Source organism: Micromonospora sp. NPDC049274, assembly GCF_040678875.1.
In the GTDB taxonomy this organism is placed as follows: domain Bacteria; phylum Actinomycetota; class Actinomycetes; order Mycobacteriales; family Micromonosporaceae; genus Micromonospora.
Window position 1 is genome coordinate 1 of sequence record NZ_JBFAQS010000029.1, and the last position, 57,228, is coordinate 57,228.

The 57,228-nt window shown below is 69.7% G+C and carries 36 protein-coding genes; 24 read left to right on the forward strand and 12 right to left on the reverse strand.

Annotated features, from left to right (window positions below):
• The first annotated feature begins 67 nt into the window (after positions 1-67).
• The 3 genes from AB0K10_RS32115 to AB0K10_RS32125 all read left to right on the forward strand — a co-directional run bounded on the left by AB0K10_RS32115 (position 68) and on the right by AB0K10_RS32125 (position 12,848).
• Entirely contained in the window at positions 68-10,252 is a 10,185-nt protein-coding gene (locus AB0K10_RS32115) for a hypothetical protein (protein WP_363689803.1), read from the forward strand.
• 65 nt (positions 10,253-10,317) lie between these two features.
• A complete protein-coding gene (locus AB0K10_RS32120) occupies positions 10,318-11,448 on the forward strand; it encodes a hypothetical protein (protein WP_363689805.1) in 1,131 nt (376 codons plus the stop codon).
• 110 nt (positions 11,449-11,558) lie between these two features.
• Positions 11,559-12,848, forward strand: a complete 1,290-nt coding sequence (locus AB0K10_RS32125) for a S8 family serine peptidase (protein WP_363689807.1) — start codon at positions 11,559-11,561, stop codon at positions 12,846-12,848.
• A gap of 43 nt (positions 12,849-12,891) precedes the next feature.
• Here AB0K10_RS32125 and eccCa read toward each other — a convergent pair whose 3' ends face one another.
• A complete protein-coding gene (gene eccCa / locus AB0K10_RS32130; protein ID WP_363689809.1) occupies positions 12,892-16,854 on the reverse strand; it encodes a type VII secretion protein EccCa in 3,963 nt (1,320 codons plus the stop codon).
• A 181-nt stretch (positions 16,855-17,035) separates the two neighbouring features.
• On the opposite strand from eccCa, the gene eccD reads away from it, so the two are divergent.
• From eccD to AB0K10_RS32180, 10 genes are all read left to right on the forward strand, one after another.
• Complete coding sequence (gene eccD, locus AB0K10_RS32135; RefSeq protein WP_363689811.1) at positions 17,036-18,409, forward strand: type VII secretion integral membrane protein EccD; 1,374 nt, start codon at positions 17,036-17,038, stop codon at positions 18,407-18,409.
• A gap of 5 nt (positions 18,410-18,414) precedes the next feature.
• On the forward strand, positions 18,415-19,815 hold the full coding sequence (gene eccB, locus AB0K10_RS32140; RefSeq protein ID WP_363689813.1) for a type VII secretion protein EccB: 1,401 nt from the start codon (positions 18,415-18,417) through the stop codon (positions 19,813-19,815).
• A gap of 50 nt (positions 19,816-19,865) precedes the next feature.
• Positions 19,866-20,195: a WXG100 family type VII secretion target gene (locus tag AB0K10_RS32145; protein WP_363689815.1), complete on the forward strand. Its 330-nt coding sequence runs from the start codon at positions 19,866-19,868 to the stop codon at positions 20,193-20,195.
• Positions 20,196-20,227: 32 nt separating this feature from the next.
• The gene (locus AB0K10_RS32150; RefSeq protein ID WP_363689817.1) at positions 20,228-20,518 is read left to right on the forward strand and encodes a WXG100 family type VII secretion target; all 291 of its coding nucleotides are present in this window, start codon (positions 20,228-20,230) and stop codon (positions 20,516-20,518) included.
• A 74-nt stretch (positions 20,519-20,592) separates the two neighbouring features.
• Positions 20,593-20,967, forward strand: a complete 375-nt coding sequence (locus AB0K10_RS32155) for a hypothetical protein (protein WP_363689819.1) — start codon at positions 20,593-20,595, stop codon at positions 20,965-20,967.
• A gap of 43 nt (positions 20,968-21,010) precedes the next feature.
• Positions 21,011-23,632: a hypothetical protein gene (locus AB0K10_RS32160; RefSeq protein ID WP_363689821.1), complete on the forward strand. Its 2,622-nt coding sequence runs from the start codon at positions 21,011-21,013 to the stop codon at positions 23,630-23,632.
• Between the two features lie 31 nt (positions 23,633-23,663).
• Entirely contained in the window at positions 23,664-24,098 is a 435-nt protein-coding gene (locus AB0K10_RS32165; protein WP_363689823.1) for a YbaB/EbfC family nucleoid-associated protein, read from the forward strand.
• Positions 24,099-24,168: 70 nt separating this feature from the next.
• A complete protein-coding gene (locus tag AB0K10_RS32170; protein WP_363689825.1) occupies positions 24,169-24,348 on the forward strand; it encodes a hypothetical protein in 180 nt (59 codons plus the stop codon).
• Positions 24,345-26,798: a hypothetical protein gene (locus AB0K10_RS32175; protein ID WP_363689827.1), complete on the forward strand. Its 2,454-nt coding sequence runs from the start codon at positions 24,345-24,347 to the stop codon at positions 26,796-26,798. The genes AB0K10_RS32170 and AB0K10_RS32175 overlap by 4 nt, the downstream gene beginning before the upstream one ends.
• Positions 26,799-26,823: 25 nt before the next feature.
• Entirely contained in the window at positions 26,824-30,066 is a 3,243-nt protein-coding gene (locus AB0K10_RS32180; protein WP_363689829.1) for an AAA family ATPase, read from the forward strand.
• A gap of 104 nt (positions 30,067-30,170) precedes the next feature.
• Here AB0K10_RS32180 and AB0K10_RS32185 read toward each other — a convergent pair whose 3' ends face one another.
• Entirely contained in the window at positions 30,171-30,659 is a 489-nt protein-coding gene (locus tag AB0K10_RS32185; RefSeq protein ID WP_363689831.1) for a sigma-70 family RNA polymerase sigma factor, read from the reverse strand.
• Positions 30,660-31,137: 478 nt separating this feature from the next.
• Between AB0K10_RS32185 and AB0K10_RS32190 the strand changes: the two genes are divergently transcribed.
• Both AB0K10_RS32190 and AB0K10_RS32195 read left to right on the forward strand, forming a co-directional pair.
• Positions 31,138-33,702 (forward strand): LuxR C-terminal-related transcriptional regulator, encoded by a 2,565-nt coding sequence (locus AB0K10_RS32190; RefSeq protein WP_363689833.1) that lies wholly within the window; start codon positions 31,138-31,140, stop codon positions 33,700-33,702.
• A 95-nt stretch (positions 33,703-33,797) separates the two neighbouring features.
• Complete coding sequence (locus tag AB0K10_RS32195) at positions 33,798-36,362, forward strand: LuxR C-terminal-related transcriptional regulator (RefSeq protein WP_363689835.1); 2,565 nt, start codon at positions 33,798-33,800, stop codon at positions 36,360-36,362.
• 64 nt (positions 36,363-36,426) lie between these two features.
• Here the strand turns inward: AB0K10_RS32195 and AB0K10_RS32200 are convergent, their stop codons facing one another.
• Complete coding sequence (locus tag AB0K10_RS32200) at positions 36,427-37,974, reverse strand: hypothetical protein (RefSeq protein ID WP_363689837.1); 1,548 nt, start codon at positions 37,972-37,974, stop codon at positions 36,427-36,429.
• Positions 37,975-39,702, reverse strand: a complete 1,728-nt coding sequence (locus tag AB0K10_RS32205; RefSeq protein ID WP_363689839.1) for a ricin-type beta-trefoil lectin domain protein — start codon at positions 39,700-39,702, stop codon at positions 37,975-37,977.
• Positions 39,703-39,937: 235 nt separating this feature from the next.
• Between AB0K10_RS32205 and AB0K10_RS32210 the strand changes: the two genes are divergently transcribed.
• A complete protein-coding gene (locus AB0K10_RS32210) occupies positions 39,938-41,611 on the forward strand; it encodes a S8 family serine peptidase (RefSeq protein WP_363689841.1) in 1,674 nt (557 codons plus the stop codon).
• Between the two features lie 273 nt (positions 41,612-41,884).
• Positions 41,885-42,880 (forward strand): hypothetical protein, encoded by a 996-nt coding sequence (locus AB0K10_RS32215; protein WP_363689843.1) that lies wholly within the window; start codon positions 41,885-41,887, stop codon positions 42,878-42,880.
• Positions 42,881-42,946: 66 nt separating this feature from the next.
• Here the strand turns inward: AB0K10_RS32215 and AB0K10_RS32220 are convergent, their stop codons facing one another.
• From AB0K10_RS32220 to AB0K10_RS32230, 3 genes are all read right to left on the reverse strand, one after another.
• Entirely contained in the window at positions 42,947-43,360 is a 414-nt protein-coding gene (locus AB0K10_RS32220) for a zf-HC2 domain-containing protein (RefSeq protein ID WP_363689845.1), read from the reverse strand.
• 307 nt (positions 43,361-43,667) lie between these two features.
• On the reverse strand, positions 43,668-44,351 hold the full coding sequence (locus AB0K10_RS32225; RefSeq protein ID WP_363689847.1) for a cell division protein DivIVA: 684 nt from the start codon (positions 44,349-44,351) through the stop codon (positions 43,668-43,670).
• Positions 44,341-45,525 (reverse strand): globin domain-containing protein, encoded by a 1,185-nt coding sequence (locus AB0K10_RS32230; RefSeq protein WP_363689849.1) that lies wholly within the window; start codon positions 45,523-45,525, stop codon positions 44,341-44,343. Before AB0K10_RS32230 ends, AB0K10_RS32225 begins: the two co-directional genes overlap by 11 nt.
• Before the next feature lie 223 nt (positions 45,526-45,748).
• Between AB0K10_RS32230 and AB0K10_RS32235 the strand changes: the two genes are divergently transcribed.
• The 3 genes from AB0K10_RS32235 to AB0K10_RS32245 all read left to right on the forward strand — a co-directional run bounded on the left by AB0K10_RS32235 (position 45,749) and on the right by AB0K10_RS32245 (position 48,569).
• Positions 45,749-46,183, forward strand: a complete 435-nt coding sequence (locus tag AB0K10_RS32235) for an Rrf2 family transcriptional regulator (protein WP_363689851.1) — start codon at positions 45,749-45,751, stop codon at positions 46,181-46,183.
• A 45-nt stretch (positions 46,184-46,228) separates the two neighbouring features.
• Entirely contained in the window at positions 46,229-47,461 is a 1,233-nt protein-coding gene (locus tag AB0K10_RS32240; protein WP_363689853.1) for an FAD-binding oxidoreductase, read from the forward strand.
• Between the two features lie 175 nt (positions 47,462-47,636).
• A complete protein-coding gene (locus AB0K10_RS32245) occupies positions 47,637-48,569 on the forward strand; it encodes an NADP-dependent oxidoreductase (protein ID WP_363689870.1) in 933 nt (310 codons plus the stop codon).
• Between the two features lie 10 nt (positions 48,570-48,579).
• On the opposite strand, the gene AB0K10_RS32250 is transcribed toward AB0K10_RS32245, so the two are convergent.
• The 5 genes from AB0K10_RS32250 to AB0K10_RS32270 all read right to left on the reverse strand — a co-directional run bounded on the left by AB0K10_RS32250 (position 48,580) and on the right by AB0K10_RS32270 (position 52,980).
• Positions 48,580-48,933: a cupin domain-containing protein gene (locus AB0K10_RS32250; protein ID WP_363689855.1), complete on the reverse strand. Its 354-nt coding sequence runs from the start codon at positions 48,931-48,933 to the stop codon at positions 48,580-48,582.
• 255 nt (positions 48,934-49,188) lie between these two features.
• Positions 49,189-50,103 carry a carbohydrate ABC transporter permease gene (locus tag AB0K10_RS32255; RefSeq protein ID WP_363689857.1) on the reverse strand — a complete coding sequence of 305 codons (915 nt, stop codon included), beginning with the start codon at positions 50,101-50,103 and terminating at the stop codon, positions 49,189-49,191.
• Positions 50,100-51,041, reverse strand: a complete 942-nt coding sequence (locus AB0K10_RS32260) for a sugar ABC transporter permease (RefSeq protein WP_363689872.1) — start codon at positions 51,039-51,041, stop codon at positions 50,100-50,102. Before AB0K10_RS32260 ends, AB0K10_RS32255 begins: the two co-directional genes overlap by 4 nt.
• 97 nt (positions 51,042-51,138) lie before the next feature.
• Positions 51,139-52,494: an ABC transporter substrate-binding protein gene (locus tag AB0K10_RS32265; protein WP_363689859.1), complete on the reverse strand. Its 1,356-nt coding sequence runs from the start codon at positions 52,492-52,494 to the stop codon at positions 51,139-51,141.
• A gap of 318 nt (positions 52,495-52,812) precedes the next feature.
• A complete protein-coding gene (locus tag AB0K10_RS32270) occupies positions 52,813-52,980 on the reverse strand; it encodes a hypothetical protein (protein WP_363689861.1) in 168 nt (55 codons plus the stop codon).
• Positions 52,981-53,129: 149 nt separating this feature from the next.
• Here AB0K10_RS32270 and AB0K10_RS32275 point away from each other — a divergent pair, with 149 nt between their 5' ends.
• The 4 genes from AB0K10_RS32275 to AB0K10_RS32290 are packed head-to-tail and all read left to right on the forward strand — an operon-like array spanning position 53,130 to position 57,134.
• Complete coding sequence (locus AB0K10_RS32275; protein ID WP_363689862.1) at positions 53,130-54,671, forward strand: phenylacetate--CoA ligase family protein; 1,542 nt, start codon at positions 53,130-53,132, stop codon at positions 54,669-54,671.
• Positions 54,668-55,114 (forward strand): DUF4188 domain-containing protein, encoded by a 447-nt coding sequence (locus AB0K10_RS32280; protein ID WP_363689864.1) that lies wholly within the window; start codon positions 54,668-54,670, stop codon positions 55,112-55,114. The genes AB0K10_RS32275 and AB0K10_RS32280 overlap by 4 nt, the downstream gene beginning before the upstream one ends.
• A complete protein-coding gene (locus tag AB0K10_RS32285) occupies positions 55,111-56,208 on the forward strand; it encodes a hypothetical protein (protein WP_363689866.1) in 1,098 nt (365 codons plus the stop codon). Before AB0K10_RS32280 ends, AB0K10_RS32285 begins: the two co-directional genes overlap by 4 nt.
• Positions 56,205-57,134: a hypothetical protein gene (locus tag AB0K10_RS32290; RefSeq protein WP_363689868.1), complete on the forward strand. Its 930-nt coding sequence runs from the start codon at positions 56,205-56,207 to the stop codon at positions 57,132-57,134. Before AB0K10_RS32285 ends, AB0K10_RS32290 begins: the two co-directional genes overlap by 4 nt.
• The last annotated feature ends 94 nt before the right edge of the window (positions 57,135-57,228 follow it).

Sequence of the window (57,228 nt, forward strand, 5' to 3'; positions counted from 1 at the left end):
GCTGGTTGAGCTGCGATCGGGCGCGATTACGGCCGTGGTGACAAGCCCTCCGAACGAGCCGTCTCATGTGGTGCTGGTGTGGCGCCGGCCGGGAGACGGTGGTTTTTTGCTGATCGAGGTGCAGGCGACGCCAGGTCGGTGGTTTACCGAGTTTACGCTTGACCCGTCGGGAGATCTGCTGAATCTTCCCGCGGCGCTGCGGGTGCCGGTGCGGTTGGTGCAGACGGCTGACGGCAAGGTTGCTCAACACGACCTCGGGCCGGTCACGGTAGCGGACCCGGCATTCGCCGATGTGCACATCACCGACGGCGGTCGACCAGCCGACCCGAATGCCTCACCCAGCCTCACACCCACCCCGGACGAAACCTCCCCTCAGGTCCCGCAGGAAGCCCTCGACAACGAGCAAAACGATAGCGCGCCAATGTTTCCGGCTGATTTTCCAGCCACCGCCGTTCAAGGATTGGGAATCCCGGCTGCCGCGGTGGTGGTGGAGAGTCCGGCCGATGGCCGTTCGCTGCTCTACGCGGTCATGGTCGCCGAGCCCGGCCGGGTCCAACAACTCGGCGGCTTCACTGATGAGCAGCGGCGGTGGCTGGAGAGCCTGACCGAGGCGCAGACGGCTCCCCAAACGATTCCACCGCTGCTTCGCGAAGCGGTCGCGAGCGACACAGCGAACGCCCTGGCGGCCCACCTCGCCAAGCTCCTACGTGGGGATCCCTACCGGGACGTGCTGGACCGGCTCATCATCACGGCACGAGGATCGGAAGCAACAGCCGCTGGTTCGCCCCGCGCGATGCCCGCCGAACGAGAGCGTCAGCGCGTCCGTGCCGACATACGTAACTGGCGCTGGGACGGCAGGTATGGCGCCGGCTTCGCCGCCATGCTGGCGGAGGTGCTCGGCCGTCCACTGGCCATTGCTCGGCCGCTGCCGGATTCCGGGTACGAGCTCCACCGGGTGGGGCCCCACCGCTACGTCGGCGAGCCGATCGTGCTGAGGGAGACCAGAGCGGGACACTACGACGCCATCCTGACTGGCGACAGACCGACGCAAGCCGGACCGACGCGCCCGCACGCCGAGTCCGCACACGCCGACAGTGACGCGGCAGCCGGCGTCGTCGATCCCTCGACCGATGGCCGGAGCGCGCCGGGAACCAACGCCGGATCGGTTCACTCACGCCCGCCGTTGAGCCGGCTGGACCGGTTCAACCGGCTGCGGCGGCGCTGGCTGCGCTGGCTTCACCGGCGGTTCTGGCGCGGGCGGCGCCAGGCCGAACCTCGCCGGGTCTTCGAGGTGCGGAACGTCGACGGTCAGCCGGTCCGTCCGCGTCCAGTGGCGACCACGGTCCACGCGCATCGCCGACGCCCATCGGCGCCCAGGTGGCGGTGGGAGACCGTTCGGCGGATCGTCCTTCCGCATCCCGCCGTGCGTGTCGGACCCACGGCGGCGACCGGGCGTCGCGAAGGCGTGCCCAGCGCGGCGATCAGGGACGCCGGTGAGATCGTGCAGCAGCATCTTCGACGGCCATGGACGGCGGAGCAGGTGCCCCGCGCCCTGGACGCCATCCGCCGCGTCGCCGAGGTCCTGCACTCCGACGGCGATGAAGATGCCGCCCACGCGCTCGCCCGTGACCTGCTGGGTCGGAACGGGCCCGTGCCCGGCCCGTCCCCGGATGGCGCGGGTCGCTGGCGGGTCCGAGTCCGGCCCGCCCCTGGACCCGCGGCCAGTGCCGTGGACGCTTCCGACGACGTGCCCCTGCCCACAGCCAGCGCCGTGGACGCTCCCCACGACGTCCTCCTGCCCACAGACGGTTGGCGGCTGCTGCCGGAGGGCTATGCGCACGCCGGCCAGCAGGTGCTGATCACGACGGCGGGTCACCTCGTGCCCCTGCCCGACATCCGAACCGCCGCCGCGTCGTCGTCCGGTCCGGCCCGGGTCACGCTGGCGCTTGTCGACCCGACCGGCCTGTACTTCGAATCGGCCGATCGGGCGGGTCTCCGGTACGTGCCGCCGCTCGTCGCCGAGCCCTCGGTGTCGACGGCCCCGTTGACCCCGGCGCCGGTCGCCACGATCGCGGCGGCGCTCCCCGACGGGATGCGGTTGGTCGCCGTAGCGGCAGGGCTGCTGCTGGCCGCCACGCCGGAGCTTGCCGACGTGGTGGCGGCTGTGGCGCAACCGGCCATCGAAGGTCACCGCCTGCTGTTCGTCGATCCGGCACGGATGCCGGTCGACGTGATCAGGTCGGTGGCGCGACGCCTGCCGGGCAGTTACGTCCTCCGCGTCACCGCTGCCGGACGGATCACTCCCGATCAGCTCGCGGACCTCCGGCGACCGTTTCCCGACGCGACAACCACTCCGGGTCTGAGGGTGCTGGCGTCGGTCCGCGCGTTGCAGGAACTGCCCACCGTGGCGGGTGGATTCGTCACCGTACCGTCGGGCGGGCCGCAGGCAGTCGCGGCCGCGCTCGCGCAGACTATGGCCGCCTCGGACGGCCCCCTGTCCCAGTCGTGGAGTGGTGCTGCGACCCTGCCTGAGCTGGCGGCGGACATCGTCTTCACGCCCACCGTACCGGCGCTGCCGAGCGAGGCGGCCAGCTCCCTTTCCGACACGGAACCTGCCCAGACCATTCCGACCGCTGCGCCCATCAGGCGGCCGCTGGCTGCCGGCTGGGTCACCGAGCAGACCCGTGACGGCCTGTGGATCAGGCCGGACGCCGATGCGGCCGGCGGGCCCCAACCGGATCCCGCAGCGCGCGGAGATGCCGTCCGGATCACGGTTGGTCTGCCTGGCACGTCGTACACCGTCGTGCCGCCCGACGCGCATGCGGCGATCATGGCCATCGTGGACGGCGTACCCGACGGGCAACCGCTCGATCTGGTCCTGCACGGCATCCCCCGTTGGCAGTTCTGGACCACGGGGGTGGAGCCGGCGCTCCTGCAGGTCGACCCGGGACGCTCACGCATCGTCCGCCAGCTGACCCCGGTGCCCGGTGGCCTAGCCGTGCACCTGACGACGGCGGTGCCCGATTCGGCCCGCGGGCCGGTGGCCGACCAGCCGATCCGGATCACGCCGGACCGTCACTCGGTCGACCCCAGGTGGCTGGCCGCCGCGCTGGAACACCTGCACCCCCGAGCACGCGCCGAGGTGGTGTTGGACCTCCGGCAGTCCCCGCGGGGCGTCACCGAGGCGGTCTTGGCCGACCTCGCCAGCCTGGTCGACGGGCGAGTCCTGTTACCGCCCGTCCCGGGTCGGCCGACGGACGTCCAGCAGGCCGACCCCACCGACGTTCGACCGGACGACACCGGACACGCACCCCGAGTCGACGCCGAGCTGAGGGCCGACCCCGAGCCAAGGGCCGACGCCGAGCTGAGGGCCGACCCCGAGCCAAGGGCCGACGCCGAGCTGATGGCCGACGCCAGGACCGACGTCGATTCCGAAGCGAGGACCGCTGACACCGACCTGGACGCCCAGCCGGACGTTCAGGTCGGCGCCGGGCCCGAGCCCACGCTCGCCGTGCCGGGACCAGCCCGTGCGCCGACCGACTTCAACGAGTGGCAGAGCGCGGTACGGAGGGCGATTGCCGAGGGCGACAGCGAGGACCTGCACGGTCTGCGAACGGTCGACAGCACACGTCTTGAGGCCGCGAAGCAGGCCCTCGAAGCCCTGCAGGCCGTGCAGGCGAACAAGGAGCACGTGCAGCGGCTCTTCACCGAGATGCTGCGCCGCAATGGGCTGGCTCCGTTCCCGCTGACGGACACGCAGCGAGCCGCGGGGATCAAACTGATCCAGGACGACATCAGGGCGTTGGAGCGGCTCCGTACACGTGGCGGCTCGCTCGACGAGGCGGGCCGACGGGCTCTGGAGCACAGCCGCATGCCCCTGGTTCTCGACCCCGTCCAACCTCTCTTTCCGTCGCAGCACGCAAGTGCGCTTCGCGTGGCTGCCGAGACGGTCGACCCGTACCCGCTGCTGGCCGCGCACCAGCGGGCGGTGGACGCGGCGGTGCGGCAGACTGCGGGCGGGTCGGGCCAGGAGGCCACGTCTGCTCAGGCGGTACGCCGGGCGCTGGGGCGGCTTCGCAATCGGCTAGAGCAGCAGTGGACACTCGACGGGCTCCAGCGCTCCTTTGACGCGGTGCTGGCCAATCACGGCCTGACGAGCTTCCCGCTCACGCCGGAGCAGCACCAGGCGTCGCGCGAGACGCTGCGCACCGCGATCGCCGAACTCGGCTTCGTCGAGCGCGGTGTCGCTGGCCTGCCGGATGGACCGGCCGGTCCGGTGCTCGACGCCCGGCAGAGGGCTTTCGTCGACCTCAGTCACCACCTGGTGGTGCTGGATCCCGGGTTCACCATCACTCCCGAACAACATGCCCACGTTCTGAACGCCCGTGACGCTCACCGAGCCGAGAGCGGCGCGGTCGACGTACCCCGGCAGCAAGGGCCCGAGCGGAGCCGTACGCCGGATCTGCCTGTCGTGGTCGAGCCCGACGCCAGCGACGGCCCCCGGGATGCCGGACCGGATCGGTCCGGTGTGGACCGGCCGGACGACGCGGAGCCGGCGCGGTTGGAGACGGACCAGCGGGGACCGGAGTCCACCGGTCAGGTTCTCGCTCCCGACCTCGCGGCCGAACACCGCCGGATGGGCGCGGCGAGCCTGCGGGTCCGCGGCCTCGGTATCCCGCAGACCGGCCTGCCCGGCGTCGACCAGCTCATCGTCGTGCTGCGACAGGCCCTCGACGAACGAGGGGTCACGGTGTCGCCGGTCGAGTGGCAGATGTTGCCGCAACAGCTGCTGTCGACCTACCGCTACCTGGTCAGCGACAGTCGTGTGATCCGGCTGGGTGACGCCGAGGTGTTGGTTGCGCTGGAGATCAGCGATCCGAGGATCGAGTTCGACCCGAACGCGGAGGCGGGGAATGACGCCGCCGCGGGGTTCGCCGGTATCGAGTCGGTCAACGCCATCTTCCAGACCGGCGCCCACGCTCGCGGGCAGACCGGCCAGGGCAGCGCCTTCCGGGCGGGTGTTTCGGGCTCGATCGGGCTCGGGCTGGTGCCCGGCATTGTTCAGGCGCTGAAGGTGGGCGCGGGTCTGAACCTACGTGCCAACGTGATCACCAGGGGCACCGGTCATATCGAGGACGCCGAGGGCGGCCACGTTCTCGACGTCCGGGACAAGCTGACGTACGTCAGCTATGCGGGTCGGCTGACCGCGCTGGTGCGCACGAAAGCCCAGTTCCGACTGCCCTGGGCTGCCGCGGTGCTGCGCGATTCGCAGGTTACCGTCACTCCGGGCGAGCGGATCAGCGTTGCCCTTCCCAGCCAGTACCTGCAACAACCCCCGGGTCAACTGGTGCGCGCCGTGGGACCGGTCGACAGCTCCGTCTCCACGGGCCTGCGATCCGAGGACATCCCCGCGACGTTCTACGCCGCTCAGCTGCAGCGTCTGCACACACTCGTCGACGCGATCCTCAGCAGTCTGCGTCAGCGTCGTCTGGACCTGGACACGGGTCACTCGGCCCGGGCGGAACTGGTGCAGAAGGTGTACCACCTGGACGCGCACCTCGACGTCGCATTCCAGGGGTACGAGTTCTTCCTGCACGACCAGGGTCGCAAGATCGCCCGGGTGGTGATCAAGGCCAGCCGCCACCCCGACGGTGACCAGCGACTGGGTCGGACGACCTCAACGGCCCACATCGAGCGGGTCCGCACCGCGATCGTCGGCGAGAGCAACAGCGAGAGCGCCGAGAACGGGCTCACCGCGACGGTCTTCGGCGAGGCGAGTCTGTTGCCGACACCCGGCCTCGCGCTCGGTCCGCGGGTCGAGGCGAGCTACACCTGGACTGACTCCGACAGCCTCGCCAGCGGACGTGGCAACCTCTGGGTACAGGTGAGCCGGGAGACCGGGATGACGTCCGCGCACGAACTGCCGTTGACGCTGTCGGCGACGGTGGATGTCCTCCCGCGCGAACTGGCACCACGCATCCTCTTCGATCTCCCGTACCCGCCGCCGTCGGCGACGGACACGGTCGACAGCAGCGTGGTGCTCGTCGTGCCCGAGGCGGACGCCTTCGACCATGGGCTACAGGTGGATCTGGAGGGGCTGCGCCCCGAGGTACGCGCCCTCGTCGAGGAGTCCGCGGTGCCACACCGACCGGACGCGGTCCGCTTCGCCGGTCCGGAGCAGCAGCCAGCCCGGCAGCGCCTGCCCCGGCACCTCCAGGAAGGGCGTGGCCTCGGCCAGAGCCTGGTGCGGGTGGACCAGGGCACCGACCGCGTGCTGCGCGAGGAGTTGGCGACGGAACTGCGCCGTACCGGGTTCCTTCCGTCGGACGAGACTCAACTGTTCAAAAACCAACGCACCCAGCGCAACAGCCGCCTCGACCGTCAACTCGACAACCGGGACATGCTGCACAAGATGGTGTCGGTCGAGGCCCTCGAATCCTTCTTCTCGGTGATCGTCGGCGTCGGCCTGACGTTCACCATGACGAACATCGACGCGCGCGGACGCACCAGCCACGCCCGCATCACCATTCGCGGGGAGCAGATCCTCTCCGACTCGCCGGAGTACTGGCAACGGCGTACCGACGGACAGACCATCGTGACGCTGAGCATGGGCATGGGCAACCACTCGCAAGGGGTGGGGGGCCGGCAGACGCTGCAGGTCGGCGCGGCTCTCGTGGCAAGACTCAAGGCGCTCCCGTGGGTGACCGGTCTCCAGGCCGGGGCGAAGCACAGTTGGTCCTTCGGCGCCACGGACAGTCTCGGCCTGCTCACCAACAAGCCGAACCTGATGGAGTACCCGGGCAGCGTCGACGAGTACCGGCTCCCGGTGCGGCTCTGGACGACTGTCGAGTACAGCAAGTCCGCGCTGCCCAGGTACGAGTCTCCGAAGAGCGACCACCAGATCACGGCGCACGTCCTGCCGTACTTCGAACCACCCGCACCGACGGATCCGGCGGCGGTCCGCCAGGAGACCCCGACGCAGGTGTTCAGCCAGGCTGTCGTGTCCTACCTCGACGTCAGCGGCCTCCTGGAGGCCGCTCGGGAGATGTTGCCGGAGCTGACCGGCCCCGGTGCGGCAACGGACCAGGAAGTGACCAACTTCCTCTCACCGATCGCGATCATGTCGAACATCCCGGCCATTCTCAGCGGCCGGTACACGCGGCAACTCTTCCGGGCGGGGCTGATCCGGCAGAAGATCGCCATGATCTCGGTGCACGCCGTGGTGCACGAATCCACCCATGGCGGCGCCACACCCGACAAGTTTGTCCACGGCAAGATCGACCTCGCCATCCTGACCGGCGGCCAGTCCGCGGAGACAGGCAAGGGGCGGGCGGTCGAGGTGGGCAAGGTCGGGGTGGGAGGGACGACGACGCTGACGGGTCTGAACAAGGTCAGCTTCTCGGGGTCCGCGACCGCGAAGAGCGGCACCAGCACGAACGTGTCGCGATCGCACACCAGCGGCAGGGAATATCTGAACCTGGACTTCAACCAGGCGGATGGATACTTCGCCACCGTCACCCTCGTCGTCTCGGTCTCCTACGAGCAGGCGGCGAAGCTCGCGCCCGACACCGTCCGGCGCCCGACGCCGAGACTGCTCGCCGGCAAACAGATGATGTATCTCCTGCCCACCCCGACGGCGCTGGCCAGGTACGCAGCTGGGGAGTTGCCCATGCCGCAGGCCAGACTGGGGCAGGTTCTCGCCGACTGGTCAAGCCGGGACCTGGAACTGCCGGGGAGCGTTGTCGCCGGTGTGCTGGCCCGCTGGGAACGCGAGGATCTGGCCGGCCCCGCAGTGGGGTACTCGCCGGAGCGGCAGCGGTGGGCAGGCGAGCTTGCCGACCGCCTGGGTGTGGACGAGCGTCTTTCCATCGAACCGACGACGCGACGACGTTTCGAGGAGTCCTTCGGGCTGCGTCTGCCCGATCTGCCCGACCCCTACGCGCACCTGCGGGTGCCGCAGTACCTGCTCCGTAGCGGGCCGAAGGCACTGGGCCACGCCGGTCTCCAGCACATCGCGTACTCCGGCGGTCGTAGTCTCATCGACGTCGTCCACGAGGCGATCGAGGTCGCTCATCCTGGCGCCCTGGCCCAACAGGTGTCCCTGTGGTCGGAGCACACCGGGTCGGTGTCCGGGCGACTTCAGGGCGGTCTCGAAATGCTCGAGGCGACGTTCGGCGGTGATCGGGAGTGGGCGCTTCTCGAAGAGCTGCTGCACCGCGACGGCCTGTCCTTCTTCGTGCACGTGCCCAAGTTGGGGCTGCTCTCCGACGTCCTGGAAATCCGGGTCCGGATGGTCCTGACATCGCAGCCGAGGGTGCGCGAGTTCCTCGCCAACACGGGTAACGAAAACTACGGCCACGCGTACTCCCAGTCGTCGGTCGGGGTCAGCAAGAGCGCCGGCTGGTCCGTCGGTGCCGCTGGGCTGGGCCTCGAGGGAACGCAGGGGATCACCGGCGGTCCCTCGTTGACCCTCGCCGAGGGGCAGAGCAGGTCCACCACCCGCTCCGAGGTGAACACCCGCGAGCAGACCGTGTACGACTTCAACGGCAACTATGTGTTGACCACCGACGGCGAGTTCGAGGTGACAGTCACTCATCGCCTGTCGGCGGGTCGGCCGATGGCGAACACCGCGGTGCGGGCTGCGGCGTGGCTCGCCGGTCAGGACGAGACGGTCCGCCGCACGGTGACCGCCCGGCTGGAGCTTCGGCTTCCCAAGGGCCTGATGGAGGCCGCTGCGCCCACGGAGCGGCCGCTCGAGATCGACCTCCGCCCGCTGCCGCCGCTTCCCGGCGACGCCACAGTCCTCGCGGTCACCATGGACGACGCGTTGCCGGTGGCTCGAAACCTGGTGATGCGGCTCTCCGACGAGGAAGGTGCCGCGGGTTTGCGGCCGGCCCTCTCCCTGGTTGCCACCCTGGGTCGAGGAGGTCTGGTCAACCACCTTCCCGCGGCGCTCGGCCCGGAGGGACTCCTGATCGGTGACGGGGTTCACCAGCCGGGTCACAGCACGACCCGGTCGGCGCTCAGGCTGCACGGACAGCTCTTCGACGCACATGTGGTCGGGCTGGTCGAGGGGGCGGGCACCGGTCGGTACGCCAAGCAGCAGAGCGGCGTCACATCGACGGTGACCACCGATCCGTGGGCGGCGGTCATTGCCGGGTCGATCGACAACTCCCAGGTGCTCGGGGTCAAGGACCCTGACCATCTCAGCGAACCCTTCGGCAAGGACCTGTGGACCGCCGCCACGGCGGCCGATCGGCTTGCCGCACGCCACGAGCAGAGCAGTGGCACCTCGAACGCCCGAGCGGAGGGGCATCTGAAGCAGCTCGGCCCTTCCGTCCTGGTTCGGCTGCAGGGCCGGTTCCACTTCGCGGCCGAGCGCAGCGAGCACCACATGTTCACTGCCCCCACACCGGCCGGTGAGTTCCGCAGCCAGGCGTTCGCCGGCGAGATCTTCGTGCAGATGTCCGCCGACCGGTTCTCGGCCATGATGGAGTCGCACAACCGGTCGCCGGAGGCCCGGCCCGATCTGCCGCAGCCGACCGCGGCCCCTGCCGGCGCCATCGATCAGGCGCAGGCGGTAGACCTGGACGCGATTGTCAGCGAGATTGCCTGGGCCGATCCAGACCCGTCGTTCGCCCTGATCGAGGTGGCCCGGGTGGTCGGGGCGCAGACCAGCGCGGGCCGATCCATCCGCCTGAGCACCGACCCGGCCAGCCGCGCACGACAGGGCGACCACGCCGTGGTGGAGTGGGCCAGAACCGCTCTGCGGCACGGTGCGACCAGCCGTCCTGATGCCCGACCCGCCGTCGACCAGGCGCGCGTGCAGATCGAGCAGTGGTACGCCGACCCGACGGCCGACTCCGAAGGTGACCTGTCGGCTCGTGCGCGGATAGAGCGGGTCAGGGAGCTGGTGCTGGCGACGCTGGACGGCGGCGACGGCCCGTTGGCGGGTACGCCGGCCTTCCCGCAGTTGGCGTTGGCGTCCAACCAGACCTGGCTCGATCTCGCCCGGTTGATCGCGTTCCGCTGCGACACGCGCGTGTGGCTACGGGAACGGACGCCCGACGGGGGTGAGACGGTGACGGAAATCGACAACCACGGGCGTGTCGTCGGTCCGTACGCGTTCGATCGAGTGGTGTCGACCTGGCCGGCGCTCCGGAGGTGGCTGCGCGCCACGGCCGTGGCCGCGGCACGCGGGCGATACGGCAGGCTTCCCGTTCTCACTGAGGCTGAGCCGGCCGACGGCTGAGCTGCTGGCGGTGGAGGTTGCCGGGCCCGATTGAACCAGGCCCGGCCCGGCCCCGTTCTCAGGTCGTGACCGAGAACGCGGAATCGAGCGTAGAGCTGGTCGGTGCCTGCCACATGCTGCTGGGGCGGATGGCGGGCCGGCTTCCGGACGAACTCGTCACCGAAGCGCGGTGGTGGCTTGCCGAGGGGGAGTTGGTGGCGATCGCGCAGGCTGTCGTCTTCGCCGCGCTCACCAACGGCACCAGCGTCACGACGGCCGACGCGGCGGTGCTGGAGGAAATTCTGTCGGCCGCCGGCGCGGACGTCAGCCCCCTCGCCGACCTGGTTCGCTCGGACCTCGAACCCGTCCCGGCGTACGGTGTGGCGCCTGTCGGCCCCGATGTTCTCGCGCAGGAGGGGCCCGACCTCCCGTACACCCTCGATCTGAGCGAGGGTGATGGGCTCGGCGCCGGCGATCCGCTCGACGCGGCGGCGGTGCGGGCGGTGCGGCGGCTTGCCGACGAGGCGCCGCTGGTCGGACTGTGGCGCGCCTGGCGCTACCCGGCGATGGACACCAGCTGGCCCCCTCCGCGCCGGGTCTACCTGGTGCAGGCCGACGGGCCCGTCTCGGCCCTGCCAGTGGCGGTGGCGCGGATACAGGACGCGTTGGTCGAGGCGGGGGAGCGTGAGCCGCAGGTCGAGGGGTTCGTCGACCCCGACGAGGCATCGGCGTACCAGCGGGCGGCACTCGGATTCTCGGCGCTGCTGTGGGCCCCGGGGCCGGCCGGTGAGATCATCTTCGCGCGGGTGTTCGACTCGCTGGACGCCCAGCAGGGCCCCCGCTTCGACGACGCGCATCCACGCCTCGACGACGACGCCGAGCGGGCCCGGGTGTTGACGTATCTCCGTGACGGCGTCCCCTTGCTGATCAGCGCCACGCTGTCGGTAGACGTGTGCGAGCCGGCGATGGGTGAGGTGGTCCCGACGGCCTTCTACACCGACGGCACCTGGATCTGGCCCGAGGCTGTCGCCTACTACCTGGAGCGGCACGGACTCGCCCCGGAGCCGGAGCTGCTGGCCGCCATCCGTGCGGCCGATCACGTGGTCCCCCGGGTCGACGCCGTCGCGCTGCACCGGGCGCTCGCGGCGCTCTACGCGGTCGACGAGGACGAGCCGCTTCCCGCCGACACCACTGACGAGGTTCAGCAGAGGGTCTAGTCCCGCGCACGGTGGTGAGCCGTTGAACCCGAGCCGCAGCGCTGTCGTCGTGGAACGTGCGCCGCACGGCGGCGTCCTCCCGGTGGGAGACTCGATCAAGGGAGATGTGCATGCCGGCCGAGCGAGTTTCAGGCCTGCGGCAGCCCCGAGGGCCGGTGCTGGCGCGCGCGGTGTTCAGTCTTGCCGCGTCGGTGGCACTGACCGCAGGAGCGACCGGCCTGGTGCCGTCGCGAACGACAGCACAGGGGGCGGAGGCCGCCGGACGCGCGGAGCCGCCGCCGGAGCTGCCGGTACCGGCGGACGGCGAGTGCGTCGGCGCCTCACCCACGCTGGTACCGATGGCGTCCTGGGCGCTCAGTCGGATCGCGCCACAGCTGAGTTGGCCCCTGAGCAAGGGGCGGGGTATCTCGGTGGCCGTGGTCGACTCGGGTGTCGACGCGCGGTCACCGGCCCTGGCCGGGGCGCTGCGGCCCGGCGCCGACCCCGGGTCGGCCGGTGGCGCCAACCGCGACTGTCTCGGCCGGGGGACTGCGCTCGCGGGGATCGTCGCCGCCCGGCCGATGAGCGGCAGCGGGTTTGTGGGAGTTGCTCCGGAGAGTTCGATCGTCCCGGTGCGGGTCGTCAACCGTGCGGGTGTCATGCCCCCAGGCAACCTGGCCAAGGGGATACGCGCGGCCACCGCCTCTGGTGCGCGGGTGATCCTTGTCGGCACGGGGTTGCCCCGTGCGGACACCGCCCTGCGTGCGGCGGTCGCCGAGGCGGTGGCGCACGACGTGGTCGTGGTGGCCCCGGTCGCCGGTGACGACCACGTCTGGTATCCCGCCGCCGACGATCGGGTCCTCGCGGTGGGCGGTGTGGACGCCGCCGGCACCCCTACCGAGCCGGTCGTGGGCGCATCCGGGCTCGACCTGCTGGCTCCCGCCGCGGGGGCGTACAGCATCGGTCCCGTCGGCAGAGGTCACTACGCTGTCGGCGGGGCGGCAGTCGCCGCCGCGGAGGTGGCCGGAGCCGCGGCTCTGCTGCGGGCGTACCGGCCCGAACTCGACCAGCAGCAGGTGCGGCGCCTGCTCGTACAGGCCGGTGAGCCGGCCGGCGCGGCCGAGGAGAGCGTGGTGGCCGGGGTCGGACGAGGTCGCCCGGCGCCTGCCATTCTGGACCTTCACACGGCGATCAGCGGGTTGGACATTGGCGCGGATCCCCCGCCGCCACTCCGGCCACACCTGCCGACGTTGCCGGTTGCCCCGTCCCCCTCGCCCGCCAGGGCGCGCGCCCTGGTCCTCACAGCGGCTCTGGTGCTGACCGCACTTCTCGCATACGCGACGGTCGTCACGGTCCGAGCCGGGCGCCGCCGCCGCTGGCGCGTCGGGGACGCGCCAGCGGCGGCTGACGAGGTGGTCTAGGGGGCGGGTCCGCCGCGCTCCCGGCACCCTGTCGCACGCCCGATCAGCTCGTCTGCCCACCCGACCACGGAGTCTGAATCAGCCGGGCACCCCGTCGGGTGCACAGCAACGCGCGCCCGGGTGGAAGCTGACGGGGCTTGACGTTGCCCAGCAGCGGCCCCTCGCTCGGTGGGCAGGACAGGGCGACGTCGGGCGCGTTGGTCTCCTGCACCCGGCGTACCAGCGGGTCCATCGACATCCGCATGACGTTGGCCGCCGCCCGGGTCAGCACCAGGTGGAAACCGATGTCGGCGCCCTGGGCCAGGTACGGCAGCAGGGGGAGCAACGGGCCGTCGTGCCCGCCGAGCAGGTCGTAGTCGTCGACCAGCAGGAACAGCCGGGGCCCGGTCCACCAGTCTCGCCGACGCAGCTGCTCGGGGGTGATGTCGGCGCCGGGCATCCGCGGTTGCAGGCCCGCGATGGCCTCGACGACTGTCGCCCGCGTGGAGTCGGCAGACACCGAGTAGCCCAGGCGGTACTCCTGCGGGACGTCGTCGAAGAGCTTGCGTCGGAAGTCCACAAGCATCAGGCGGACCTCCTTCGGTGTGTACCGGGCCATCACCGAGCGGGCGACGTGGCGGAGCATGTTGGTCTTGCCGCTGCTGTCGTCACCCAGGATGGTCAGGTGCGGCGCCTCCCCGAAGTCGTGCCACACCGGTGCCATACCGCGCTCCTCGATGCCGAGCACCAGGCGCAGGTCACCCTCGGGCGCGGGGAGCGTGTCGGCGGGCAGCAGGCCGGGCAGCGTGCGAACGGCGGGCGCCGCCGGGCCGGTCCAGAACTCGCCGACCGACGCGCAGAGCGAGCGGGCGCCCTCGCTGACGGTGGTCGGATCGGGTTCGCCGTCGATGCGGGGCAGCGCCGCGAGGAAGTGCAGCTTCTGCGGTGTGAGGCCGCGCCCGGGCAACTGCGGCACCGTGGCGGCGAGTCGCAGGTCGATGGCCGAGTCGACCGGATCGCCAAGGCGCAGTTCCAGGCGGGTGCCGATCTGATCGCGCATCGCGTGGTGCACCTCGGACCACCGTGCGGCAGTCAGGACGAGATGGATGCCGAAGTTGAGGCCCTGCGCGGCGATCTGGCGGATCTCGTTCTCCAGCGTCTCGAACTCCTGTCGCAGGGTGAACCAGCCGTCCACCACCAGGAAGACGTCACCGTACGGGTCGTCGGTCACCGCCCCGTCGGCGCGCAGCTGCCGGTAGCGGGACATGTTTTCCACACCGAGGTCACGGAAACGCTGCTCCCGGCTGGTGATCATTTCGGTGACCTCCCGGACGGTCCGCGTCACCCGCTCGGTGTCGAGCCGTCCCGCCACTCCACCCACGTGGGGCAGTTCACCGATCGAGCCGAGGGTGCCACCGCCGAAGTCGAGGCAGTAGAACTGGACCTCCGCGGGGCTGTGGGTGAGAGCCAGGCTGCAGATCAACGTACGCAGCAGAGTGCTCTTCCCGCTGCGGGGGCCGCCGGCGATGCCCACGTGCCCACCGGTACCGGACAGGTCGGCGAGCAACAGGTCCCGAACCTGATCGAAAGGCTTGTCGATGAAGCCGATGGGGGTGACCAGGGCCCCGCTGCCGGCCCAGTCCTGAGCACAGAGACCCAGGTCGGGATCGGGCGTCAGGGTCGGTAGGAGTTGGTCGAGCGTGGGTGCCGAACCCAGCGGCGGCAGCCACACCTGGTGCGCCGGCGGTCCCTGGTCGGTGAGCTGTTCGGCCAGCAGGCTCAACACGCTGCCGGAGACGGCGGCCCCCTCGGGCTGCTCCGCAGGCGCGTCCTCGTCCGCCGGCGGGGCCGTCGCGGGCCGTGAGGGCTGGATCAGAGCATACGGCACCACCTGCTGCTGAACGGCCGCCTGCCTGGCCTCGACGTTCCTGCGTTGATACGGGCCGGACACGTACGCGGCCTTGAACCGGATCAGGGTGCTGACATCGGTACGGAGGTAGCCGTTGCCCGGCGTCGGGGGCAGCTCGTAGGCGTCCGGAACGCCGATCACGGACCGGGACTCCAGGGCGGAGAAGGTTCGGAGTCCGATGCGGTAGGACAGGTGCGACTCGAGCTGCGAGATCCGGCCGTCCTCCACTCGCTGGCTGGCCAGCAGCAGGTGAACGGCGAGGGACCGTCCGAGTCTGCCGATCATCACGAACAGCTCCATGAAGTCGCGGTGGGTGGCGAGCAGCTCGCTGAACTCGTCGACCACCACGAAGAGAGTCGGCAGTGGGTCCAGCGGCGCACCCTGTGCGCGGGCCCGCTCGTATTCCAACGCCGAGCTGTAGCCGCCGGCCTGGCGCAGCAGCTCCTGGCGGCGGACCAGCTCGCCGTGCAGCGCCTGTTGCATCCGGCTGACCAGAGTGGCCTCTTCGGCAAGGTTGGTGATGACCGCGGAGGTGTGCGGCAGTCGATCCAGGCCGAGGAAGGTCGCTCCACCCTTGAAGTCGACGAGGACGAAATTCAGCGTCTCCGAGGAGTGGGTGACTGCCAGCGACAGCACCAGCGTGCGCAGCAGCTCACTCTTGCCCGAGCCGGTAGCGCCGATGAGCATGCCGTGCGGGCCCATACCGCCGAGCGCGGATTCCTTGATGTCGAGTTCGATGGCGTTGCCCGCGGCATCGATGCCGATCGGGATCCGCAGCCGCTCCGGGTCGGCCCGGGGCGCCCAGAGTACGCCCAGGTCCAGAGCGGTGAGGTCGCTGATGCCGAGCAGCCCGCCGATGTCGAAATTCGTCCTGAGGTTGTCGTCCGGCGTCTCGGAGACGATACCGAGACGGTACGGCGACAGGAGGCGGCCCACCGTTCGCGCCATCGGCGTACTGAGCACGTCCGGGGTGGCCAGGCGCTTGCGTACCTCGCCGCCGACGCGGTCGAGGCGGAGCATCATGACGTCAGCGTCGGTGATCGCCAGGGTGAGGCTTTCCTTGGTGGACGAGGGGGTCGGGTCGCTCAGGTCGAGAAGGACGCAGTTGCGGTACCCGACCGTGGCGAGGCGGCTGCCGTTGCCCATCCGGCCGCCGTCGCGAACGACGATCACGAAAGGCTCGTCGCGACTGGCGGTGGCCCCGGGCTCGTAGCGGGGGCGGGCGGTGAATCCCTCGCCCAGCAGCACCTCCAGATCCTCGATGGTCTCGGCCGCCAACCGTCGGCCACCTGCGGCGTCGTGCGCCTGGGGGTGCTGGACGTGCGGCAGCCACTTGAGCCACTCCCACGCAGCCGTACCGTCGGCGTCGACGCAGGCGGTGATGCGGACGTCGTCCGGGGCGTGCAGCGTGGCCACCTGGACCAGGATCGCGCGGACGCAACTCCGTACGTGTTCCCGGTCGCCGCTGAACCTGATCTTGGCGAAGGCGGGCAGGAACATGGCCACCGGTTGGTTCTCGACGGTGGTGTAGGCGCGGATGAACCGCCGCAGCGACTTGGCTGACAGCGCCTCGAGATTTTCGATGGGCCTGGTCTGCAGCGGATTGATTTTCACCGCCACCCGTCGCTCCCCAGTGCCGATCCGCACTTCCAGGAAGTCGGGGTGGCTCGGTCGGCGCTCCCACCGACGCGAGGTCATCGCCAGGGACAGCAGCGAACGGGGGTCCGGGTGCTGCCAGTCCGCCGCGTCCCGCTGCCGGGCGATGACGGATCGAATGCGCCGCCGATTCTGTCCCAGATAGCGCAGGTAGTCGCGACGGTCGCCGCCGAGTTGCAGTTTGCGGTCGTTGTTGGCCGATGCCGTCTGGCCGACCAGCATCGCCAGGATGGCTCCGCCCATGATGCCGATGACGATCCAGCTCAGCGGACCACCCCGCGGGTTGATGAAGACCAACGCCATGGCGCCGGTCATCAACATCATCGGCAGCGCCGTCAGGGCATGGCGCATGACGTTGCGCTGTGCCTCCGGGAGAGTGGGCGGCTCCTGCAGATCCAGTTCACCGCTGGGCATCTCCGGCCCGCGCCGCCGTGCGGGGCGACGAAACAATACTGTGCTCACAACCGCATCCCTCTTCCGCGGGTCCAGCCTGCCGCCAGCGGCCCCAACGGGCCGCCTCGGCCCCACAACGGCCGAGCCGCCGGTCCGGGTCGAGAAATCATTGAGTCAAAATCGACCGGACGTTGAACCGGGCGGCGGACAGCGCCGTTGCGGGGGCATGACCGTCGCCGCCCCTGCGGAGATGTGCCGCCTCGTAGTCTTCGGCCCGAAGAGCCAGATCGAGGTGGCCGTTCCTGTCGGGGTCCTCATCGCAGACCTGCTGCCCGCCCTGCTGTCCCATCTGGATCCCGGCCTCGCAGACGCGGGCCTGGCACACGGTGGCTGGGTCCTTCAGCGGATGGGTGACCCCCCGCTCGACGAGGAGGGCACCGTCGCCAGCCAGGGGTTGCGCGACGGCGATGCTGTCCACCTGCGGCCGAGGTCCGATCAGATCCCACCGGTCGCCTTCGACGACGTGGCAGACGGCGTCGCGACGGGGATGCGGGGCCGATCGGCGGTGTGGCGGCCGGCCATGCTCCGTTGGGCGGCACTGGGAGCCGCCGGCGTCACGCTTGTGGTCGCCCTGTGGTGCCTGGCCATGCCGGGGCCGCCACTCGCCCGAGCCATGTCCGCTTCGATCCTGGCGGTGCTGCTGCTCGGGGCGGCCTTCGCGCTGACCAGAGCGGCGGGAGAGTGGACGTTCGGGCTGCTCACCGCCGCTGGTGGCACCGCCGCCGCCGCGCTCGCCGGGCTCATCGCGCCGGACACGGGGCGTCCGGCTCAGGGCCTGGTGCTCGCCAGCCCGGAACTGCTCACCGCATCGGTCGCCGCCACGGTGGCCGCTCTGCTCGGCGCGATGCTGGTGGGACGTTCCGGCCCGTTGTTCGCCGCGCTTGTCGCCGCCGCTTCGGCATCGGCCGTCGGTGCGGGGCTCTGTATGTTCGCGGGCCTCACCGCGACGCAGGGGGCAGCCACGGTCGCCGTCGTGGTGACCGTGCTGACCGTCACGCTGCCGTCGATGGCACTCCGGCTGGCCGGCATGCAGGCGGATCCCCTGCCGACCCAACCGGAGCACCTGCAGGAGGACATCGATCCCGCCCCGAGCGAGGCGCTGCTGGCACGGACGACAACCGCTGACGGCTACCTCACCGCGCTGCACACAGGCCTCGGCGTGACGGTCGCTGTGTCGCTGACAATTCTGGCGACGGAGAGTGGATGGGTGGCCAGGTCGCTGGTCCTCCTCGTTGCGCTGGTCCGGCTGCTGATCATGCGCCCGATGATCAACGCATGGCATCGACTGGCCCTCGCGGCCCCCGCCGTGCTCGGCCTCGCCGTGGCGACGCTGTCGGCTGCCACCCACACCGAGGCGATGCGGCGGCTGATCATCGCTACGCTGCTCGCCCCGCTGGTGGTCACCGCGCTCGTCCTTGGCACGCGACGGCTGTCCGACCGACGCCCGATGCCCGTCTGGGGGCGGATCGGCGACATCACCCAGACCATCGCCACCATCGCCATGCTGCCGGTCCTGCTCGCGCTCCTGGGTGTCTACGCCGTCTTCCGGGCCATCGGGGGTTGAGCGGCATGCAGACACGACGCGACCAGGTGCAGGCCCAGTCCTACATGGCCGGCCGGCTGGTCGCTGCCCTGGTCACTGCGGAACCCGACGGAATCGAACACCCGCATCGTCGTGTGCTTGTCGGCACATTCTGTGGCGTGCTCGTCGCCATCCTCGTGATGGCGGGCTTCCTCATCTTCGGCCTCTTCAGCCCCGGCGGCGCGAAGAGTTGGCGGGCGGCCGGAACCCTGATCGTCGACCGGGATACGGGCAGCCGTTATCTTCTCGTCGACAACCGGCTCCGACCGGTGCTCAACTACGCGTCGGCCCGACTGCTGTTGGGCGAGCCGCCGACGGTCAAGACGGTCTCGGGGAAGTCGCTGCGCGGGGTGGCGCACGGCAGCCCGCTCGGCATCGTCGGAGCCCCGGACACCCTGCCGCCGTCCGGCTCGATCGCCGGGCGGGCGTGGACGGTCTGCGCAGAGGCCAACCGGGATCAGGCGGGCGTCCTGTCCATCGCTACCACCCTGTCCATCACGCCGCCCGACCATCGGCAGGGTACGTCCCTGTCGCCGGACCACGCCCTCGTCGCGCAGACCCCCGGCGGGGATCGGTACCTCGTCTGGCGGGGGCACCGACTGCGGCTCACCCGCAACTGGCTCGACCGCGTGCTCGGCGTCGAGGCGAGTCTGATCACCGTCGGCAGCGGCTGGTTGGAGACATTGCCGGTGGGGCCGGACGTCGCACCCGTTGCCGTGCCCGGAAGAGGCGCGCTGGGTGCTGTCGTGGACGGGCGCCGGGCGCGGGTCGGTGAGTTGTTCGAAGCAGGGGGTGAAGGCACTGCCGCCCGAGGTTTCGTGCTCCAGCGCGACGGCCTGCGGGAACTTACGCCGACGGCCTATGCCATCGCCCTCGCCGACCCGGACACGGCCCATGCCTACCCCGCGAAGCGGGTGGCGCCGACCCGCCTCAGTCTGGCCGCCCTGGCCAGCGTGCCGATCGCGCGGCAGCCGGACACATCTGCCGAGGTGCCGGACCAACTGCCGATGCCGGTGGCGAACGCGGCCGGCAGCGTGTGGTGCCTGCGCCTGCTGCCGGGCGCTGATGTGCCCGAGGTGACCACAGGTCAGATGGCGCCGCCCTCTTCAAAGGTGCGTGACGCCCTGGCGGTGAACCGGACGGCTCGCACGGCAGACGCTGTCGTTGTCGCGCCAGGAACGGGCGGTCTGGTGGCCGCCGGACGCGCGGGGCAGGCGCCGGGGCCGGTGCTCTACCTGATCACCGACGCCGGAGTGAAGTTTCCGCTTACCGAGACGGCGAGCCGGCTGCTCGGATATGCCCCCGGCTCGGAGTCGACGGTGCCTCGTCGGCTGCTCGACATGCTGCCCACCGGGCCGCTGCTGGACCCCGCTGCGGCGGGTGGTTGACCGGGATCGACCGATCCCGGTCAGGACAGTGACAGTAGGGAGAACGAGAGATGCCGAACGGGCAACTGAGGATCGACGACGCCTCGACGCGGTCGTTGGTCTCGGCGTTCCAGAACGCCGACCAGGAGCAGCAGAGCGCGTCGAGTTCGCTGGCGAGCATCGACAGCAGCCTCCGGGCAGCGTGGCAGGGTCGCGCCTCCCAGACGTATTCGCAGGGCATGCAGGAGGCGCGCAACGGTCTTCAGAAGATCCAACAGGCGCTGTCCGAGATCAATCAGTCGATGAACCAGTTCCACGTGCTGACCACGAGCACGGAAGACGACAACACGTCGCTCGCCGGTCAGCACCTTTTCCAGGGCGCCGGGTCCTGGGCGCGCTGAGCCGAATCCCGCACGGAACCTGAGGAGCAGTCATGGCTGACTACATGATCAATACGGTTGAGGCGGAAGCCCAGATGCAACAGCTGATGGCGGTCCGCCAGCGGCTCGAGGAGATGCTGAACCAGCTCTCCTCAAGCGTGCAGACCTACAACACGAACAACGCCGGCCGGGCCATCGAGAGCTACGACCACGCGCAGCGGCTCTGGAACCAGGGGTTGCAGGAGTTCGGCCAAGGTGTCCAGAAGGCTGCCTCCAACCTGGGGCAGATCACCAACGGCTACACCGAAGCGGACAACCGCGGCCAGAGCTTCTTCGCCCAGTAGAAACGCTCGGGCGGGCCGGCTGCCCGGCCCGCCCGAGTTCCCCCTGTTTCATCCGGATCGAAAGGAGGGCCGCGATGCCGGCCAAGGAAATCAAGATCGATGAAGCGTTCATTCGGAACATCACCTCGATCCTCAACGTGGTCCGCAACGAGACGTCGTCGGTGCGGAACGGATCGAACCCGCATGATGGCGGACACCCGCACGGCCTTCCGCTGAACGCCATCCAGGTCGCCGCAGGCGCTCCCGGGTTCGCGGCAGGAGCGGCGCTCAAGGCCAGGGTCGGCGCGCTGGGACAACAGCTCGACTCGAAGATCAACGCTGTCGACCAGAAGTTGGCGAGCCTCGCGCAGGCCCTCCAGCACGTCCTGGATGACGCAAACGACACCGAGCGCGACAATCTCTCCCTCGCTGACCTCGACAAGTATCTGACCGTTCCCAGCACTCGCTGACCAGAGTCCAGGCGTTGTACTCCACGGATTGGTGCGGACCGACATGACGCAACCGACCAGCCAAGATGGTTGGAACTGGGAGCAGGCGATGGTGAACCTTCTCGGGACAGAGGGCATCATCGACCGCAACCAGTTCATGGGGGCCGGCGCGCCCTGGCTCGTCGCCGACTGGGTCGGCTGGGAGGACAGCAACAGCTCACCGTGGAACTACGACGCCCAGCCCACCGAGGGGGGCAAGTGGACCTTCTCGGTCTATCGCAAGGTGAGCTACGGGTGGGGCAATGGCCAGACCAAAGACTACTTCTGGTTCCTGCGGGGCAGGGTGGCCTGGTACACCGGGCCGGATGCCAATTACCAGAAGGGCTTCGTCGGTGCTACCAGCAGCCGGCTCGCCGCGCCGGCCAACACCCTCCCGCTCAACCCGGAGTCACTGGACAACGCGGCCGAGAGCTATTACAACGCGGCAATGTGGCTGGAGCACACGGTCGATGTGGTCCAGCAGCAGATCAACAAGGTCGATGATGACGGCTCGGGTTTCAAGGGCTCGGCCTCGCACGCTTTCAGTCGCACCCTGAATGACCTGCGCGACGAGCTGAAACTGCTGCGCCTGGACCTGGACACGAACCAGCAGTGGTTCGCCATGCTGCACGACAATGCCAGGGCCGCCACCACCTTCCTCGAGGAGATCCGATCCGCCTGGGCGGAGTTCCTGTCCAAGCCCAACCCGCCCACCCTGATCAGCCGAGCCCTCGCGCAGCTCGAATCCGCAGCCGACAGTCTTGACGCCACGCTGGACTGGCAAGAGAAGAGCCCTTTGCCGCAGACGTGGCCGGTCAACATTGATTTCGGCGCCGGCGGCGGGACCTACGACATCATGTCGCCGAACTTCATTCCGCTGCTGAATCTCAACATGCAAACCCATTACCTCGCCACTCTGCAGCAGCTCGATCAACGGCTGCGTTCGGCGCTCACCGCGTTGCAGACCAATTTCAGCGACGTGACCAACAACCTGCATGACGTGCGTACCTACCAGCCCCGCCCGAACTCCAACGGGGACCCGAACTCCAAAATCCCAGAATTCGGCAACATGCCGCCGGTTGGTGGCGGCAATGGCGTTCCCAACATCTCCGACGGCGGTGGCGGTGGTGGTGGCGGTATCCCGAACGTGTCCGGCGGCGGTGGTGGCGGGGGTATCCCGAGTGTGTCCGACGCTGGTGGTGGCGGGGGTATCCCGAGTGTGTCCGGCGGCGGTGGTGGCGGGGGTATCCCGAGTGTGTCCGACGCTGGTGGTGGTGGCGGTATCCCGAGTGTGTCCGGCGGCGGTGGTGGTGGCGGTATCCCGAGTGTGTCCGACGCTGGTGGTGGTGGCGGTATCCCGAGTGTGTCCGGCGGCGGTGGTGGTGGCGGTATCCCGAGCGTGTCCGACGCTGGTGGTGGTGGCGGTATCCCGAGCCTGTCCGACGGCGGCGGTGGTGGCGGGGGTATCCCCAGCGTGTCCGACGGTGGCGGTATCCCCAGCGTGTCCGACGGCGGTGGTGGTGGCGGTATCCCCAGCCTGTCCGACGGTGGCGGTGGCGGGGGAATCCCGAGCCTGACTCCTGGCGGCGGCGCCCTTCCAGAACTGGGCGGTGGCGGCCCGTCGCTGGTGAGTGGCGGCGGCGGTGGCAGTCTCCCGTCGTTGGACGGCGGCGGAGCCGGTGGCCTGCCGGGCGTCGGGGGCGGCGTTGGACCCGGCACCGGTCTGATCGCCGGCGGCGGCGGGGCGGACCTGGGCCCCGGCTTGTCAGCCGGCGGCGGGGCGGGCCTGGGCCCCGGTCTGTCGGCCGGCGGCGGGAGTGGCGTTGGCGCTGGGGGGCGGCCCCCTGGCCAGGGCGGCCTCGACGACGGCGGATATTTCCCGGGCGAACTGGGCGGGCTTGACGGCGGCCCGGTGAGCAACATCGGCGGAGTCGAGCCAGGCGGTGCGGGGCTGGGTGGTGTGCAGACCGGAGGCGCGGCCGGTATCGACCCCGCCGACCTCGGTGGCGCGCTCGGCGGTTCGACCGGCGGTTCGACCAGTGGCTCGACCGGCGGCGCGCTCGGTGGCTCGAACGGTGCTGGCGGGCCCGGGTCCGTCGACCTGGGTGGAGGCATGACGCCCATTCCGGGCCAGGCCGGGGGAGTGGACCTCGGCCCGCTCGGGTCCGCACCGGGCCTGAACGGCTCCGCAGGTTCCGGGCTGACTGCCTCCGGCGGCAGCGGTTCGAGCTTCCCGGGCGGCGGTGCATCGGCCGGAGGTGGCCTGTCCTCGGGCGGTGCCCTGGGTTCGGCTGCGGGCGGGGCAGCCGCTGCCGCTCGCTTCGACCCACTTCAGGGGCAGGTAGGGACGGGGAGCGTTGCCCCTGCGGGTTACGGCTCGACGGGCTCCGCACCGGCCGGCGCGGGGGGGATGCCTCCCTTCATGCCGCCGATGGGCGGCGGCCAGGCGGGTGGCAAAGACCGCGAGCGAACGACCTGGCTGGCCGAGGAGGAAGAGGTCTGGGGTACGGACCCGGACCTGGTGCCGGCCGTCATCGGACGGCTCGACGCAGGCGACTGGGACGCCGATGAGAGCTCCTGGCAGCCGATCCCGCAGGCGCCGGCAACTCCCGGCCAGTCGCGGGACAGGGCGGTTCGACGTGGCTGAGAAGGCGTTGCCGAGAAAAGGATGGTGACCGATGACCGGTCCAATGCATGACAGGGTGCAGAAGGCGTACGAGGATCTGGAGCGCGCCCGGAACGCGGTTGGCGACGTCGAACGGACGATGAACAGTTCCGAGACCACTGTGACCTCCAAGAACCGAGCGATCACCGTGCGGCTCGACGGGCGCGGTGAGCTGACGGAGATCAAGTTCATGAACAACGCGTACCGGACGATGGCACCGGCAGAACTGGCCGCGTTGCTCGTGGAGACGATCGCGACGGCACGGCGGCAGGCGCGCGAAACCATGGCCGGCCTGCTGCAGTCCGTGCTGCCTGCGGGCATGCCCGTGCTGGACATGCTGACCAAGCCGCTCAATCTGGATGACGTGATGCGGCAGGCCGACGACATCGTCGGCGGCTTGATGCCCAAGGCGGCGAGAGGCCCGAACGAGAGCGGCGGACAGGCATAGCGAGATGTGCCGCGGCCTCTCCTGATCCTCATCCGACGGCCCGGCGCTCCTCACGTTGAACCGTAACCCCATGGGAGCCGTCGTGCGGGACATGACGGAGGCGATCACCGCGCCGGTGAACGAGGCCGAGGCCTGTCACCTGCTCAAGGCGCGGCTGCTTCGCCTCTGGCGGTCGGGCCTCGTATCGCGCGAGGCAACGTCCTTCGCGGCTGCTGCCGAGTCGACCCGGGCCGGCTGGCGCGTGCGATGAACGTCGACGTCAAGCTCGGGACCGTGGCGGCGGAGGCCGGCGGCGACAGGGTGTTCGCCGTGGTGAATGACGATCGCCTGCTGCTGTGGATGGATGAGGAGACGGCCGTCACGGTGAAGACCGTCCAGGTGCCGGACGAGCCGGGCCGGGTAGCCGTTGTCAGCGCAGCCGAAGTCACCCGACGAGAGGACTTCTTCGAGTTGGTGGCAGAGCGCCTCGTGGAGCATTTCGGTGGCCTGGCCGGGGGTGTGCGACTGGTCGCGCTGGGCGGCTATCCGCCTGGCCTCGATCCGGTACGCCGGGCGCGGTGGTTGGCGGACCACATTGGTCTGGAAGTGGTGCTGCCGGTCGCCGGGCCGCTCCCCGCTCTGGATGCGCCAGGTGGTCCGCAGGGTGCTCCGGCGGATTGGACCTCGTTTCCTGGGTGGATCGCTGTGGCGACGGGGCGTCCCGTCCGGCAGGACTGGTTCTGGCCCGTGACGACGCCTGTCGACGGCGCTCGGCAGAGACCCCGTTCGTCGGCGCGTCCCCTGCTGTCCGTACCGGACCTGTCGGGCGTACGGCCACGGCCGCGTCTGCTGCGTCACGGCGGCGTTGCCCTCGCACCGCTCCGGCCGCCACCCCGTGGACGGCTCTCCGTCCCCGTCCCGCGGCGCGTCCCGCCGGCCCGCCCGGTCGTACACCGGGACAACGGGGGACTGCCGGGACGACGTACGGCTGCGGGCTGGTCGTTTCTCGACGGGGGCACGCCTTCCGTGGGCGTGGTCAAATCGCTCGCCGGGGCGTTGATCGAGGTGTCGGTCGGGTCCACCGGCTACCGTCTCGATGGCAGGGCGCTCACCGCGCGGGCGCTGGCGACGATGATCGACGTGACTGTTCCGAGGTCGGTCATCCCCGCCACGCTCGCTCTTCGAGGGGCGTCGCTCCCCGCGTCGGCGATGCAGCTGATCGTGGGCGCGCTTGTCGACGCCCTGGCCACGCCGTTGGTCACCGTCACTGGTCCGCTGCGGCTCACCGCGACAGGCGTGCTGACCGCCGCCGAGGGATTCCAGCGGTGGCATCCCCGCTCGGACAAGGCCGTCGCGACCCGTCGCGTCGAGGCGCTGGGCCAGGTACTGCCACTCCGGCCTCGGCAACCGACGATCGCCGCGCCGCTTCGTCGACCTCGTCCGGCAGAGCGACCCGCCGGCACGGCGTCGATCCGCGCCGCGGGTCCAGTTGCCCATGCGACTCTCGGGGCGTCCGCGCAGATGGCGACCGGACCCTTCTCGCCCACTCCCATCCCGGACGAACTGATCGCGCGGTTGAGTCCGCCCCGGGTGACGGTTTCGGCCGGGGCGGTGGGCGAGGCCCTCGCCGAGTCGGGTCGGAGCCCCGCCGGGGCTGACGAGTCCAGCGAGTCGACGGACGTCGGATCCGGCCCGACGGACGTCACGGGTGCGGGCGTAGGCGTACTGGACCCGACGACTCCGCACGAGCCCGGATCTGTCGACCGCGCCTCGCCCAGCGGCTCAACGACGGCCGATCCCGAGTCGCCTGCTGGCGAGAGGCAGCCCTTCGGGGGCACGTCCCCGGAGGACGCGGCGCGCAGCGGTCCCGAGCCAGTCTGGGTCGTACCCGCGACCGGTGTCGTCCCGCACCGCGCGGCCCTGCGGACGGCACTGGCCAAGCGGTTCGACGCGCACGCCCGTGTCGTCAGCCGGGCGCTCGCCGAATCGCCCGGTCTGCGTGCGGCAGGGGACGACCCCGCCGACCTCGTCACCGGCTTCGTCGTCGTGCGGGCGTACGCGAGCGAGGAACGGGATGCGGTCAACCCGGTGTTGCGCGGGGAGGGCGACGCGGACGACGCCCGCGCTCTCCTGCTGAGCCGCTGCGCGGCTCGCGGTCTACGGCGTCTGCCAGCTGTCCTCGGTCCGGTGCATGCCGTGGCGGTACATGATCCGACCCTGATCCTCGGCTACCAACCGGGGACCGAGGTGCGGGAACCCGCCTTCGTCGACGTGGCGCTCACCGAGCCCGGCGGGTCGCTGGACGCCGTGCGATACACGATCTGGTCGATGAGTGCCCGCCGGCTGGGCCCACTGGGCATCCGAGGCGCCGAGACCGCCGTCTTCGCCCCGGGCACCCGATTCACGGTACTCGCCGTCGAACTCACGGCAACGGCCGAGGAGCCACCCCGGGTGTACCTGCGGGAGCTGCCCGTTGATTCGACGTCTGGTGTCACCCGACGGCGCGGGGCGACGCAGACGGACGCCCAGGTGCTCATCCGGCTTCGGGCCGCCGTGGCGGGTGGAACGCCCTCGGCGGGGGCAGCCCACGACGAGGCGGCCGGGGCCGCCCGGCTGGCGTTCGCGCCGGGACTGTCCGCCGACGGCCGTCCCTACCGACTGCCGCGTGATCCGGCAGGCCGTGAAGCCGAATCCCGATCCAATCCGGAGGGGCATCAATGATCATGATCGGGATGGGCGGCGGAGCATGAACGAGCGGCTGATAAGCGTCTCCCAGACGGACATGAGCTGTCCGTCGTCGATCAACGCCGCGCTGTTGAGCGCGATGCCGGGAAGCACGGTGCTCATTCAGCCGGGTACGTATCGGGAACAGCTACGACTGGCCGGCGACGTGACGCTGGTCCCCGAGGAGGGGGCGGGCACGGTGATCGTCGATGCCGGCGACGAGGTGGCACTGTTCGTGGCGCACGGCCGGCCCCGGGTCAGGGACATCTCGCTGCGGGGCGGCGGCGAGCACCTGCCGACCGTGCAGGTGGCGCCGGGGGCGGTGCTGGACATCGCGGGGTGCGACGTCGGCGGCACCGGTGTGGTCGGGGTGCACGTGGCTGGCGGCTGCCTGGCGATGCGCGACTGCACGGTGGGCGAGGGTTCCGGGGTGGGCTTCCTCTTCGACGCCGGTGGGGGTGGCGAGGTTGCCACGACGACGGTGAGCGCCACCAGCGGGGCGGCCATCGTCGTGATGGACGGCGCCGACCCGACCATTCGCGACTGCACCGTCCGCGATATCAGAGGCGCCGGCTTCTTCAGCACCCGAGGCGGCCTCGGGACGCTGGAATCCTGCGTCCTCAGCGACGTTGACGGCGTGGGCGTGCTGGTGGAGAACGACGGGAGACCCACCCTGACGAAGGTCGTCCTGCGTGGCATCGGCCGGTCGGCTGTGCTGCTCGCCGGAGGGACCGCGACACTGCGCGACTGCCGTCTGGAGGGCGCTGCGGAGCACGGTCTGGTGCTGACCGGTACGGCCGCGCCCGTGGTGGACGGTTGGCATGTCACCAAGGTGGCAGGGCACGGCGTGGTGGCGCTGGGCGAAGCGTCCGGCCAGCTCGACCGGCTTCGAATCGCGGGTAGTGGCGCGGCCCCGCTGCTCATCGGTGGGTCGGCCACGCCGGCGCTGCGAGACGTGGAGATCGGCTCCGGATCCGGCGAGGGGATGATCCTGGAGGAGACGGCACGGGTGGCGATGTCCGGCGTGTCGATTCGGGGACGGGAGACCGGCCTCCTGCTCCGCGGCGCCGCGGACGCCACGGTGGCGAATCTCGTCGTCGAGGGCTGTCGCGCATACGGGGTGCAGGTCGACGGCGAGAGTCGGCTGCGCACCGACGATGGACGAATCGACGCCGAGAACGCGGTGGGCGTCCGGGTTGGTCCGGGAGGCTTTCTGGCCGCCACGGGGACCTCGATCCGCGGTGGCGAGGTCGGTGTGGTGGTGGCTGCCACCGCGGAGGCCCAGCTGACCAGCTGCGACATCAGCGGTGCCCGGCGGATGGCGGTGCTTGCCGAAGCGCAGGCCGAGCTGTCGCTGTCGCAGTGCCGAGTACACGGCGGGGGCGCCGACGGCGTCCGTTACGCGGCGGGCTCGACCGGCACGGTCGTGGGCTGCGAGATCCTCGACCATCCAGGAGTCGGCCTGCTTGCGGAGTCTCCCGAGTCGGTCACGATGTCCGGAAACATGGTGACCGACAGTGGCCTTCCGTCGTCGCGCAGCAGGGAGGGCGTCGTCGCGCCCTCGGAGGGTCCACGCGGGGAGTCGCGCGGCGAGGGCACCTCCGATGCCGCGACGCCGCTGCTGGCCGAACTCGACGCCCTGGTCGGGTTGGCGGACGTGAAGCGGGAGGTGGCCACGCTCGTCGGCCTGCACCGCATCGCCCAGCGACGAGCGGCGGCCGGCCTGTCCGCACCACCGATGTCGCGTCACCTGATCTTCGCCGGACCTCCCGGGACCGGCAAGACGACAGTCGCCCGCCTCTACGGACGGATCCTCGGCGCGCTCGGGGTCATCAGCAGCGGCCAGATGATCGAGGTGGCCCGGGCCGACCTGGTCGGTGAGTACCTCGGATCGACGGCGCCCAAGACGACCGCGCGCTTCAACGAGGCGCGCGGTGGGGTGCTGTTCATCGACGAGGCGTACACGCTGACCTCGGGGGGCGGATCGTCGGGCGACGACTTCGGTCGGGAGGCCGTCGACACCCTGGTCAAGCTCATGGAGGATCACCGGGACGAGGTGGTGGTGATCGCTGCCGGCTACTCGGCGCAGATGACCGCCTTCCTGGACGCCAACCCGGGGCTCGCCTCACGGTTCTCCCGCACCGTGGAGTTCTCCAGCTACGAGACCGACGAACTGGTCACGCTGGTCGAGCAGTTGTGCAGCACGCACCACTACGTGCTCGAGTACGACACCAGGCACGCCCTCACCGCGCACTTCGATCGGATACCGCGAGACGCCTCGTTCGGCAACGCCCGGGTGGCCCGCAAGGTCTTCGAGGAGATGGCGGGACGTCAGGCGTACCGCCTCTCCGACCCCGGACGCACGACGTCAGGTGCGGAACTGACGCAGCTCCTGCCGCAGGATCTGGGCGCCCCGGAGAGCGAAGCGAACACGGCCAACCGAGGTAAACCGAGCGGACAACTCGACGAACTGCTCGGTTCGCTGAACGAGATGATCGGTCTGTCCGCGGTCAAGCGCGAGGTGTCCGAGCTCATCGATCTGCTGATGACCATCCGTGCTCGGGTCGAGGCCGGCCTGAAGGCGCCGACGGTCTCGCGGCACCTCGTCTTCTCCGGCCCACCCGGGACGGGCAAGACCACTGTGGCACGGCTCTACGGTCAACTGCTCAACGCGCTCGGCGTGTTGCGTGGCGGGCAGCTCGTCGAGGTGGCCCGAGCGGATCTGGTCGGGGAGTACATCGGGCACACCGCGCAACGCACACGGGAGGCGTTCGGCCGAGCCCGTGGGGGTGTGCTGTTCATCGACGAGGCGTACACGCTCTCGCCGGCGGACGGCCGCGCCGACTTCGGCCGCGAGGCGATCGACACCCTCGTGAAGCTCATGGAGGACCATCGCGACGACGTGGTGGTCATCGCGGCCGGTTACGACGAGGACATGGAGCGGTTTCTGGCGGCCAACGTGGGACTGGCCTCCCGCTTCTCCCGCCGCATCCACTTCGAGAACTACCGCGCTGCCGAGCTGGTGGCCATCTTCCGGCAGTTCGCACAGTCGAACGGTTACGAATGTGGGCCGGAGGCGCTCACCGCCCTGGAGGACTTCTTCGAGGCCGCGCCGAAGGGCAAGGCGTTCGGCAACGGCCGCTACGCCCGTCAGGTCTTCGACGAGGCGGTCACTCGCCAGGCCGGTCGACTGCGGCGAATCCAGTCACCCAACATCACCCAGCTTCGTACGCTGACCGCCGCCGACGTGGTGGCTGGCACATGACGAGCCGAGCCTTCGAGGTCCTGTCGATGCCGCCGGGCCGGCCGATGCGGCCGCACCCCGGTGGTTCGCCGGCCGGCCCGTCGAACGGAACGCACAGGGCGGTCTCACTCGTCGATCGGGCCGATGACGTCCCGAAGAGACCGCAACGCGTAGTGGGCGCGGGACTTGACAGTGCCCTCCGGAATGCCGAGCTGCGCGGCGGCCTCCTCGACCGAACGTCCCAGCAGGTAGAGCTCGATCAATACGGCACGGTGCGCCGGGGTCAGTTTCGGCATTGCCTGCCGGACGGTCTGGACCGCACTGACGACATCGTCCATGGCCGAACTGGTGGCAGACAGAAGGCTGACGTCGGCGGTGCCGATTTCGGTCGGGCGGGCCTGCTTGGCGCGGAGCGCATCGATCGCGATCCGTTTCGCGACGGTGAACAACCATCGGCGAAGCCCTTCGTGGTCGGTCGGCAGATGCGCGCGGTGCCGCCACGCGCGGAGCATCGTTTCCTGAAGAAGATCCTCCGCGAGGTGCGGCTCGCCCAGGGTGAGCCGGATCAGGTAACGACGGAGCGGATCCGCGTGCGTGCCGTGCAGGTCACGCATCCAGGAATCGTGGCTTTCGTCGCTGACCGGGGACGGGACGGCGTTGTTGTTCACTCACTGGCCTCAGAGATCGATGCTGCGGTGGCAGCGGAACCGAATACTCCAACGGACGCTGCGGCTGGCGGTCCGGGTCAAGATCGCCTCACCGGTCCTTCTTTCTCAGTGTTTCTTCCAAGCGGACAGCGCGCCGATGCGATCGATGGAGGTTCTGCCTCTCTCCGCCTGGGCCCGAACGCCGAAGGCGCTACCGCTGCCACTGCGGCGTCTGTGGGACGCCACTGGCCCCCGGAGCAGGCAACCGGTCCGGCTCTTCGTCATGTCGCCAGCCAAGCGTGGGCCGAGCAACATTGTCGTCCCCCAGATGGGGTACGCGGCCCGACTGTCGCGAAACCGTTTTCGTCAACGCGGGTGGTGGTGACTCACCGTGCCTGACACCTCTCTCCGAGAGGTCTCGGAGCCGGGCGTTAGGGTCACCCCCATGCTGTTCCCGGTCACCAAGTTCGCGCCGCCTCGAACTCCGGCCGAACTCGTCAATCGCGACAGACTGGTGGCAGCTCTGGCCAGCGACGTGTTGACCGTTCCGCTGACCCTGATCAGTGCTCCGGCGGGCTATGGCAAGACGACGCTGGTCACCCAGCTGCTTGCCGCGCTGACGACATTGCAGCCCATCTGGCTGTCCGTCGACGATGACGACAATGACCCCCGCCGCTTCCTCGCCGCCCTCGCCGCCGGTTTCGGACGGCACGATCCGGCAATTGACCGCGCGGTTACCACAGTCTTGACCGAAACTTCTCCGGAAGATTCGGTGCGACGGGCGACAACAACCCTTCTCAACGGGGTCTCCCGATTGTCGGCAGACATCGTCCTCGTCCTCGACGAGTGGGAGTTGATCGTCAATCCCTCGGTGCAGGACCAATTCTCCGCCCTCGTCGAACGTGTTCCCAGCAACGTGCACTTCGTGGTGACCACGCGATACCGACCCCCCCTTCCGTTGGCTCGGCTACGCCTGAAGCGGCTGGTGTCCGAGCGGGGAGCGGAGGACCTGCGATTCACCCGTGACGAGGTAGCGGCCCTGCTCAACACCCACCTGAAACTCGGACTCTCGGAGGATGCGATCGAGCAGACGTACCTCCGAACGGAGGGGTGGCCCGCCGCCGTTCGGCTGTTGTCGTCGGCCGGCCCGGACGTGGCACGTCGCACCTCCGCCGCCAATGCCGAACTCACGGCCTTCGTCGGGGAGGAGGTGTTCGATCGACAGCACCCGGCCATGCAGCGTTTCCTCATCGAAACTTCCGTGCTGGCGCACATGTCCGCCCGGTCCTGTGCGATCGTCACCGGCCGCGACGACTGCTCCGACCTGCTGAGGCAGGTGGTCAGTCGGGGAATGTTCCTGATCCAGCAGGAGGAGGATGCCGCCTACCGGTATCACGGCCTGTTCCGGGACTTCCTCGGCGCGCGGCTGGCGCGGTGGCCGGCGGCGGAGCGGGCGGCCCTGCACCGACGTGCCGCTGCCGCCGAGCGCGATCCGATTGCCGTCGCGCGCCACCTGCTTGCCGCCGGCGATCGGTCGGCGGCAGCCGACGTGATCGAGACCAACGGCATGGAACTCCTCCAACTCGGGCGAGCCGCTTCGTTGCGGGAAATTTTCGGCGGGCTCGACGAGCAGGCCCTTGACCGGCCAGAGCTGATGCGCCTCGCCGGTGAGCTGGCATACGCGGCCGGTGATCTGGCACCGGCACGGCGGGCCTTCGAGAAGGCGGGGACGGACGGACCGGTACTGGCCCGGCTCGCGGAGTGCCGCTACCTCCAGGGCGAGTTGGTCGACAGTGACCGGCTGCTCGACCGGGCGCTGGTCAAGACGCCGGGGCCTGACGAACAGGTACGCCTGCTACTGATCCGCGCTCAGGTGGCCCAGCTGCGGCGCACCTTCGACCGCGCGGAGGATTCCCTGACCGCGGCGCTCCGCATCGTGTCCCAGGGACAGGCGATCGCCACGGCGGTGACGTATCTGCCGCCGTCGCTTGCCTACACCCGTGGGGCCGTCGATCACATGGAGCAGCTGGTCCAGGTGGCGCGGGCGGTGCTGACCGAGGGGTTACCACGCCTGCAGGTCGATTCCCTGGCAGTTGTCGTGGACGCCGTCCGTGGCGCGACGGCGTCCGTGCCGGCCGAGGTCGACCGGGTGCTGGCCGACTACGAACAGTTCGGCGGCCCGCCACCCATGACCGCCTTCGCCCTGGCGGTGGCCCGACTGCAACACGGGTCCTACACCACCCCCGAACTCGACCGGGTCGTGGACGACCTGCACCGCCGAACCTCGGTGATGAGTCGAATGACAGCCACCCTGCGCGGCTGCGCCTGGTTCCTCTCCGGCCGGGCGCGCTGGCTCAACGGGCAGTTCGATGCCGCCCAGGCCGCGCTCGCGCAGATACCCGTGCACGCCGACGAGCCGATGACACTCCTCACCACCCACCGGCTCTCGTTGGAGGGACTGCTCGCGTACACCGAGGGCAACCATCGCCTGGCCGAGTCGCTGCTCCGAGCGGCGGTACGGGAGGAGGATCAGACCCGCCACCTCACCATGCAGGTGTACGGGAGTGCGCGGACGCGGCTTGCGTGGCTCTACGAGCAGCAGGGGCGCAGCGTGGAGGCGCTGAGCGCCGTGAATCCGCTGCTTCGCGAGTGTGCGGCGCGCAACGCCGGCGGAGTGGTGCTGTCCGATGGCGCGATGGCCCTGCCTGTCCTCACGCTCGCCGCTGCCAGCAGCCCGCACGCCGCCTACGCCGCGGCGCTGTTGCAACGCGCGACCACGAAGGCCCGAGCCTCCGTACCGATTCCGGGCAGTGCGGGGTCGATCACGGCGCGTGAAGCCGAGGTGCTGCGCCTGCTGGTGGCCGGCGCGACGAACCGCGAGATCGCCGAACGCCTCGGTGTCGGCGCGGAGACGGTGAAGACCCACGTGCGACGGCTTCTTCGTAAGCTGGACGCCCGCTCGCGAGCCGGTCTGGCAGCCCGCGCGGAGGGGCTCGGATTGCTGCCCTGAACGACACGGCAGACCGGGCTTTCCCGCTGCTCGGCGCGGTCCGCGGCCAACGTCCCCACTCCATCGGTTTCCGCGCGGGTTCCTAGAATGTAACCATGGCGTTTCCGGCGGGAAAGTTCGCGCTACCCCATGTGCAGACGACCGCTCTCGACCGGGTCGCCCTGCGGGAATCCCTCGGGGACGACGCGTTCGCCGCCGCTCTGACACTGCTCGTCGCGCCCGCGGGCTACGGCAAGAGCACCCTGGCCGCCCAGTTGGCGCGACAGCTTCCGGGGCAGGCGCTCTGGTTGACCCTCGACGAGGATGACAACGAACCTCGGCGATTGATCGCCGCTGTCGCCACGGCCCTCGGCCGACGGGTGCCGTTCATCGGCCGGGCGGTGCCGGCCGTGCTCGACTCGCACCCCAACTCCGACGGCGTGCTGCTCGCCCTCAGCGCGATGCTCAACGCGGTGTCGCAGCATCCCGAGCATTTGCTGATCATCCTCGACGACGGTGAGAAACTGCGGTCCTCCCCGGCGATCGAGCTGTTCCGTAACCTGGTGCTCAGGGTGCCGGACAACCTTCATCTGCTCCTCGCGTCCCGCGCGGTGCCGGACATTCCGCTGGCTCGGTGGCGCCTGCGAGGTCTGCTGGCCGAGCGTGGGCCGGAAGACCTCCGCTTCTCGCCCGACGAGGTGGAGGAACTGGTCAACCGGCGCCTGGGGCTCACCCTGTCGTCGGGGGCCGTCGACCGGCTGATGCAGCGGACCGAGGGCTGGCCCGCAGGGATCAGGATGCTGGCCGGCGAGCGGACGGTGGCGGGATCGCCCCGCTCCGAAGCCGAGCTCTACGCCTTCTTCACACGGCAGGTCTTCGATGCCCAGCCGCCGGAGGTGCGGCGGTTCCTCGCCGCGATCGCGGTCCTGTCGGAGATCTCCGTCCCGGCCTGCGTGGCGGTGACCGGCCGAACCGACGCCGCTGACCTCCTCGAGCACCTTGCCGACCGAGGTCTCTTCCTCCTCCAGCGCACCGAAGGGGAGGTCTACCGGTTCCACGCCCTGGTCGCCGAGTTCCTACGCCGCAAGGTGGAACGCTGGCCGGTCGATGCGCGCCAAAGGCTGCACCGCCGGGCCGCGGCGGCGGAGCGCGACACGGTGGCCGTCATCGGCCACCTGCTGCGTGGCGCCGACCAGGCGGCTGCCGTCGACCTGTTGGAAACCGAAGGTCTGAGCCTGCTCAGCGAGGGTCGGGCGGTCTCGCTCGGGGAACTGTTGGGCAAACTCCCGGAAGACGTCCTGCACCGCCCCCAGCTGCTCCGGTTGCGGGGCGAGCTCGCGTTCCTGTCCGGCGACCTGGCCGCCGCGCGCGCCGCCTTCGCCGCGTCCGGCCTTTCGGGTCCGGTGCTCGCTCGGCAGGCGGAGTGCCTGTACCTGCAGGGCGACCGCGAGGCGAGTCGCGTCCTGCTGGATCGTGCGCTGCTGTCGACTCTGGAGCCGGACATGACGGTGCGGGTCGGGCTGATCAGAACACAACTCGCGCAACTCGCGGGTGACGCCGAGGCGGCTCGGCTGTCTCTGCGGGCCGCCCTGGAGGTCGTCGACGCGGGCCACACGATGGTCGTCGCCGCCACGCACGTCCTGCCGACGTTCTGCCTCACGCCGGGTGTGCTGGGAGACCTGGACCGCTTCGTCGAGACCGCCCGACGGTGCCTCGCTGAGGGGTTACCCCGGCTTCAGGTCGACGCACTCGCGGTCTTCGTCGACGCGCTTCGAGGCCGGCACGACAAGGCCCGGGTCCAGGTGCTGCGGATAGATGCCGAATACGCGCGGTACGGGGGAGCGCCACCGCTGATCGGCCTCGCGTTGGCATTCACCGATGTGCTCCTCCTTCGGGGCGACGAGACCGCAGCGGAGATCGACCGGACACTGTCGCAGATGATCAGCCGGGCCGAGATGTTGCCGCACCTGTGGTTCGCTCAGCCCGGTGCCTGGTTCCTGGCCGGGCGAGTGCGATGGTCACTGGGTCACCTGGAACAGGCGCGCGAGGCACTGGCCCGAATACCGGCCGACCTGACCGACGCGCCCGCCCACAACCCCGCCGTGGTCAACCGGTTGTCGTTGGCGGGGATGCTGGCCAGTACCGCCGGCGAGCACCGTGAGGCGGAACGACTGCTGCGGGCGGCGGTCGAGGCCGAGGACCGCCTCGAGATGGTCGACGTGTACGGCAGCGCACGCATCCGGCTCGCCGCACACTACGTTCGACGGCGGCGCCCGGCCGACGCCCTCCGAGTCGCCGAGCCAGCACTGCGACGGTGCCTGGCCGACGGATCGCCGGGGCTGATCCTCTTCGAGAGAGCTGCGGCGGTGCCCGTCCTCCGGCTGGCGGCGGTACGCGGTCCGCACGCGGCTTTTGCCGCTGATCTGCTCACCAGGCTGACCGGGGTGGAACCGGCTCGACCGCTGTCGGGCACCAACGAGGTGTTGACGACCCGGGAGATGGAGGTGCTGCGACTCCTGTCGGCGGGGGCGACCAATCCCGAGATCGCTCATGAGCTGGGAGTGGGGGTCGAGACCGTCAAGACCCACGCGGCGCGACTGTTTCGTAAGCTGGGTGCGACGAGCCGTACCGAGGCGGCCCTGCGGGCTCGACGGTTCGGTGTCCTGACCTCGGAGACCTGAACGGGAACCGGGCGCGGGAGGATGCCGCCACGGCATCGACGCTCTGGCGGGCCACGCCCGCGGTTCACTCGTCGTCGGCCTCGAAGTCGAGCATGATCGACCACGGGGAACGCAAGACCTTGCCCAGCACGATGGGTACGACCCGGTGTTGGCTTGCCACGAGCCGCTTGGCTGCCGCAAGCTCCTGGCCGACGAGACCGCCGCTGATCACCACTCCAACCCGCGGCGGCTCCTGCTCTGTCCACGGAAACGACAGCTCGGTCAGCGCAGCGGCGCGGTGGTAGGCGGGCGGCAGATCTGCTCCCAGCACGTCACCCACGACGTTCACTTCATGGCCCGCAACCTGGACCTGCTCGACGATCGACTGGGCGACAGCCCTGCAGTCGTCGATCGGACCGCAGATGGTCAGCACGTCGGAGGCTGCGGCCAGGTTGACGCAGAGCTGCCAACCGTCGCGAACTCCGAGCAGCACGGGGAGCGTCATCCCGGTGGGCGCCTCACTCCGGTCGAGCCAGGCGCTCGGCTCCTCTTCGCCCTGCCCCCGGCCGATCAGCCGTACCCGTAGCGATCGGCCAGCGCTGGTCAGCGTCAGTCCCAGCGCGCCGCTCTCTTCGATCGGCCGAGGACGACGGGTGGTGGGCCGCTCGACCGCTGCGAGTGGCGTCGGGACGGTCGGCGCCGTTTCGGAACGGACGTGGGCGCGCTGGCCAGTCGTCGCTGTCGGCGCCGTGTCGGCCGTGGCCACCCGAGGCGGGTCGAGCGGAGGCGGAGCGGCGGCTGCGTCGATCGGGGAACGGGTGGCAGCTTCCACGGCCTCCGCACCAGCACGCGCGGCATCCTGCGCCGGGGCTGCGGCGTCGCCCGGGGGAGACGTCACCTCCCCCCGCTGGCTTTCCGCGTTCACCAGCACGGGACCGGGGTGGAGGGAACCGCGCGCGTGCGGAGCGGCGGTGAGGGAGAGTCGCCGCGCCCCGGGTAACGCGATCCAGGCCGGCGGGGCGGGCAGAGCCAACTGGCCACCACCGCGACCCCGCCGCAGAACACGCAAGCTCACGGCCAGCAGCAGGGTCATGACCACGAGCGCCGCGGCGGCCAGGAGCCAGGGGGCCGCACCGCCCGTGCGGGTCGGGGCGGTAGCCGCGGCAGGAGAGTGCGGTACGGCCGATGGGCTCGCTGCGGTCGGCTCCGGAAGCGGACCCACGTGCACTCCCGGCCCCTTGGCATCCGGCGGCAGGAGAAGCCGCCAGCCGGGTCGCAACACCAGCGGATCGGTGAGCCGGCCGCCGTCGGGCTGCGGCCGGTCCCGGTTGAGCGCAAAAATCTCGCCGTACCGGTTGCCGTCGCCCAGGGTCCGGACGGCGATCTGGTACAGGTACTCGCGCTGTACGCCACCTGCATCTCCGACGACGTAGTACTTCGGGTTGCCCCCAGGCGTCGACGGTGCGGTAGGCGCGGCCAAAGGCGGGCGGGCCGCGGTGGCGGTCCTCTGGAGAGCCGTCACGGGGGTGACCGTCGTCAGGGCGGCCACCCCCAGGCAGATCATCGTTCTCAGCAGCGCGTTCCGCGTGCCGCACGCGAGACGGCCGACACAGCCAGCGGTCGGGGCGTCCACCTAGCTGCGGCTCCACTTCTGGTCGTCGGAGCCGGCGCACCAGGCAAGTCGGAGCTTCGACCCGCTTCCGCTACCCCTGGCCTCGACACACTTGTCTGCGCGCGGGTTGACCAGGTCGTGGGAGCCGTTCAGATCGAACCGCTGGGAGGCGCTGCCGTTGCAGGTGCTCAGCACGATGTCCGCACCGCTCGTCGTGGAGCCACCGGCAACCGTCATGCACTTGCCGAACGCGCGCACGGTGCCGTCGGAACCGAGGGTCCAGCGTTGGTTGCTACCGGTGTTGCAGGTCCAGATCTGCAGTACCGGGTTGCTGTTGTAGGACCCGTCGGTGACGTCGATGCAGCGGTCGCTCTCGTGGCCACGAATCCGTACCACGGGTCCGCTGACGCCCGCCGGCGGTGGTGGCGGGGGCGCTGGCGCTGACGTCGGGGCTGACGTCGACGGGTCCGCGCCACGAGTCGGGCCGCCCGGCACGCTCACGTCCGGCTCGGTGTTGCTTCCGGGGCTACCGGTCGCACTCGGGCCAGGCCTTCCCGGGCTCGCCGGCGCGCCAGGGCTTGCGGTGGCCCCCGGCTTGCCGCCGAACACTGGCTCCTGAGCGTAGAAGGCCGTGTACGCGGTGACCGCGTCGACGAACGAGCGCAGCGCTGGCGCCTGCGGAGCTCCACCGGCCTGCTGCACCGGGTCCGCTCCCCACCGGAACGCCGCCAGGGCTGCCTGGTAGGGCTCCTTGCTCAACTTGCCCATCTCCTTGGTCAGGCCGCACATGGCCTGTCCGAGAGCGGGAATGGCGATGCTGGGGTCCCACACCGACGCCGCGCCCACGTTCGGGCCGAAGCGGCTCCACAACTGCGGACGGAACTGCGCGATGCCCTGGGCGCCGTCCGCGCCGAGCAGGTTGGGGTTGAACGCCGAGCTCGCCATCAGCTGTGCGGCTACCCGTGGCGGCGTCACCTCGGGACAGATGCGGCCCGCGGCCTGCACCGAGGCCAGGTAGACGGCCGGCACCGGCCGGGGCTCGCCTCCGGCGACCGGTGTGGTCGCGCCGGGTGCCGGGGTGCCGCCGCCCTGCGCACGCTTGTCGTACCAGGCGACGTATCGGCTCACCCGGTCGACGTAGCCACGCGCGTTGTCGGGTACGGCACGGGCGAGGGCCGCGGCACTGGTCGCGCTCGAATGGTGTGCCCCGAGCGCCAACTGCCAGAGGTTGCCGTGCCCGCCGGCACTGCGGACCTGGCCGACGAGGTCGCACATGCGGTGCGCGAGCGCGAGAATGTTCGCCGCGGGATCGAGCCGCTGCGCCTGCGGTGACGGCTTCCACTTCTGCCAGAGGTCGTCGCTGAGACCCCCGAGGCCGCTACCGCCGGAACTGGTCCGCGCGCTGGGATCGAAGTGGGACTCGGCCATGAGCTGCCCGGACAACCGTGCCGGCGTCAGCGCTGGGCAGGACAGCGACGCCGCCGCGATCAGGGGCTCGTACTCACCGGGGACGGGCCGTCCAGGCAGTGTCGAGTCCTCGGCGGTGGCTGCGCCGAAGCCGGCGAATGCGGCGACCCCGAGGAGAGCGGTGGCCGTCAGCGCGGCGCCGGCAATCACCACACGACGCGCCGGCGCGCCCCACAGCCGCCCGGGTGCGCGTGCGGGCGCCTGCTTCTCGGCTCGGTGCGAGGCCCTGGTGGCACCGTCGCGGGGACGGCGCGCCGGGCTGGAACCTGCTTTCAGTGACACAGCTCGCGCTCCCTCGTGTGGTGGTCGTCCCCACGACGGCTGTGACGTTCCGGCGGTTCAATCGCACGCCGAAAAGCCCTGTCGGCAGCTGCGGGAGGTGGGTCGGTGTTCGTGCGACGGACGAGCCGTTCCGCGGACGTTCGGTCAGAATCCTCGCCGACTGTTGAACCTCGTCGTCGCGCGCCGCGTAGTGCAGGCGTCGTCGCGGGCGCGGTGGCGTAGGGGGAGGGCTCTGGTGACGGTGAAACGGGCGTGGTCCGGTGCGCCGGCGCTACTGGCGCTGGTGGCCGTGCTGGCAATGCTGCTCGTGGGGCTGCCGGGCGTGGGGCACGCCGCGCCTGAGGGCGACGGTCAGTTCGTCAAGTACTACACGGTGCCCGCGGCGTCGCAGGGCAAGCCCGAGACGCTGACCGACATCGCCGAACGTTTCCTCGACGACGTCAGCCGCGCCGACGACATCCTCAATCTCAACCTCGGCCGCAGGCAGCCCGATGGCGCAGCTTTGACCGGGAGTGGGCAGCTGCGCCCCGGCTGGCAGCTCGTGCTGCCGTGGGACGCCTTCGGCGAAGGCATCCAGTACGGCCTTCTGCCTACGCCGTCCGCCCCGCCGCCGGGCGGCACACCCTCACCCGGGCCGACCCGCGGTGGTGCCCACCCTGATCCGGGGAAGACGACCCGGCCCACGCCGGCACCGAGCAAGACGCCGCGGCCTCAGCGTTCGATGTGCGCTCCGTCGGTGCAGGCGGGGGAGGAGTCGGTCTGGGCGTACCAGCGGGTGGCCCCCCAACAGGCATGGGAGCGCGCGCAGGGAGAGGGGGTTCTGGTCGCGGTGGTCGACTCCGGAGTGGACGGTCAGCTTCCGGAACTTTCCGAGCGCGTGGCTGTCGGCGCCGACATCACGGCGGGTAACGGCCGGGGTGACGTGGATTGCGTCGGCTCCGGCACGGCGATGGCAGGGATCATCGCGGGTCGACAGAGCGGGAGCGCCGGCTCGCTGTCCGCCCGGGTCGTGGGGATCGCCCCGGAAGCGAGCATCCTGCCGGTCCGGGTCATCAAGACGAAGCCGCCGGCACGTCCGGTCGACGTCGCGACCGGCATCGAGGTTGCCGTCTCGGCGGGCGCGAAGGTGATCGCGTTGGGCGGCTACGTCGACGTCGAGGACCAGACCGTGCGGGATGCGGTGACCAAGGCTCTCTCGCACGACGTCGTGGTGGTGGCACCGGCGCTGACCGGCGACGGCGACGGCGCCACGCCGGATACGGCCTCCAGGTCGTCCGCGCCGGACGGCGTGGTGCGGGTCGCCGGCGTGGGGCCCGACGGGCAGTTCGCGGCGAGCTATCTCTCCGGCGGAGTGGATGTCGTCGGGCCGGGCGTAGACGTCGCCAGCTTCGGCGGAGCCGGCGGCGGCCTACGAGCCGGTAGCGGAACGGCGTACGCGGTGGCCTTTGTGGCGGGCACCGCGGCGCTCGTCCGGTCCGCGTTCCCGAATCTCGACGCCGCACAGGTCGCCAAGCGTCTCCGTGCCACGGCGAATCCGCTGGTGGATCAGGTACCGCATCCGATGAGCGGGTGGGGAATGATCAGCCCGGTGGCGGCAGTGTCGACGGACATCTCCGCCGAGGCGCGGCCCGTCGGCGCGGATGACGACGGCGGGAGCGAGCCATGGCGCCGGTTCGTGATCGGACTGGTGGTCGTCATCGGATTCGGCGCGGTGGGCCTGCTGGCCTGGCGCCTCCGCAAAGCGCCGTCGGCTGCCGGCCTGACGGCGGCCCCGGATCGCGGCTTGGTGGGCGACGTCCCGGCACCGCCATCAGTCGGGCGGGTGTTCATACCGCAGCCGACGGCGCCGCATCCTGAGCCCGCGGCCGGGCCCGAGGTCGACCCCGGGGACGGCCCGTCGTCCAGGTAGGTGTGCGAGTCGTGACGAATCACGTCCGGGCCGGCCGCTGGCCGGCCGGGTCGATCGGTCCGCGCGTCATCGGAGCCCCGCCGGGAGCCGCGTCGTAGGGCCTGGCGCCGGTCGGCGAGCGGGCTGCGCCGGTCGCGGATCGACCCCGTGGAAGCGCGCAGGCTCGTCGCGGCACGCCTGCCACCACAGATCGGCGAGAGGCGAGAGACACCGGGCAGGTTGATCCGGCTCCGCCCACCCGCCATCGAAGGTCCGAGATCGGTGGAGGTGCAGATGTCAGTCATGGTGGGGTCCCGGGCGGATCTGCCCGTCCTCCAGCCTCCGCTCACGTTCGCGGGCGTTGAGCTGCAGGTCTCGACCGGCATGGTCCGGCTGCGTCCCGAGTACACCGCCGCGGTACTCAGCGGTCAGCAGGCGGCCGTGCTGGCCGTCCTGATAGTCGCAGCGGGCAAACCACTCAACCGGGGCGAGATAATGCGGGCCATGCCACGGGGATGCCGCCCACCCGCCGCCGGACAGGTCGGAGTGGTGATCTCGCACATCCGCCACAAGATCGGCAGCGATCGCATCCTCACCGGCGCCGGCGGTTGGTGGCTGCACGATCCCACTGAGTCACCGTCCGCTCCCGCCCCCCACATCGTCTCGTACGCGGATGTGCACCTCGATGTCCGGCGACAGTACGTGTGGCTTGACGCGCAACCCGGAGTGACCGGCTCACGTGCGGGGCATCGTCTCGGGCCGCAGGAATTTGCCGTGCTGAGGGTACTGGTCGAAGCGGAGGGAGCACCGCGGAACGGGCAGCGGATCTTCTCCTCGATCCCACCGCACCAGCGGCCGTCCGCTGCCCGTACGGTCGGCGTCATCGTCCATCAGTTGCGCTGCCGGATCGGTCGGGATCGGATCGTCACCGGCGGGCGGGGTTGGCGACTCACCGGTGCGACAGCGAAGGTAGGGGCGGGACGCAGTGACGTGGTGTCCTGGGCCGGAGTCGGCGTAAACCGCACGACCAACGAGGCGTGGATGTCTGGCCGGGACACGCCGATCACGTTGAGTCCGCAGCAGGCCGCCACACTGCAGGTGCTGATCGCCGCTCGTGGGGTCCCCCTCAGCGGGGAACGGGTGTGGGCGGAGATGCCCGCCGACGTGCGGCCCCGCAATGCTGGCGGAGTCGCCCCGGTCGTGTCTCGGCTGCGCCGCAAACTTGGCCGGGACCGGCTGGTCGGCGGCAACGGATGGTCGCTGGCCGATGCCGGCCTGACCACCGCCTGACACGTTGCTGTCCCGAACGTCCGGCTCAATCCTTCGGAGAGCCGCAATGGCCGCTGCCCTGGCGGGCTAGGGCTGCCCTGGTTCGCTCGGGTCGTTGTCCCGCCCGGTCCGCTGGCGCGGGATCTGCGCGGTGGCACACTGCCCGGCTCGCATCGTCTGCAGCATCGCGGTTGTCACCGAGTGCAGGTCCTCGCTCTCCTGGAGGCACGTGGCGCAGGAGCCGAGGTGTCGCTCGAATTCTTCCTCCGTTGGGCTGTCCAACAGGCCCAACAGATACATCGACACCCGGCCTTGCCGGGCTTGGTCACATGTCATCGATCTTTGTCCACCGCCAGCAGTCGTTCCGAGAGCGCTACTGCACAGTAGCCCTCGCAGTCGGGTCTGTGCGGCCCGTCGGCGCGGCCTGGCAAATGGTGCAGATGGGGTTGATGGCCAGATCGCCCTGAGCGTCTGAGGGTTGCCGTGCCGCGCACAAAACATATCGCTCGTCTCATTTGTGGCAGTGCTGGACGCCGGTCAGAAGTCGACATGGGCGTGACGGGCCGGCGAGCAAGCGACGAGGGCGCCCCTCCGCAGAGGTCGGTCCACGAGCCGGTCAACCGGCAGCACGGTCGGCCCGTCGTGTCTGGCGGCCGGGCGGGCCGTACTTCTCCTCCGAGGGGTCGGCCGAGCGCCGCTTCGCTTCCGCTCCGTTGTTTCCCCGCCGACGGGACGTGCACGGACCTGGGGCCGTGCCAAGCCCCTGACCGGCCTGCGGCGAGGGGCTTTGGCAGGGGCGCTAGTCGGATTATGGCTGTGGCGGCAGTGCCGGACGGCTGGCGGAAGTCGTGCCGGGCACACCCTCCGCGGTGATCCTTTCCATCGTCGCCGAGAGTTGCCTGCTTCCGTTATGGAGGTGCTGTGCCGCCGCCTGGAGGTGCGAGATCATCAGGTGGCCGTACGCGCGCAGGGCTTCTCTCATGGCCTCACCGTTGTCGACGTCGGCTCCAGCGATTGATCGGTGCTCGTGAACTGTCCGCTCGGCTTCGCGCCGAGCATCCTCCGCTGCTGCTTCCAAGTAGCCCTCGTACTGCTGGCGAGCGTATTCGGCGACCTGCCGGGCGTACTCGTGCGCCTGGCCGATGATGTTCTCGGCCTCGCGCTGGGCGGAGGACAAGAGATTCACCTCCCGTGCGCCAGGTATGTGGTCGAGGCGGGCACTGGGAATCACCCCGTGGCGATGCAGCTCGACATGATCATTGAGTCGCTGATTCTCCGCCCTCAGGTTGGCGAGTTGGGATGCCAGCACATCGAGTTCGTCGGCGACCTGAGCGCGGAACGCTTCGGCCGAGCGGGCATCGTAGCCACGCCGGGTCAGCGGCGCCGGGCTGAAGGTCCAGCGCCGGACTCTGTCCGCGGTGAGCCGCGCCCTCGGTGCGACATCACCTGAGATGTCGCCGCCGTCATACTGGGCGAGGGGTTCAGCGCTCATGTGTCACCTTCGCGTGAGATCGTTGATCACTCGACCCGACCTGCGTCCGCCAGTCGGCGCCGTACCACCCGGTGCTCAGTCCCTCGTGGTGGAGTTGAGCCTCGTGGAAGCCGGCATCGCGAAGACTGTCGAGGGTTGCCCGCACCATCGAATCCCCGCCGCAGAGGTAGACGTGGCGATCCCGCCAGCCGCCGCTGGCCACCTCCTGAGTGCCGACAAGGCCGCCCGGGCCGTTTCCGCCCGTCCGCGGCTCGACGAGATGCCGGACCGTCAGCCAGTGGTACCGAGTTGCCGCCTCGCTCAGGTACGCCGAGTCGTAGAGGTCGCCGCGGGAGCGGGCTGTCACGTACAGGCTGACCTGGCGCTGGCCGCCCTCGGCGGCGACCTGCTCGACCAGTGCCTTCAGCGGCGCCCAACCAGTGCCCCCCGCGACAAGGACGAGATCCCGATCGCCTGCCTGTGTCAGGGCGAGCCGTTCGCCGACGGGAGCGGCGAGGTGGAGCTGGTCGCCGACGGTGGTGCCGTAGACCAGCCGCGAGCTGACAAGTCCGCCTGGGGTGGCGCGGACGTGCAACTCGATGGTGCCGTCGGGCCTCGGCGCGTTGGCAGGCGAGTAGTAGCGCCAGGCACGGCTCGCCGAGGGGGACAGACTGATCGACTGCCCAGGCGTGAAGGGCAAGAGGTAGGACGGCCGCAGGGTCAGCACCGCGACGTCGAACGTACGCCGCTCGTGTGCGATGACCTCGCCGACCCACCACGGCGGGCTGGTCCGCTCCGACTCCGCGGCCGCGTCAATCATGATCTGGGCGATCATGGCAAAGGCGCTGCTCCAGTCGTCGGCGAGTTCCCTGGTCCACTCGGGTCCGAGGAAGTGCTGAAACGTGGCGGCCAACGCTCTTCCCAATAACGGGTACTGGTCCGCGCGCACCGCGAACTTGCGGTGATCGCGGCCGAGGCTCCTGAGATATTCGGTGATTCGCGGCAGTTGGTCGATGTTCGCGACAGTGTGTCCAAGCGCGGTGAAAAGCCGCTCCCGCTGCCCCGCCATGTTCGTCGGAAACATCTCTCGAATTTCCGGGCTGGCCGCGAACAGGGTGGAGTAGAAATAGAGGGGCGCCTGATCCCCCTGCTCCACCAGTAGTGACCAACTGCGCCTCAGTCCGTCGATGTTCATGGTGTGGGCCAGCCGAGCGTGGCGCGTTCTCCTGACATGACGTGCGGGGCATGCTCGTCGGCCGTCGCCGACGCGGGTCTTGGTCTCAACTGGTCGATCTCCTTACCTGTGCCGGTGACCGCACAACGGCTGCCGAGGCCCGCGAGTTCAGGTCATCTGGGCAGTTGTGAGGCTGTCCACAAACAGGAGTGTGAGACTCCTGTTTTCGTCTAGCTTTCTGCTCATGCGCATCAACCGCTCCAGCGACATCGCGCTTCGCATAGTCATGTTGGGTGCGAGCCGTGGCGGTCGAAGCACCATCGACGAGTTGGCCGTTGCGTTGGCCGTGCCCCGCACCCATCTGGCGAAGGTGGTGCAGCGGTTGCAGCACCTGGGCGTACTGGAAACCACCCGTGGTCGCGGGGGTGGGGTGCGGCTGATCAGCGGCACATCAACAGTCACGGTGGGCCAACTGTTGCGAGATCTGGAGGGGGAATCCGAAGTCGTCTCCTGCGACGAACCGGCCTGCCCACTGTTGGCGGGCTGCCGACTCCGCGCCGAGCTCCGTGTCGCGCAGGAGGCCTTCTACGCGAGCCTGGATCGCGTCAGCATCGATGACCTGATCGCCGCGCCGACGTCGGTGTTACTCGCGGCGCCCTTGACTCTCGCCTCCCACTAGTTGCCCCTCTCCACCTTTTCCGAACAACGATTCAGCGGAGGCACCATGTTGTCCGTAGCCCACGCACCGGTCATCGCAGCAACCCTGCCAGTCGTCGGTGAGCATTTGGACGCAATAACGGGGACCTTCTACGACACCATGCTCGCCGACCACCCGGAACTTCTGAACGTGTTCAGCCGGAGCGCTCAAGCCACGGGTGCGCAACGCAGTGCCCTCGCTGCGTCCATCGCCGCCTTCGCCACACATCTGGTCGGCCAGGACGGTCCGGACGCTCCGCCGTTCGATCTGATCGTCGACCGCATCGCGCACCGGCACGCGGCGCTCGGTATTCGTCCCGAGCAGTACACACTGGTCGGTCGTTACCTGATGGACGCGATCGGTTCGGTGTTGGGCGCAGCGGTAACCCCAGAGATTGCGGCGGCCTGGGACGAGGTCTACTGGCTGTTCGCCGTACGGCTGGTCGGCGCGGAGGCGCGGCTCTATGCGACCGCGGGAGTCACCGCTGGCCGGCCGTGGCGCCCGTTCACAGTCGTGGCCCGGCGCGAGGAGGCCCACGACACCGTCTCGCTGGTCCTGGCGCCCGCCGACGGAATGGCGACGCCCACCTTCCTGGCAGGACAGTATGTGTCGGTGCTGGTGCCGCTGCGCGATGGCGGACAGCAGATGCGCCAGTACTCTCTCTCGCAGGCTTCTTCCTCCGGCGCGCTTCGCATCACGGTTCGGCGCGTCCGCGGACGCGGCGGCGCTCCGGACGGCCTGGTCTCGTCTCACCTGCACGACCACGTCAGGGTCGGGGATCAGTTGACGCTCAGCGCGCCGTACGGCGACCTGACCCTCAGTGCCGGCACCCATCCACTGGTGTTGATCAGCGCCGGCGTCGGCATCACTCCGATGGCGGCGATCCTCGAGCACGTCGCCCGGACCCAGCCGCAGCGGGAGGTCACCGCGGCGCACGCGGAGAGCAGCCCTCTGCGGCATCCGCTGCAGGGCGACATCACCAGCAGTGGCGCGCGTTTGCGGACCTTCCGGCACCTGGTGTGGTACGAGCAGCCGCAGGGAGACGGACCAGCCGGCGCGGAAGTTCGGACCGGTCTGATCGAGCCCGAGGCGATTCCGCTTCCCTCCGACGCGGAGGCCTACCTCTGCGGTCCGCTGCCCTTCATGCGTATGGTCCGCTCCGAGCTGCGCCGACGTGGTCTGCCGAGTGAGCGCATCCGCTATGAGGTGTTCGGCTCCGATCAATGGACCGCCTCCCGTTCGCTGTCTGACCACGCCTGACCGCACGATCGGTGGACGGTGGTGCCGCTTTCTGGCACTGCCGGTCCACCGACCCGGGAGTCATCCTGATGTCGCCGGGTCCGCTTCTGATTGCCAAGAGCCTGAATGTGAATTGGCGTTGAAATAGGATGTCTGTCCTGGGGACGTTTCCGACAGTCGGGAGATTCAGGTGGCGATGATGAAGGCCCTACGCGCCTACGAGCGCGACGCCCCGGACACATTGGTCTACGAGGATGCACCGGTGCCGACTCCTGTCCGCGGTGAAGTGCTCGTCGCTGTGTCCGCGGCGGGGATCACCTTCGCCGAGCTTGGATGGGAGCAGAGTTGGCGGACCGCCGACGGCGGTGACCGGATTCCCATGATCCCGTCGCACGAAGTCTCCGGGGTGGTGGCCGCGACCGGTGAAGCGGTCACCGACCTCGCGGTGGGCGACGAGGTGTACGGGTTGATCGACTTCAACAGGAACGGCGCCGCCGCCGAGTTCGTCACCGTCGACGCGAGTGCCCTCGCCCACCGTCCCCGCCGGATCGGGCACGTCGAAACCGCCGCCCTACCGCTCGCGGCGTTGACCGCCTGGCAGGCCCTGCACGATCACGCGCGGATAGCCTCGGGGGAGCACGTACTGATCCATGGGGGTGCCGGAGGAGTGGGCGCCTTCGCGGTCCAGCTCGCCGCCCTGCACGGCGCGCGAGTCACCGCCACGGCTCGAGAAGCCGACGCCGTGCTGCTCGGTGAGCTCGGCGCCACCCGGGTCATCGACTACACCAAGCGGCCGTTCGAGGCCGAGGTGAGCGACGTCGATGTGGTGATCGATACCGTTGGCGGGGAGACGCTCGTTCGTTCCGTGGCCGTCCTGCGCCCGGGAGGTCGGCTGGTCACGCTCTCTGCGCCGCCCTCCGCCGGCCTGGGAGAGGAGCGCAAAGCCACACTGATGTTCTTCGTTGTCACCCCCAGCAGAAGTCAGTCGGCTCGGCTCGCGCAACTGGTGGACGACGGCGCGTTGCGCGTACTCGTGGCGCGGACCTTTCCGCTCAGTGACGGGCGGCAGGCATACGCGGGCAACGACGGACATCGACCGGGAAAGACGGTGTTGACGGTACGCCCGTGACCCCGTCCGATCACCGCACGTCGGCTGGCGCGGGAGCAACCTTCGCCACGGTCAACAACACCACCGAGTCCTCGTGCGCGCTGAGCCGATGTCGCCGCTGCGGGACGACGAGCAGATCTCCCTGTCGACCAGTCCAGCTCGTCGTGGCGTCGATGAGCTCGACCCGCCCGCGTAGTACGAGGATCGTCGCCTCTCCCGGGTTTTCGTGATCACTGAGTTCGGTCCCCGTGCGCAGGGCGATGATGGTCTGCCGAAGCGTGTGTTCGTGGCCGCCGTACACCGTCGCCGCACTGCGGCCCGCGCTCCCCGCGAGGGCGCGCTCCAGATGCTCCCGCGCCTGTGCGTCCAGGCTGTACTTCTGCACGCGATCCGCCTTCCCCGTCGAAGTCGGGCGACCTGTCCTCGGCGACGTACCCCCTTTCGCCGATGGCTACCAACGGCAGACCCTGTCTCGGACACCGCGAGCGCGGCGACGGAGGCCTCCGGCTGACGATCGCGAGCTTGTGCTCGTAGCCGGACGCCTCCGTCGCCGTGGCTTGGAGAAGCCCATTCATCATCACTCGCAGCGACTCAGCCTGGCCGAGCCCTTCGAGGAGCGAATGTGTCGTGGTGACAACTGTCAGCCCTTGAGTCCCCCAGCAAGCAGACCGCGGACGAAATAGCGCTGCAGGAGCAGGAACACGGTGACGGGCACGATGATGGAGACGAAGGCGCCCGCCGACAGCAGGTGCCAGGCCGTGCCCCGTGTGCCGGTGAGGTTCGCAAGCGCCACCGTGATCGGAGCGACCGCGTTGCCCCCACCGGCAAAGGTGAGCGCGACCAGCAGGTCGTTCCAGACCCAGAGGAACTGGAAGATGCCGAACGCGGCAAGGGCCGGCGTGAGCAGCGGCAGCAGCACCCTGAAGAAGATCTGCACGTGCCCGGCGCCGTCCATGCGCGCTGCCTCGAGGAGGCCGGCCGGAATCTCCTTCATGAAGTTGTGCAACAGGAATATCGCCAGGGGGAGCGCGAAGATCGAGTGAGACAGCCAGATGGTCCAGAAAGAGCCCGCGATCCCCATTTTCACGTAGAGCGTGAGTAGTGGGATGAGGGTGACCTGGATGGGCACGATCTGCAGCGCGAACACCCCGACGAAGAGCACGTTGCGCCCCGGGAAGTTGATCCAGGCAAAGGCGTACGCGGCCAACGACGCCAGACAGAGCGGGATGATCACCGACGGAATGGTGATCACGAACGAGTTGACGAAGAAGCTGCCCAGCCCTTCGGACCCCTCGGCACTGAGCACCGCCCGGTAGTTGTCCAGGGTCACCGTCGGATCGCTGAAAAACGTCCACCAGCCGGTGGTCTTGATCGCCCGCTCCGGCCGGAGCGAGGAGATCCCGAGACCGAAGGTGGGCAGCGTCCAGAGCACGGCGAGAAGCACGGCCGCCAGCGAGGCCCAGGAGGAGGTGAGCTTCTTCTTGGCGCTGGCCGGCGCCTGCCTGACTGGGTCGATCGGTGGGGTCGTGCTCAGGGGAGTGCTGGTCACGGTCATCGTGCCTCCGCTGCGCGCAGTTGTCGGACGTTGTAGACGACGATCGGGACGACCAGGACGAAGAGCAGCACCGCCAGCGCCGCGCCAAGACCCTCGTTGCCGCTTCGGAAGCTCTGGCTGTAGAACTCGTTGGCGACGACGCTGGTGTCGAACTGACCGCCGGTCATGGTCCGGACGATGTCGAAGACCTTCAGCGTGCCGATGCCGATCGTGGTGAGCACGACCACCACGGCGGGCCGGATGCTCGGCAGAGTCACGAACCGGAACATGCCCAGCGCGGTGACCCCGTCGAGCCGGGCGGCCTCCACCACGTCGTCCGGGATGGCCTTGATCGCCGCCGAGAGGACTGTCATGGCGAAGCCAGCCTGGATCCAGATCATCACCAGGATGAGGAAGAGAGTGTTCCAGGGTGGGCTGACCAGCCACTGTTGCGGAGTGCCGTGGGCCCAGACGATCACCTGGTTCAGCAGACCGATCTGTTTGACCCCGGCCTGGTCGGGCCGATACTCGTAGATGAACTTCCAGATGATCGAGGCACCGACGAAGGAGATTGACATCGGCAGGAAAATCAGCGCCTTGGCGAACGATTCAAGTCGAGCTTTGTCCACCAGAATCGCGTAGAGCAGCCCGACGCCAGTGGCGACGAATGGGGTCACGAGCACCCAGAGCACCGTGTTGCGGAGCACCGTCAGCTGGTCGCTCGAGGTGAAGATCGTACGGTAGTTGTCGACGCCGATGAATGTTTCGCCGGCGGCGTCGAAGAATGACTGGTAGATGGTGCGTGCTGCCGGGTACACCAGCCCGACGGCGAGCAGGGCAAGGGCTGGAGCCAGATACAGGAACGCAACGCGGCGGTCGCTGCGGCGGCCGCTGAAGCGCCCAGCCACGAAGAGGATGACGCCGACCACCGCCAAGAAGAGCAGGACCGCGCTCGCCATCAAAAGTAGTTTGCCAGCAGTATTCACAGAGCTCACCTCCCTCGATAGTTCGGGGCCGGTCGACGCGGTTCGCGCCGACCGGCCCCATTGCTTCAGCTCACTTGGGCCAGGCGGATTCGATGTTGTCCACCGTCTGCTGGGTGCTCTGCCCGGTGATCCAGCTCGTGGCCTGTTTCCAGAACGCGTTGGAACCCACGGCGCCCGGCATCCGGTCCGAGCCGTCGAAGCGGAACACTGCTTGCGGGTCCTGCAGCAGGTCCACGGCGAGCTTGTCGATCGGGTTGCTGACCTTGGTCACGTCCAGGCCCTTGTTGGCGCTCACCCAGCCCTGGGAGACGGAGGCCTTGACATTGGCCCAGGTGTCCGTGGAGAGGTAGGTCTGGAAGGCCTTAACCTCGGGTCGATCGCTGAACGCGATGTTGAACTCACCGCCGCCGAGCAGGGGCTTACGGCTGGCGTCCTTGCCGGGCAGGTAGAAGGCGAAGACGTCGCCGTCCTCGGCCACCTTGGTGCCCGGCGGGAAGTTGGCCGCGTAGAAGCTGGCCTGTCGGTGCAGCGAGCAGGTGCCATCGAGGATCGGCAGGCCGGCGTCCTGGAAGGTCGTGGTGGCGACGCTCTTGACGTCGCCGAGACCGCCGTTGACGTACTTCGGGTTCTTGAGGATCTTGCCGGCCTCGTCGAGTGCCGCTGCCGCCTCGGGCGAGTTGAAGGCGATCTGATGGCTGACCCACTTGTCGTAGGACTCCGGCCCATTGAGCCGGAGCATCATGTCCTCCATCCAGTCGGTGATCGGCCACCCGGTGGCCTCGCCGCTGGCGATGCCCGCGCACCAGGGCTTCCTGCCCTTGGTCGCCATCTTGTCGGTCAGCTGCATCAGCTCGTCGAGCGTCTTGGGCACCTGGTAGCCGTTGTCCTTGAACTCCTTCGGGGAGTACCAGACCAGCGACTTGATGCTCGCGCCTGACGGGGCGCCGTAGAACTTGCCGTCGACGGTCCCGTACGTCTTCCATTCCTTGTCCCAGAACTTGTCGACGTTCGCCGCGACCTCGGTCGGCGCCTCCTTGACACGACCGGTGCCGACGAGCTGCCGGAGCAGGCCTGGCTGCGGCACGATGGCGAGGTCCGGCGGGTTGCCGGCCTTGGCGCGGACGAGGATCTGCGTCTCGAAGGACTTGTCGCCCTCGTACTTGATAGTGGCGCCGGTGCACTCCTCGAACGGCTTGTACGAGTCGGTGTAAGCCTTGTCCTCGGGCGTGACGATGCCCGCATAAATGCTGACGGTCTTGCCCTTCAGGTCGCCATACTGGCCGAACTGGGCGCAGTCAACCTTGGGCATGTTTGCGGCCCGATCGTCTGGCTCGGTGCCGCCGCTACACCCGGCGATGATGAGGGTCAGGCCGATAACGCCGACCGACGCAAGCGCGAGGCGCGGTTTCGTGGCACGAGAGGGCATACGCTTCCTTCCACTACCGCCGGCCGTCTCAGGTCGAAACCACCGGCAAATTGGTCAAATAGCTAGGCAATCGCGTGCGGTGAGGTCGTGGCGAACAGCCTCAGGGTGTGGGCTGCTCTCGCCGTCGAACGTCGAACCACCCGATGAGGCGGTCCGCCGTTGCTCTGCCACCGCGAATCGGATGCAGCGCAGGGTCTCCGACGTGGAGGGCTGACGATTGGTGCAGCTCGAATACCGTCTCGTAGCCTCCGATGTGGTCGGTCAGGACTCGACCTCCAGGCGCGTCCACAACACCGACGTAGCAGAGGCAAAACGGGTTCAAGGGACGATCAACTTTCTGACGAGCAGCAGGTCGATGCGGCGACGCCGGTGGCCCAAACGGATCTCGCCGTCCACGGCAGCGGAGACGTGCAGGTGCCGCCAGCGGAGAGCGCGGAGGTCTTCAAGCTGGTCGGCGCCTGGGTTCGAGGGCGTTGCCTCGAACACCCCGACGCCTCCGTCCGCCATCTCGCGGCGTCGGGCGTGCCGACGTCGTGGTGCTCGCGGGAAGCGCCGAAACGGCGTCGTTCGCATACTCAGGGCGGCTGAGTACCCGCCATCAGGTGGCCGGCTCGACCTACCAATAGTGTTGCCGCGTGGTGACATTCCTGCGTCGGTGGACCCTGCGGGCCTCGAGCTTCGCCCTGACCTGGCTCTACACCCTCTACCGGATCCATCCGGCGGTGTGGCGGCTCACCGCACGTCAGTACCGCCCCTACATGGGACGCTTCGCCCGGCTGCACGCCTGGATGACCTGCCAGTTCGCCGCGATCGACGTTCCCGCGTACGGCGACTTTCTCCGCCGGCACCAATGGCGGTTCCGCTGGTTCGACCTGTCGTCGTACCCGCCCACCGACAAGCGGTCGTACGTGCAGGCGTACTCCGAGGAGCAGCGGTGTCGGCACGGGGAGATCGAGATCGCCGGCAGCGTGGTCGACGAGTCGTCGGGCTCGTCCGGCCAGCCGTTCAACTGGATCCGCAGCCGCCGCGAGCTGCGCTCGGTGCACAAGAACCTGGCCGGCTACGCGACAATGGTGTTCCCGTCGAAGCGGCGGTTCGTCATCAACGCGTACTCGATGGGCGCCTGGGCGACCGGGACCAACACCGGCATCGCCATGTCGGCGATCGCGATGGTCAAGAACACGGGCCCCGACCTGCGGAAGATCGTCGACACCCTGGTGTACTTCGGCCCCGGCTTCGACTACATCGTCACCGCCTACCCGCCGTTCCTGAAGCACCTACGCGACAAGCTCGACGCCGAGGGCTTCCCCTGGGCCGAGTACCGCATCAGTGGACTTGTCGGCGGTGAGGGGATGACCGAGGCGCTGCGCGACTACCTGGAGGAACGCTTCGTCAAGGTGCGCTCCGGCTACGGGGCCAGCGACCTCACCATCGGCATGGCCGGGGAGAGCGATTTCAGCGTCTGGGTCCGCCGACGACTGCGTACCGACGCCGCACTGCGGACCGCCCTGCTCGGCGCCGACGAGCACCGGCTGCCGATGGTCTTCCAGTACAACCCGCTGGAGACGTACCTGGAGACCACAGCGGACAACGAGGTGCTCTGCACCATCAACTCGACGGCCGTGCTCAATCCCCGGGTCCGCTACAACATCGGCGACGAGGGCCGGCTGATGTCGTACCCGGATGTCCTGGCCGCGATCGCCGACCCCGCCGCGCGGGCCGCCGCGGACCGCGCCTGGCAGGTCGACCGGATGCGCCTACCGCTGCTGTTCCTGTACGGCCGCAAGGACAGCACGATCTCGTACATGGGCGCCAACATCTACCCGCAGGACGTCGAGTACGGCCTCTATGCCGGCAATCCCCAGGCGCACCTGCTGCAGAGCTTCTGCCTCGCCGTGACCGAGCAGGCCGACCTGGAGAGCCGACCGGTCGTCAACCTGCAACTCCGCGAGGGCCTGACGCTCGACCCGGTGCAGCGGCGAACCCTCACCGACACCTGCCGCGCGGGAGTGTTGCGCCACCTCGCCGAGGTCAGCCGGGACTTCGCCGAGTCCCTCGCCGAGGACCCGTCCGCGGCGGACCTACGGGTGGAGGTCCACGAGTACGGCACCGGCCCGTTCGCGGACACGGCCTCCAAGATCAAGAACGTCTACCTGGTGAAGGGCGTGCCGGCATGAGGACCACCGACTTCTCCGCCGCGCCGGCGGTGGGCCAGGCGACAGCCATGTTCGTCGGCGCCACCCGCTACCGGGGGCCGCGCTCGATCCTCACGCTCACCCGGACCTGGTTCAAGATGGTCCGACAGATGCGGCGGATGGACGGATACCGGTGGCACACCGTCTACTACCAGTTTCCGTTCACACTCGGCACCATCGCCTTCTTCAGCGACCGTGACGCGCTCCTGACGTTCGCCCGCAGCCGCCATCACCGTGACCTCATGTGCTGGGTGACCGATCACGGCACGACGAACGCGACAGGCGGCTACATCCGCCTCTACAACGCCGAGCCCGAGGGCTACAGCAACGGCATCTGGCGCGCCGAGTCCGACGGCATGGCCCACATACCGACCTTCACCCCGCTCTCGCGTGAGACGTCCGGCCCGCCGGTGCACCGCTCATGAGACTGGATCCCGTACGGTCGCGGGCCGACCTGCGGGCATTCGTCGACTTTCCGCTCCGGCTCCACCCGCGCGATCGGTACGTACCCCTTTTGTCATCGGTCATCGCGGCCCACCGCGGCGCCGCCGAGCTGTTCGTGGTCCGCGACCGACGCGGCGAGGTCGTGGGACGCACCAGCATGCACCGCAGTGCGCCCTTCGACGCCAAGGTCGGCCCGCGGCAGCTGTTCGGGCACACCGAGTTCGTCGATGACGACGACGTCTTCACCGCCATCATGGACGCGGTCGAGACCCGGGCCGATGGTCGACAGCTGTTCGGGCCGGTGGCCCTGCTGCCCAACCAGACCGGCGGGGTGATCACCTCCGGCTTCGCCGACCGTGGCTTCGTGGACTCGGCGTGGAACCCCGCCTACTACCCGGACATGTACGAGCGGCACGGCTTCCACCGTCGCTTCGAGGCCGACACCTGGCTCGTCGACCTCGACGGTACGGCCACGGGTGCGCCGCTGCCCGCCCACGCTGACCACGGGTTCGCCTTCGACGATGCCCGGATGGCCGCCGAACGGCTCGTCATCCGGCACGGCTCCCGATGGCACCTGCGTAGCCAACTGCCGATCCTGCGCGAGATGCTCAACGCGAGCTTCGCGCAGTTGGGCTACTACACCGACATCTCCGCCGAGCAGCTGGCGGAGCAGACCGACGGCCTGGCGTTCCTGCTCGACGAGGGGCTGCTCCTCTGGCTGGAGAAGGCCGGCCGACCCGTCGCGTTCGTCGTCACCGTGCCGGACATCTCCGAATACCTCATGCGCGTCGGCGGCCGTCTCGGCGTACTCAATCAGCTTCGGCTTCTCGCCACCCGCGGCCGATACCGGCGGGACGCGGTCCTCATCATCAAGGGCACCGTTCCCGAGGAGCAGGGCAACGGGTACCTGACGCTGCTGTCCCGGGAGTTGCACCGCAACCTCGCCCGCAACGGCTACCGGACGCTGCGCAGCACCTTCGTCGAGCGGACGAACGTCGCCTCGGCCGCTCAGTACCGGCGCGCGGGCGGGCGGCCACTGCACGGGTACACCTTCTACGAGCGAGGAGCAGTGTGAGCTGGGTCGAGCGGTTGCGGGCCGCCGAGGCGATCTGCCGCCGGGCACCGAGCGCCCACAACACGCAGCCGTGGCGACCGGAGTATCGCACCGACGAGATCACCATCGACGTCGATCCCGCCTGCCGCCTGCCCGACTCCGACCCGACCGGACGCGACCTGACCCTCGGCATCGGCGCGTTCGTCGAGACCTGCCTCATCGTCTCCGCCGAACTCGGCCTCCCCGTGACCGTGGCGCCCGGTCCACGGCTGGTCCCCGCGGCACATCGATACGCGACTCCGTTCACGATCGCCGACATCGAGGCCCGCCGGGTCGCCCGTGGTCCATATGAACCGGGGTACGTCGACGACGCCGTCCTCGCCGATCTCGAGCCGGGTATCGCACACATTCCGACCCGGGATCTCGTATCGGACCTGGTCGTCGCTGACAGGTGGATGTTCGGCACACCCGCCGTCGCGGTCGAGTTGCGGGACTGGCTGCGCCTGAGCCCACGCCACCCTCGCTATCACCTCGATGGACTCACGGATCGAGCGCTAAGCCTGTCCCGGATCGAAGCGCGCGTCCTGTCCGCAGCGCTGCGCGCGTACCCGGTCACCCGCCGACTGGGCCTGCCGGCGCTGCTGGCCGCCAGCGGTCGCGGCCTGTTGCGCTACGACGGCAGCGTCCTGGTCCTCCTCGCCGCCGACGACGACCGGATCAGCGCGGGCCGACGTCTGCTGCGGACGTGGCTGGCTCTCGCACGGCACGGTCTGGCGGTCCATCCGCTCAGCCAGCTCATCGACTGCCCCACGACCGCCGGTCGGCTCGCCGAGCGGGTCGCAGGCCAACCGCTCGCGGTGTTTCGGGTCGGGCGACCCCGCGTCGCCCCGGTCCGGTCCGCCCGACGCGGTGAGCAGCCGCCTGACGCCCCGGCACGGCGACTCTGAGAGCGCGTTTTAGATTTGGGTTGGTCGGGTGTGTCGCACAGCGGGTCCGATCGATGAGGGTGACTCCGTCGGTAGACAGGCATGGATCGAGTGC

Coding starts and splice junctions, on each gene's coding strand:
- AB0K10_RS32125 (WP_363689807.1), top strand. CDS start 11,559: ATGCCGGCCGAGCGAGTTTCAGGCCTGCGGCAGCCCCGAGGGCCGGTG.
- eccD (WP_363689811.1), top strand. CDS start 17,036: ATGTGCCGCCTCGTAGTCTTCGGCCCGAAGAGCCAGATCGAGGTGGCC.
- eccB (WP_363689813.1), top strand. CDS start 18,415: ATGCAGACACGACGCGACCAGGTGCAGGCCCAGTCCTACATGGCCGGC.
- AB0K10_RS32145 (WP_363689815.1), top strand. CDS start 19,866: ATGCCGAACGGGCAACTGAGGATCGACGACGCCTCGACGCGGTCGTTG.
- AB0K10_RS32150 (WP_363689817.1), top strand. CDS start 20,228: ATGGCTGACTACATGATCAATACGGTTGAGGCGGAAGCCCAGATGCAA.
- AB0K10_RS32155 (WP_363689819.1), top strand. CDS start 20,593: ATGCCGGCCAAGGAAATCAAGATCGATGAAGCGTTCATTCGGAACATC.
- AB0K10_RS32160 (WP_363689821.1), top strand. CDS start 21,011: ATGACGCAACCGACCAGCCAAGATGGTTGGAACTGGGAGCAGGCGATG.
- AB0K10_RS32165 (WP_363689823.1), top strand. CDS start 23,664: ATGACCGGTCCAATGCATGACAGGGTGCAGAAGGCGTACGAGGATCTG.
- AB0K10_RS32170 (WP_363689825.1), top strand. CDS start 24,169: ATGGGAGCCGTCGTGCGGGACATGACGGAGGCGATCACCGCGCCGGTG.
- AB0K10_RS32175 (WP_363689827.1), top strand. CDS start 24,345: ATGAACGTCGACGTCAAGCTCGGGACCGTGGCGGCGGAGGCCGGCGGC.
- AB0K10_RS32180 (WP_363689829.1), top strand. CDS start 26,824: ATGAACGAGCGGCTGATAAGCGTCTCCCAGACGGACATGAGCTGTCCG.
- AB0K10_RS32185 (WP_363689831.1), bottom strand. CDS start 30,659: ATGCGTGACCTGCACGGCACGCACGCGGATCCGCTCCGTCGTTACCTG.
- AB0K10_RS32190 (WP_363689833.1), top strand. CDS start 31,138: ATGCTGTTCCCGGTCACCAAGTTCGCGCCGCCTCGAACTCCGGCCGAA.
- AB0K10_RS32195 (WP_363689835.1), top strand. CDS start 33,798: ATGGCGTTTCCGGCGGGAAAGTTCGCGCTACCCCATGTGCAGACGACC.
- AB0K10_RS32215 (WP_363689843.1), top strand. CDS start 41,885: ATGTCAGTCATGGTGGGGTCCCGGGCGGATCTGCCCGTCCTCCAGCCT.
- AB0K10_RS32220 (WP_363689845.1), bottom strand. CDS start 43,360: ATGTTTTGTGCGCGGCACGGCAACCCTCAGACGCTCAGGGCGATCTGG.
- AB0K10_RS32225 (WP_363689847.1), bottom strand. CDS start 44,351: ATGAGCGCTGAACCCCTCGCCCAGTATGACGGCGGCGACATCTCAGGT.
- AB0K10_RS32230 (WP_363689849.1), bottom strand. CDS start 45,525: ATGAACATCGACGGACTGAGGCGCAGTTGGTCACTACTGGTGGAGCAG.
- AB0K10_RS32235 (WP_363689851.1), top strand. CDS start 45,749: ATGCGCATCAACCGCTCCAGCGACATCGCGCTTCGCATAGTCATGTTG.
- AB0K10_RS32240 (WP_363689853.1), top strand. CDS start 46,229: ATGTTGTCCGTAGCCCACGCACCGGTCATCGCAGCAACCCTGCCAGTC.
- AB0K10_RS32245 (WP_363689870.1), top strand. CDS start 47,637: ATGATGAAGGCCCTACGCGCCTACGAGCGCGACGCCCCGGACACATTG.
- AB0K10_RS32255 (WP_363689857.1), bottom strand. CDS start 50,103: ATGACCGTGACCAGCACTCCCCTGAGCACGACCCCACCGATCGACCCA.
- AB0K10_RS32260 (WP_363689872.1), bottom strand. CDS start 51,041: ATGGCGAGCGCGGTCCTGCTCTTCTTGGCGGTGGTCGGCGTCATCCTC.
- AB0K10_RS32265 (WP_363689859.1), bottom strand. CDS start 52,494: ATGCCCTCTCGTGCCACGAAACCGCGCCTCGCGCTTGCGTCGGTCGGC.
- AB0K10_RS32280 (WP_363689864.1), top strand. CDS start 54,668: ATGAGGACCACCGACTTCTCCGCCGCGCCGGCGGTGGGCCAGGCGACA.
- AB0K10_RS32285 (WP_363689866.1), top strand. CDS start 55,111: ATGAGACTGGATCCCGTACGGTCGCGGGCCGACCTGCGGGCATTCGTC.